The organism is Streptomyces sp. NPDC094034 (assembly GCF_040303865.1).
Taxonomy (GTDB): domain Bacteria; phylum Actinomycetota; class Actinomycetes; order Streptomycetales; family Streptomycetaceae; genus Streptomyces.
In genome coordinates, this window is sequence record NZ_JBEOUD010000028.1 from 1 (window position 1) to 57,671 (window position 57,671).

Consider the following 57,671-nt stretch of genomic DNA (forward strand, 5'->3'; position numbering starts at 1 on the left):
CCGGTGCGGGTGCGGCTGGATCCGGATCGTCCGGTGGTGGAGTGGTTGCGGGGGTTGCAGAGCGAGCAGGTCGAGGCCCGCCGTCATGACCACCTCCCCCTCAACCGCGTCCAGGCCCTCAGCGAACTCCCCATGAACCAACCGCTCTTCGACACTCTCGTCATCTTCGAGAACTATCCGGTCGACACCGACGCCGCCGACCGGCACGGCCTGAGCGTCAGCGAGGTCGGCTCGGTCGAGGCGACCAACTACCCCCTCAACCTGGCCGCATTCACCGGCAAACGGCTCGTGCTGATCCTGCTCTTCGACCCCGACGTCTTCGACCGCGGCACCGTCGAGGGGCTGCGCGACCAGCTCACACTGCACGCCCGGAGCCTCGTCGAGGTCACGGACGAGAAGATCGCCGGGCTCGGCCTTGTCACTCCCGGCCGGCGGAACGAGATCCTGCGGACCTGGGGCCGCGGGGCGCCCGGTGACGGCGGGCACACTCTGACCGGGATCTTCGCCGAGCAGGTGGCGCGGGTCCCCGGCAACACGGCATTGATCGTGGGCGACGAGCGGGTCTCCTACGCCGAACTGGACACCCGCGCCAACCGCCTCGCCCACCACCTCGTCGAACGAGGAGTACGGCCCGACTCCCGGGTCGGCGTCTGCCTCGGACGCCGCACGGAACTGTTCGTCGCGCTGCTCGCCGTACTCAAGGCCGGCGGGGCGTACGTACCACTGGACCCGGAGTACCCCGCCGACCGCCTGGCCTTCATGGTCGCCGACTCCGGAGCCGGGCTCGTGGTCACGGACAGCGGCTGCGCCGGGGCCCTGCCGCCCACCGACGCGCCGATCCTGCTCCTGGACGACACGACCGAGCGCGCCGCCGTCGAGGCCCGGCCAGGTCACGCGCCCGAGGTGACCGTACGGCCCGACAATCTCGCCCATGTCATCTACACCTCCGGCTCCACCGGCCGGCCCAAGGGCGCCGTACTCCCGCACCGCGGTGTGCTGCGCGTCGCCCGCGATCCCAAGCTGGCGATGACCGAACGCGATGTCGTCGGCCAGCTGGCGACCGTCTCCTTCGACGCGGGCACACTGGAGATCTGGAGCGCCCTGCTCAACGGAGCCGCGCTGGCCGTCAGCCCCACCAGGGTGATGTCCGCGGCCGAGACGGGTGAGTTCCTGCACTCGCGCGGGGTGACCGCGATCTGGATCACCGCCGGGCTGTTCCACGAGATCGTGGACAGCGATGTGCGGGTCTTCTCGGGGCTGCGGCTGATCATGTCGGGCGGTGACACCCTCTCGCCGGCACACTGCGTCAAGGTGGTCGAGGAACTGCCCGGTGTCCGCATGATCAACGGCTACGGGCCGACCGAGGGCACCGTCTTCACCTCGCTGTTCGTCGTCAACGACAACTACGCGGGCAGCGGCCCGATGCCGATCGGCACCCCCATCGCGGGCACCGGCGTGTACGTACTCGACGCCGCGCTGCGGCCGGTGCCGCCGGGGGTGGCCGGCGAGCTGTATCTGTCCGGCGACGGTATGGCGCGCGGCTATGTGAACCGGCCCCGGATCACCGCCGAGCGCTTTGTCGCCGACCCGTTCGGTCCGCCGGGCTCCCGGATGTACCGCTCCGGCGACCTGGTGCGCTGGCTGCCCGACGGCAACCTCGACTTCGTCTCCCGTACCGACTTCCAGGTCAAGATCCGCGGACAGCGCATCGAACTCGGCGAGATCGAGTCGGCCGCCGCCGGATATCCGGGCGTCGCCCAGGCGCTGGTGCTGGCACGCGAGGACATCCCGGGCAGCAAACGGCTGGTGGCGTACGTCGTACCCGAAGCCGGTGCGCGGGCACCCGAGCCGGACGAGGTGAAGAGCTTCATCGGCCGCTCGCTGCCCGCCTATATGGTCCCGGCGGCCGTACTGGTCCTCGATGTCTTCCCGCTCACCCCGAACGGCAAGGTCGACCGGCGCGCGCTGCCCTCGCCGGAGGAGATGGCGGGGGAGAGCGGCGAGGGCCTGGCCCCGCGCGACCCGGGCGAGGAACTGGTGGCGGGGATCTGGGCCGAGGTGCTGGGTCTTGACCGCGTCGGCGTCCTGGACAACTTCTTCGACCTGGGCGGCGATTCGATCCTCAGCATCCAGGTGATCTCCCGGGTCCGTGAGGTGTTCGCCGTCGATCTGCCCGCCCGCACGCTCTTCGACAACCCGACGGTCGCGGACCTGGCGTCGGCGGTCGAGACCCAGGTGCTGGCGGAACTGGAGTAGCCCACGCGAGGAGTGTGACCGACGCAAGGAGTGTGACCCACGCCAGGAGTCTGACCCACGCCTGAGTGTGACCCACGCCTGGAGTGCGACCCACGCATGGAGTTGTGGCTCGGGCCGGGAGTGCGGCCCGGGCCAGGAACGTGGCCCGTGGCGGGAGTGTGGCCCGCGGCCGGAGCGGCGGCCCCGGCAGTACCCGAACGACCTCGTGGCACCCGTAGAGGAGAGAGACGCATGGACGCGGCATCACGCGAGAGCTGGATTCAGTCCCTGCCCGAGCATGTACGGGACAGGATGCGCTCCCGGCTGGCCGGCGGCGACGACGGGAAGGCCCGGCCCGGCCGGATCACCCCGGCCGGCCGCGACCGTGACCTGCCACTGTCCTTCGCCCAACAACGGCTCTGGTTCCTGGACGAGTTCGAGCCCGGCAGCGCGGAGTACAACTCCTGCGCGGCACTGCGGGTCACCGGCGACCTGGATGTGCCCGCGCTGGCCGCCGCGCTGTCCGCGCTGGTGGTACGGCACGAATCGCTCCGTACCACCTTCGACGCGGTGGACGGGCAGGGCGTACAGCTCATCGGGGAACCCTTCGCGGTGCCGGTGCCCGTCACCGAGGTGCCACCGGCCCCCGACGCCGAGCGGGACCTGATCGTCAGGAGCCTGCTCAGGGCCGAGGTGACGCGCCCCTTCGATCTGCGTACCGGTCCACTGCTGCGCGCGCTGCTGGTGAAGCTCGACGACACGACCCACATCCTCGTGCTGACGATGCATCACATCGTCACGGACGGCTGGTCGATGGGCATCCTGGAGCGCGAGCTGAGCGTGCTCTACGCCGCCGCTCCGCTGCCGGGGCCGCGGGAGGTCCCCGCCCTGCTGGAGCGCGCCGGGCTGACCCCACTGTCACTCGGGTACGCGGACTTCGCCGTCTGGCAGCGCGAGCGGCTGACCGGCGGCGAACTGGACCGCCAACTCGACTACTGGCGACGAAAACTGGCCGCGCTGACACCGCTGGACACGGCAACCGACCGGCCGCGTCCCGCCGTACGCGGATACGCCGGCGCCGCGTACCCCTTCCGGTTCCCCGCCGAACTCACCGAGCGGCTGACCGCCCTCGCGCGGGGGCGCGGCGCGACCCTGTTCATGGCCGTGACCGCGCTCAGCCAGCTGCTGCTGGCCCGCCACTCGGGCCGGCGCGACATCGCGGTCGGCACCCCCGTCTCCGGCCGTGACCGGGGAGAGGTCGAGCCGATCGTCGGCTTCTTCGTCAACACCCTGGTGCTCCGCGCCGACGTGGACGAACTGCGCACGTTCGGGGAGTTCCTGGACTCCGTACGGGAAACGGTGCTGGAGGCGTTCGCCCATGGCGACGCGCCCTTCGAGCAGGTGGTGGACGCCCTGGTGACCGAGCGCGATCTGAGCCGCCCACCGCTGGTGCAGGCGATGGTCGCGCTTCAGAACGCCCCCTCCGAGCCTCTGCGACTGGACGGCGTACAACTGGCCGAGGAGCCGCTGCCCCGTGATTTCTCGCTCTTCGATCTGACCTTCACCTATCGGGAGGAGGGCGGGGAGCTGCGGGGTTCGGTCGAATACAGCACGGATCTGTTCGACGAGTCCACGATCGAGCGGTTCACCGGTCATCTGGTCACGCTCGCCGAGGCGCTGGCCGCCCCGGGTGGTGTCGAGCGTCCGATGGCCGGGCTGACGATGCTGACCGAGGGCGAGCAGGAGCGGATCGGCGCGGACCGGTCCGGTGCGGTACGGGCGCTGCCGGACACCAACGCGGTCGAGCTGTTCCAGCGGCAGGCGGCCCGTACCCCCGACGCGCCCGCCGTCGTCACCGACGGCGGAACACTGAGCTACGCCGAACTCAACGAGCGGGCCAACCGGCTCGCCCACGAGCTGGCCGCCCAGGGCGTCGGCGCCGAGGACGTGGTCGCGCTCTCCATGCCGCGCTCCGCCGACCTGATGGTGACGCTGTACGCGGTGCTCAAGACGGGCGCGGCGTATCTGCCGGTCGACCCCGACTACCCCGCCGAACGGATCGCCGCGCTGCTCGACGACGCCCGCCCCGTACACGTGATCACCCAGCACGCCGCCGATCTTCCGGTACGGCCCGGCCCGGACACCCGCCACCTGGTGCTCGACCTGCCCGCCACCCATGAGGCGCTCGCCTCGCGATCGGCGGCGGACCTCACCGACGCGGACCGGAGCGCCCCGCTGCGGCCCGGAAACGCCGCGTACGTCATCTACACCTCGGGCTCCACCGGCCGCCCCAAGGGGGTGGTCGTACCGCACAGCGGGCTCACCAACTACCTGCGCTGGTGCGAGGGTTCATACCCCGGCATCCGGGGCGGCGCGATACTGCACTCCTCCGTCTCCTTCGACCTGACCGTCACCACGCTGTTCGCACCGCTCGCCGTCGGTGGCACGGTCCACATCAGCGCGCTGGAGGACATCGACCCGGGCCTGTGGGGCGCCGACGGGCCCGCGCCCACCTTCATCAAGGCCACCCCCAGCCATCTGCCGCTGCTGGAGTCGCTGCCCGACGAGGTCCTCGCCCAGGGCGATCTGGTGCTGGGCGGCGAGCAGTTGCTCGGCGAGGCGCTGGCCCCCTGGCGGGCGCGGCACCCCGACGCGAGCGTCGTCAACGAGTACGGCCCGACCGAGGCCACGGTCGGCTGTGTCGTACACACCCTGGCGCCGGGCGACGCCGACCCGGCCGGCGCCGTCCTGATCGGCAGCCCCTCCTGGAACATGCGCGGCCATGTACTGGACGCGTTGCTGCGGCCGGTGCCCGTCGGTGTGCCCGGTGAGCTGTATCTCGCGGGTGAGCAGCTCGCCCGTGGCTATCTGGGGCGGCCGGGGCTGACCGCGGAGCGTTTCGTGGCGGACCCGTTCGGCGCGCCGGGCGGACGGATGTACCGTACCGGCGACCTGGTGCGCCGTACGGCCGACGGCGCCCTGGAGTACCAGGGCCGCACCGACGACCAGGTCAAGATACGCGCGCACCGCGTCGAACTCGGCGAGGTGGAGGCCGCGTTGGCGGCGGCTCCCGGGGTCGGACAGGCGTGTGTGGTGGCCACGGACGCCCCCGGCGGTCCCCGGCTGGTGGGGTATGTCACCGCGCGGCCGGCGAGCCCCGACGGCCCCGGCGCCGCCCCGCACGACCGAAGCACCGCCCCGCACGCGCCCGCCCCGCTCGCCGCCGTGCCCGCCCCCGTGCCCGACCCGCTCGCCCCCGCGCTCGAAGCCGGTGCCGTCAGGGAGTACGCGACCCGGAGTCTGCCCGACTACATGGTCCCCGCCGCCATCGTCGTTCTCGACACACTGCCGCTGACCATCAACGGCAAGGTCGACCGCAGAGCGCTGCCCGCCCCCGACCCCTCGCTCTTCGCCGCCACCGCCGAGCGCGTCGCCCCGCGCAACGCCCTGGAAGAGGCGCTGGCCGGCATCTGGGCGCGGGTGCTCCACCTCGACGACATCGGCGTTCTCGACAACTTCTTCGAGCTCGGCGGCAATTCGATCCTCAGCGTCCAAGTGATCTCCCGGGTGCGGAAGACCTTCGGGATCGAGCTGTCAGCCCGTGCGCTCTTCGACCGGCCGACCATCGCCGAGTTCGCCGAGCGGGTCACCGAGGGCCGCGCCGCCGGGCACACCGCGCGGATCGCCCCGGCGGGCCGCGACCGCGACCTGCCCCTGTCGTTTGCCCAACAACGCCTCTGGTTCCTGGACGAGTTCGAATCGGGCAATCCGGCCTACAACGCGGGCGGAGTACTGCGGCTCACCGGCCCGCTGGACATCTCCGCGCTCTCGGCCGCGCTGTCGGCCCTGGTGGTACGGCATGAATCGCTCCGTACCACCTTCGACGCGGTCGACGGCCGCGCCATACAGCTGATCGGTGATCCCTACGATGTCCCGGTCCAGGTCGCCGAGCCCACCGCGACCGATCCGGTCGAGCGCGAGCGGGAGCTCCAAGCCACCCTGGCCGCCCAGTTCGCCCGGCCGATGGACCTGCGCAACGGGCCGCTGCTGCGCGCCCTGCTGGTCCGCGCGGCGCCGGACGACCACGCGCTCGCCGTGACGATCCATCACATCGTCACGGACGGCTGGTCGATGGGCGTGGTCTCACGCGAACTCGGCGCCCTCTACAACGCCGCCCTCGAAACCGGCTCGCGCGACGCCGGCCACCTGCTGCGGCACAGCGCCCTCCCCCCGCTCCCCGTGCAGTACGCGGACTACGCCGTATGGCAGCGCGAACATCTCACCGAGCGAGAACTCGACACCCAACTCGACTTCTGGCGGCGGAAGCTGGCCGGGGTGCAGCCACTGGAACTGCCCGCGGACCGGCCCCGGCCACCCGTCCTCGGCTACTCCGGAGCGCTGCACACCTTCCGGCTCTCGGCCCGTGCCACCGACGGGCTGACCCGCGCGGCCCAGGAGCACGGCGCGTCCCTCTTCATGGCCACCACGGCGCTCACCTCCCTGTTGCTCGCCCGCTGGTCCGGTCGTCAGGACATCGCGCTCGGCACGCTCAGCTCCGGACGCGACCGAGCCGAGGTCGAGGGGCTGATCGGCTTCTTCGTCAACACCCTGGTGCTGCGTTCCGAGGTGGACGAACTGCGCACGTTCGGGGAGTTCCTGGACTCCGTACGGGAAACGGTGCTGGAGGCGTTCGCGCATGGCGACGCGCCGTTCTCCCGGGTGGTCGACGCGGTCGTCACCGAACGCGATCTGAGCCGTCCGCCGCTGGTGCAGGCGCTGATCGCCTTCCAGAACACGCCCGCCGCCCCGATGCGGCTGCATGGCGTGGAACTCTCCGAGCAGCCGCTCTCCCGTGATTTCTCGCTCTTCGATCTGACCTTCACCTATCGGGAGGAGGGCGGGGAGCTGTGGGGTTCGGTCGAATACAGCACGGATCTGTTCGACGTGTCCACGATCGAGCGGTTGACCGGTCATCTGGTGACGCTGGCCGAGGCGCTGGCCGCCCCAGGTGGTGTCGAGCGTCCGATGGCCGGACTGGCGATGCTGACCGAGGGCGAGCGGACGCGTATCGATGCCGACCGGGCGGGTGTGGAGCGGCGGCTGCCGGACGCCACCGTGGTCGAGCTCTTCCAGCGGCAGGTGGCCCTCACCCCCCACGCGCCCGCCGTCGTCAGCCACGGCACCACTCTGAGCTACGCCGAGCTGAACGAGCGCGCCAACCGGCTCGCGCACCATCTGATCGCCCAGGGTGTCGGCCCGGAGGACGTGGTCGCGCTCGCGCTGCCCCGCTCCGTCTCCCTCGTCGTCGCGCTGCTCGCCGTCCTCAAGACGGGCGGCGCGTATCTGCCGCTCGACCCCGGTCACCCCGCCGACCGGCTCGCGTACACACTGCGGGACGCGGAGCCCGTCCACGTACTGACCGACACCGCCACCCGCCACCTCGTCGCGGACAGCAAGAGCCCCGTGCTGCTCCTCGACGGCCCCGCGGGGAGCGACGGTTACGACCCGGCGGCCTACGAGCCGGTGGATCCGGTACGGCGGCACGCCGCCCGGCATCCGGCGTATGTGATCTACACCTCGGGCTCCACCGGACGGCCCAAGGGGGTGGTGATTCCGCACGCGGCGCTGGCCTCCTTCCTCGCCTGCATGGCCGAGCGGTTCCCGCTCACCGCCGCCGACCAGCTGCTGTCCGTCACCACCATCAGCTTCGACATCGCGGCGCTGGAGATCTATCTCCCGCTGCTCGCCGGAGCGAGCGTGATCGTCGCGGAGCAGGAGGCCGTCGGCGATCCCGACCGCCTCGCCCAGATCCTGGCGGACTCCGGGGCGGGCATCATGCAGGCCACCCCTTCGCTGTGGCGGATGCTGCTCGCCGTACGGCCCGACGCGGTCAAGGGGCTGCGGGTACTCGTCGGCGGCGAGGCGCTGCCGCCGGATCTCGCGGGTCGGCTCGCCGGCTCCGCCGCGAGCGTCACCAACCTCTACGGACCGACCGAGGTCACCATCTGGGCGACGACCGAGGACATACGGCCCGGTGTACGGCACGGGATCGGCGGGCCGGTCTGGAACACCCGACTGCACATACTGGACGGGCTGCTGCGGCCGGTGCCCGTCGGTGTGCCCGGTGAGCTGTATCTCGCGGGTGAGCAGCTGGCCCGTGGGTATCTGGGGCGGCCGGGGCTGACCGCGGAGCGTTTCGTGGTGGACCCGTTCGGCGCGCCGGGCGAGCGGCTGTACCGTACCGGCGACCTGGTGCGATGGACCGACCGTGGCACCGTCGAATACCTCGGCCGTACCGACCACCAGGTCAAGATCCGTGGGCTGCGGATCGAACTGGGCGAGGTGGAGGCCGTGTTGGCCGCCGCGCCCGGCGTCGGACAGGCCTGTGTGATCGCCGCCGAGGGCCCGAGCGGGCACCGGCTGGTCGGCTATGTCACCCCTCACCCGGACGGCCCCGCGCTCGACACCGACGCGCTGCGCCGGTACGCGGGTCTCACCCTGCCCGACTACATGATCCCCGCCGCCCTCGTCGTCCTCGATGAACTGCCCCTGACGGCCAATGGGAAGGTCGACCGAAAGACGCTCCCGGCGCCCGAGCCGACCGGCACGGCGGGGGACCCCGACGCGCGGCCGGTCTCCGACACCGAAGTGCTCCTCGCCGGGATCTTCGCCGAGCTGCTCGGCCTCGAAGAGGTGGGCCTGGACGACAACTTCTTCCATCTCGGCGGTGACTCGATCCTCAGCATCCAGCTGGTGGCGCGCACCCGCGCGGCGGGGGCGTCGCTCACCTCGAAGGACATCTTCCGCGCCGCGACGGTACGCGCGCTGGCGGAGCTGGTCGACAGCGCGGCGCACGACCCGGGCGACGGACCGGCGCCGGCGACCGCGACGACGGCCGGGCCGCAGCCGCTCACCCCCGTGCAACACCGCTTCTTCGAGACGTACCGCACCGATCCGCACCACTACAACATGTCCGTCCAGCTGGAGCTGGCGCCGGACACCGACCACGACGCGCTGATCCGGGCCGTCACCGCCGTCATGGCGCACCACGAGACGCTGCGGAGCCGCTTCACCGGTGGCGCCGCCGTACCCACCCAGCACATCGCACCGGAGTCAGCGGCCGTCCCCGTCGCCCGACGGGACATCTTCGGTGTCACCACGCGGGAGCTGGCGGCCGTCATGGACCGGGCGGCGGCCGAGGTCCAGGCGTCGCTGGACCTCGCCGAAGGACCGGTGGCGCGCGCGGTGCTCTTCGACGGCGGCGCCGACAGCGTGCCCCGACTGCTGCTGGTCGCCCACCACTTGGTGACCGACGCGGTCTCGCTGCGCGTCCTGCTCGGTGACCTCGACGCCGCCTACCGGCAGGCCCGAGAGGGGGAACCGATACGGGTCGAGCCGGTCGGTACGTCATTCGCCCAGTGGGCCACGCGGTTGTCCGAGCACACCCAGGACGGTGGCTTCGCATCCGAACTCCCCTATTGGAAAGAGGTGCTGGAGCGCGAATCCGCTCCGCTTCCGGTGGACGGTCCCGGACCTCATACAGTCGCGTCGGAAGCGGAATTCACCGCCGAACTGGACGAGTCGGAGACCGAGGCGCTTCTGCGTACGGCTCCCGCCGCGTTCCGTGTCCGTACGGAGGACATTCTGCTGACCGCGCTCGGCGCGAGCCTTTCCGGCTGGGCGGGTGGCGCCGGCGTCACCATAGACCTGGAAGGCCATGGCCGCGAAGAACTGTTCGACGACCTCGATCTGTCGCGTACGGTCGGCTGGTTCACCACCATCCACCCGGTCCATCTGAACGTACCCGGGGATCAGTCGCCGAGGGCGCGCGTGAAGCTCGTGGGCCGGCAACTGCGTGCCGTTCCCGAACAGGGACTGGGATACGGCGCCCTGCGCCATCTCAAGCGGGAGCCCACGCTGGTCGACGCGCCCGCGCCCCAGGTGGTCTTCAACTACCTCGGCCGGTTCGACGACGCCCCGGGAGCCACCGAGGGCGGTCCGGTACGCGCTGTCCTGCCGGCCTTGGCCCAGCGGAGCGACCACGCAGAGCGGGCCCATCTGCTCGATATCACCGGGGTCGTCATCGGCGGACGGTTCAGGCTCGCCATCCGCTATTCGAGCGCGACACACCACGAGAAGACCATCGCCGGGCTCTGCGAGGAATTCATGCGCGAATTGCGCGCGCTCCTCGGCTGACGAACGCCGGCTGACGGCCCTCGTATCCGTATCCGTATCCGTATCCACGTCCGAATCCGAACCCGAATCCGAATGAGAAGGAAAAGGAAAATGTCGGCACCGTTCGAGAACAATGAAGCCTTCTATCTCGTACTCGTCAATGCGGAGGGTCAGCACTCGATGTGGCCCACCTTCGCCGATGTGCCCGACGGCTGGGAGGTCGCCTTCGGCCCGCGGCTGCGGCAGGAGTGCCTGGACTTCGTGGAGACCAACTGGACCGATATGCGGCCCACGTCCCTGATCGAGGCCATGGGCGGGTGACATGACCCGTTCGGCCCAGAGCTCCCGTACAGCGCATATGCCCGCACAGCCCGCACAGCCCGCACAGCCCGTACACACCGGACGGAGGACAGCAGATGACCGAGAGCTCTCCCACCGAGGTCAATGAGGCCCGGGTGCGTGAGTACTACCGGTTGGTGGACGCGGACGACGTCCTCGGACTCGTCTCCCTCTTCGCGGAGGACGCCGTCTACCGGCGGCCGGGATACGAACCCATGCGCGGTCACACCGGTCTGACCGCCTTCTACACGGGCGAGCGCGTGATCGAGAGCGGTCGGCACACCGTCACCACGGTCGTCGCGCGGGGCGATCAGGTCGCGGTCAACGGAGTCTTCGAGGGCGTCCTCAAGGACGGCCGCCAAGTCCACCTGGAATTCGCCGACTTCTTCCTGCTCAACGGCGAGCGGCGATTCAGTCGGCGTGACACGTACTTCTTCGCCCCACTGGTGTGACACACCGTCACTCCCGTCCCATGCCCGGTCTCGTCGCCCGGCCCCGCCTCGCTTCCCCCACCCCGCCCATCCCGCCACACCCCGATCGCACGAACCGCCACAGGAGGCCGGAGTGCATATCGTGACCACACCCGTAGCCCGACCACTGACGGCGCCGGAGCGCGCGGAGCGCTGCGCAACCCCCGCCTTCGGCACCGCGTTCACCGAGCACATGGTCTCCGCCCGATGGAACCCCGAACAGGGCTGGCACGACGCCGAGTTGGTGCCCTACGGTCCGCTGCTCCTGGACCCCGCCACGGTCGGTCTGCACTACGGCCAGGTCGTCTTCGAGGGGCTCAAGGCGTTCCGTTCGCACACCGGCGAGGTCGCGGTCTTCCGGCCGGACGCGCACGCCGGACGGATGCGTGCCTCGGCCCGCCGCCTGATGATGCCCGAGCCGCCCGAGGAACTGTTCCTCGCGGCGGTGGACGCCCTGGTCGCCCAGGACCAGGAGTGGATACCCGACGACCCCGGCATGAGTCTGTATCTGCGCCCCATCCTCTTCGCGAGCGAGCGGACTCTCGCTCTGCGTCCCGCCCGTGAATACCGCTTCCTGCTGGTGGCGTTCATCACCGAGGGCTACTTCGGCCCTGCCCAGCGCCCGGTACGGGTATGGGTCACCGACGAGTACTCCCGGGCCGCCGCCGGCGGCACCGGAGCCGCCAAATGCGCGGGGAACTACGCCGGAAGCCTGCTCGCCCAGGAGGAGGCCCAGCGCAAGGGGTGCGACCAAGTCGTCTGGCTCGACCCGGTGGAGCGCAACTGGGTCGAGGAGATGGGAGGCATGAATCTCTTCTTCGTGTACGGATCCGGTGGCTCGGCCCGACTGGTCACCCCGCCGCTGACGGGCAGCCTGCTGCCCGGCGTCACCCGGGACGCGCTGCTGCGCCTGGCCCCCACCCTCGGTGTGCCGGTGAGTGAGGCACCGCTGAGCCTGGAACAGTGGCGGGCGGACTGCGCTTCCGGCGCGATCACCGAAGTCTTCGCCTGTGGCACCGCCGCCCGGATCAGTCCGGTCAACGAGGTCAGCACCAAGGACGGCGCCTGGACCATCGGCGCGGGCGCTCCTGGCGAAGGCGGCGTCGCGGCCGGTGAGGTCACCGGCAGACTCTCCGCCGCGCTGTTCGGTATCCAGCGCGGCGAACTGCCCGACCCGCACTCCTGGATGCGGCCGGTGTCCCCGGCCAGACAGTCGGCGACCACATGAACGAGACCGCCGGTCGCGACGGACTCGTCGCGTCGCAGCGTCTGTTGAAGGTGCTGGAAGAGTCGGGCGCACGCTACGAACTCCTGGCACACGCGCCCGAGGGCCGGACCGCGCTCGCCAGCGCGCTGCGCGGCCATGCCCTGACGGCAGCCGCCAAATGCATGATCGTCACCGTTCTCGGCGGCACCCCGGCCGAGCGGCACATCCTCGCGGTGATCCCCGGTGACCGCCGGGTGGACCTGGAGCGGGTCGCGGCGGAGTGCGGTGGAACGCGCGCCCAACTCGCCCGGCGCGACCTCGCGGAGAGCCTGACCGGCTGTGTGAGCGGCAGCATCATCCCGTTCTCGTTCCATGACGAGCTGTCCGTGCTCGCCGACCCCGCGCTCTGCGCGGAGCCGACGCTGTACTTCAACGCGGCCAGGCTGGATCTGTCGGTGGCGCTCGCCACCGAGGACTATCTGACCCTCGCCAACCCCAAGATCGTTCCGATCGCCTCCTGACCCGGCCGGAGAGCGAGTCACCGTCCGGCCGGTCGGAAACGTGCGGCAATGTGAGAGGACCGAACACCCCATGACCGTGCTCGACGAGATCATCGGCGGAGTACGCGAAGATGTCGCCCACCGTCAACGACTCGTTCCCGAAGCCGAGGTGCGTGACCGGGCGATGAAGAGGGCGCCCGCCCTCGACGCGGCCGCCGCGCTGCGCGGGGGCACGGGAGTGCGGGTCATCGCCGAGGTGAAGCGGGCCAGCCCGTCCAAGGGCGCGCTGGCCCCCATCACCGACCCGGCGGCGCTGGCCGGGGCGTACGAACGGGGCGGCGCGGCGGCGATCAGCGTCCTGACGGAGGAGCGTCGCTTCCATGGCTCGCTCGCCGATCTGGACGTGGTCCGCGCCGAGGTACGGATCCCCGTACTGCGCAAGGACTTCGTCGTCACTCCGTACCAGCTGTGGGAGACCAGGGCGCATGGAGCGGACCTGGCGCTGCTGATCGTGGCGGCGCTTGGGCAGGACGAGCTGGCGGCCCTGCTGAAGCTCGCGGGTGAACTGGGGCTCACGGCACTGCTGGAGGTGCACGACGAGGAGGAGACCGAGCGCGCGCTCGCGCTCGGCGCGTCGGTCATCGGTGTCAACGCCCGCGATCTGAAGACCCTCCGGATCGACCGAGGCACCTTCGCGCGGCTCGCCCCGCGTATCCCGGAGGGGGTGGTACGTATCGCGGAATCCGGTATCCGGGGTCCCGGGGACGTGGCCCATGTCGCCGCGCACGGCGCGGACGCGGTGCTGGTGGGAGAGGCGCTGGTCACCGCCGCGGGCCCGGGCTCCGCGCTGGCGGCACTGCGCGCGGCGGGCCGGGACGGGGCGCGGCACCGCGGTCGCCTGTGAACCCCCGCCGGGGACGGCGGGAAGCGCGCGGTCGCGGTGTCCCGGGCCGTACGCGCCCTGCGCCCCGACACTCACGCCTCCACCCTGGCACGTCACGCGAACTCGCCTTTCTGATGGCGGAAATGCTCGCCGTCCCCCTGCCGCGGGAACCCTCTGGCGACGCCTCCCGGATCCGGCCGATCGGGCTGGCCGGGCATCACTGGTTGTGGAACCGGCGGGGATGGGTTAGGCCCCGTGCCGAGGCCGGGTCCACGTACGACCTGCCGAATCACCGGCGGAAGCGGAGTGAGGCCGGCCGGACCGTATGGGGAAGTTTTAGCCCCCGCTAAAGCCTTCTCGTGAGCCACTACGGTATTCCGGCCACATTTCCGGGAGATGTTCCGACCCACGTCCATTCCGGCATAGGAAGAACGCCGCCGGGGAGCTCGACCCCTTTGTTGGGCGATGCTCGGGACTGTGGCTAAACTCCTGGAAAACAGCGGGGTTGACGCTCCTTCGACTACAGCTGACCCCTCTTGGGCAGGTGCAGCCAGCTGTACCTCCATAGGCGTGCGGCCTCCCCTGTCGGATGTGATGAGGCGGACGCACTATGGAAGTCATCGAGGCCGGCGGTACTTTCGAATGTTTCCGATGTTTCCGATGCACCCGATTGGCCTCGGCGACTCGTGGTAACGTCGAATGCACTCGCGAGTTGAAACGGTGGGAGCGGCTCGTCGCCGGTGAATCCGAGTCCGGGTCGACAGTGCGCACGGATCCTGCGGGGGAGTATGCGTCGCATATATTTTACGCCTGAGAGCCTGTCACAAACCAGAGTTCTTACGCAGGTCGATCACATACGAGAGTCCCTCTTCGCCCTCGAAGAACTCAGCCTGGGCGGCGGCGGACCGGTCTTCAAGCCATGGCGCAAAAAGCTGGGTAACTCCGGCAATATCCGCGCGCTGGTGAGGCTCGCCCAAGTCGTGCGTCCCGTCCCGGACATCGATCAAGTGGTGCGAAGGCTGGGACTTGACGCGCGTAGCACCTTGGAGGACGGCGACTTCCCGGAGATGTCCGCGTCCGGGGAGAAGCCTCAAGTCGTCCAGGATCTTGAGGAGTTCCACCGCGTCGCGATAGCCCCGTATTGGAAGGCCATTTCCAAGCGACTGCACGCGGACCGCACCGCACGCGGTCAGATCATGCTCAGCGACGGAGTCGGCAAACTGCTCTCCACGCTTCACCCGGCCATCCGCTGGGACGCGCCGATCCTCGAAGTCCCCGGAAACGGGGATGATGTGAAGCTGGAGTCGGGCGGCCTCGCGCTGGCGCCCTCGCTCTTCCTGGCGGGCCGCCCACCGGTGCTCTCCGGCGGCGGATCCGACGGGCGTCCGGTGACATTGATCTACCCCACTCGCGCCAGCCCCGAGTGGGCGGACTCGCTGTGGGAGTCCAAGGGCGGCGCCGAGCACGCGCTGCACGCGCTGGTGGGGCGTACACGCGCATCGGTCCTGGAGGCACTTACCAGCAGCTGCACCACCACCGAGGTCGGCGAGAGCGTGGGAATCTCCTCGGCGGCCGCCAGTCAGCACACCTCGGTGCTGCGCACGGCGGGACTGATCACCACCCTGCGTACCTTCAACAAGGTGCAGCACACCATCACCCCGCTGGGTGTCGCGCTGCTCAACGGAGACATGGCTGACCGGAGCTGAGGCCCCTGACGCCGGGCCCCGGCGCCCGGCCGCGGCACTGAGCTCCCGGCACCGGGCTCCCGGCACCGAGCTCCCGGCACCGGGCCGTCCGTCGGGCGATCAGCGCTCCTGCGGGCTCGGTGAGCCCTGCTCCCCGACGATCCACGCGTACGCGGCCTGCGCCGTGAACTCGCTCTGTCCGCCGGGAAAGACCAGCCCCGCCGTACCGAACGCCGGATCGAGAGGCGCGCCGGGCGTGGGTGCGTAGGGGACCGCGACACATCGCATCCCGGCGGCCCGCGCGCCGATCACACCGGGCACGGCGTCCTCCAGCACCACGCAGTGGGCCGGTTCGGCTCCCAGCCGGCGCGCCGCCTCCACGAAGACATCCGGCTCCGGCTTGCCCCGTTCGACATCCTCGGCCGAGACGGTCGTGGCGAAATACCCGTCAAGTCCGGTGACCGCGAGCGCCAGATCGATGGCCGCCCCGGACGAACCGGACGCCACGGCCATGGGCACGCCTTCGGTGCCCAGCCGTTCCACCAGCTTCCGCATCTGCGGGAACGCCTCGGTCGAGGCGCGCACCCGCTCCAGATAGAGCCGGTTCTTCTCGGCGAGCAGCGTGTCCACCGGCGCGTCGAGCGCGTACTCCTCGCGCAGCACCTCCAGCGTCTCGCGGGTGCCGATCCCGATGAACCGGCTGTGCTGCTCCCAGCTGAAGTCGGACACGCCGTACTGAGCCAGGAGCAGCCGTCCTGCTTCGTAGTAGTTCGGTTCACTGTCGACGAGTGTTCCGTCGAGATCGAAGATGACCGCAAGCGTAGGGGAAGTGCTCATACACCCCAGCATGCCAAGCGCTCCGTCAGCGTCGCTCGCCGACGGCCCGGCCCACCGACTCGACCAGCGGGAGCAGCCGGTGCGGCACCCGCTCGCGCAGGGCCATCTCCGTACGCGTACGGACCACACCCGGCAGTTGGATCAGACGCTGGACCACGTCCTCCAGATGGCCGTTGTCGCGGGCCACGACCCGGGTGAGCAGATCCCCGGCCCCCGTGATCGAGAACGCCTCGACGATCTCGGGGACCTCGGCGAGCGCCTCACCGACCTCGTCCAGATGCCCCTGTGTGACCTCGATATGGACAAAGGCGAGCACCGGATGGCCGAGGGCCGCCGGGGAGAGAAACGGCCCGCTCCCCGTGATCACACCCTCGCGCTCCAGCCGGTCGAGCCGGGCCTGAAGCGTCCCGCGGGCGATCCCGAGGATGCGCGCGTACTCCCGCACGCTGGTACGCGGCTGCTCGATGAGGAGCCGCAGGATGCGGGTGTCGAGCGTGTCCACCGCCATCGTCCGCCGGCCTCCCGCTGTCCATGGGTACGGCCTGCGCCTGTACCAACGGCCCCATTATGTGGGACCGGCCTGAGCCATTCGCCCCGGACCGTCCGGCGACGCGGGCGACGGCAGACTGATCCCCTCGGCCCTCTCGCCCCCGGTGCTGCCACCGCCGTCGTCGGCGCCCCTCCCGTCGTCGACGCCCGGGGCGCGGTCGTCCAGCGCGATGGTGACGGTGGTGCCCCCGGGGGTGAGTACGTCGAGACCGGCGCCCACACGTTCGTACAGGGTGGTCGCCAGTGCCCAGTCACCGTCCCCCGCGTCCGTGGCGTGCCGGGTGGTGAACAGGGAGATCAGGACGGCGATCAGCGAGCGCCCCGACAGCGCCGCGGCGATCCGGTCGTCGCCCCGGTCGGTGATCCGCGGCGGCATCCGGAAGTGGGAGTGGCGGCCCGCCTGGCCGGTGATGAACTCCCATGTGTCGCGGTGGCAGATCAGCGACGCCGACGACACCCGGGCGGCGCGCTTCAGCAACTCCCCGTGCTCCTCGGTCACGGGCGGCACAGGCGGCACGGAGGCCCCGGGGGTCACGGGGGTCACGGGGGCCCCGGGGGGCACGGAGGGGGTCATGGAGGCCTCGGGCGGCAGCCGCCGCGCGGGCTCCCGGGGCGCACGCCGGGTCTCCTCCGCGTCGTCCATACGGGAGGTCAGCGCGGTGATGTCCGCACGGACCGCCGCCAGCTCGCCGCGAGCCTCCGCAAGGTGCTCCAGCAACGGCCCGAACTCCCGGCGCAGCGCGTCCAGGATCGACGGTGTCACCCGCTCACCCGACCCCGGCGAGGTCCCCTCCGCCGACCCCGCGGCCGTGATGTCCCGGGGGAGCGCCGACCGCTGGTCCGACGCCGGGGACTCGGGCGACGCCGAAGGCCCGGCCAGCGCCGGCGGTTCGGACGAGGGCCCGGGCGGTGCCGGTGGCTCTGGCGATCCCGGGAGTACGGTCCGGGCGTCGTCCTCCTCACGCTGGCTGGGAACGCTGGGCATGGCGGGGGCACCGGGCGGGATACCGGGAACGCCGGGCGCGCCCGCCACTCCGGGCACACCGGGCGGCGGAACCGGTCCGCCGGGTGTCTCGAAGGGCAGACCCGGATGACCGGCGGACCCGGGACGGAGGATGTCGACCGCCTCCTTCAACTGCTGCACCTCGTCCTGCAGGATCTCCACGGCGGTTTCGACGGCCTGCCCCAGCTCGTCCCTGCCGCGCGCCAGGCCCTCCCTCGTCTCCCGCAGCTCCGCGCGCAGCTCACTCAGCCCGGAGGCAAGCGCCTCCTGGGTGGCCCGGTGCGCCTCGTCCCCCGCCATCCGGAGCCGGTCGAACCCCTCGGCGAGGGAAGCCCGCAGCTCCCTGCGTGTGTCGGTCAGCGAGTTGTGCAGCATGCTGAGCAGCGTGTGGGAGCCGTCGTCCTTGTTCCGGGCCAGCACTGTTCCTCGTCTCTACGGTGAGTAGTCACCTGATCTCTGGCAGTACTCACCCCGGGTGAAACCTCGGGGATCGCGCCAACTGACGCGCGGCCACTCTTCGGAGTGGTTCTGGTCGATGAGGTTTCGAGCGCGGAATTCGGGCCCACGCCGTACCGGGCCCGCGCCGTACCGCCCGGACGGAGTGCTGGGAGTCGACCAACTCCGTCCCATACGCTGTCCGTTCGCCCGCACTCATTCGCGGGTACGTAACCACCCGTTCCCTCTCCGCGACCCCTCATACAGGAGCGTCCCCGTGACGGTCGGCAGGCCCAAGCCCCAAATCGACACGAGCAAGCCCCACCCCGCTCGTGTGTACGACTACTTCCTTGGCGGCAAGGACCATTACCCCGTCGACCGTGAGATGGCGGAGAAGCTGGCCTCGGGCGCGCAGCGCGGCGCCCAGATCAACCGGGAGTTCATGCACCGCGCCGTCGCCTGGGCGGCCCGCGAGGGTATCGATCAGTACCTCGACATCGGTACGGGCATCCCCACCGAGCCGAATCTGCACCAGGTCGTCCAGAAGATCGTCCCGGCGTCCCGGATCGTCTACACCGACAACGATCCGATCGTCCTGCGCCACGCGGAGGCCCTGCTCGTCAGCGGTCCGCAGGGGATCACCGACTATCTGGAGGCGGATGTCCGCAGGCCGGAGGGGATCCTCGAACACGCCCGTGGCTTACTGGACTTCAGCCGCCCCGTGGCCCTGTCCCTCATCGCGCTGATGCATTTCGTCCCGGACGAGGACGACCCGTACGGCATCACCCGCACCCTGGTGGACGCGCTGCCGTCGGGCAGCGTGCTGATCGTGTCCCACGGCACCGCCGATTTCCTCGCCCCCGAGCAGGCGGCCAAGGTCACCGGGACGTACCGGAAGGGCGGCATCTCCCTGTGCCCCCGTACCCGCGCCGAGGTGGAGCGGTTCTTCGAGGGAACCGACCTCCTCGATCCCGGCCTGGTCAGGGCGCCCGAGTGGTACCGGGACACTCCCGCGCCGGAACGCGAGGAGAGCGGCTTCTACGTGGGAGTGGCCCGCGTCCGCTAGGTCCTCTCCCCGCCCCGGCGCCCGCCTCCTCAGCGCGTGAGCAGGTCGCGCAGGGCCTCGGCGATATCGGTGGGGGCTTCCTCCGCCATGAAATGGCCATGGGTGACGGAGACATGGCGCAGATCGGCGGCCCACGCCTGCCACAGGGACCGCGCGTCGTAGCCGAGCATCGCTCCCCAGTCCTGCTGGAGGACGGTGACCGGCATCCGCAGCCGGTTGCCCGCGTCCCGGTCCGTACGGTCGTGGTCGACGTCGACGCCCGCGGAGGCGCGGTAGTCGGCGACGATCGAGGGCACCGCGTCGCGGCACGCGTCCAGATACGCGGCACGCACGTCGGCGGGGATCGCTCGCGGGTCCTTGGTCCAGCCGTCCAGGAAGTGACCGAAGAAGGTGTCCGCGCAGCCGGTGATCATCTGTTCCGGCAGGCCGGGCGGCTGGGCCATCAGATAGAGGTGGAAGCCGACGGCCGCGGTGGTGCCGTGCATCACGTTCCACATGTCCAGGGTCGGCAGCACATCGAGGCAGGCGAGGTGAGTGATCGCCGTGGGATGGTCGAGTGCGGCGCGGAAGGCGACCAGGGCACCCCGGTCGTGCCCGGCCAGCGCGAACCGCTCATGCCCCAGCGCACCGGCCAGGGCGACGATGTCGGCGGCCATGGTGCGCTTGGAGTAGGTGGCGCCGCCGGTCTCGACGGGTTTGTCGCTGGCGCCGTAGCCGCGCAGGTCGGGGCAGATCACGGTGTGATCGGCCGCGAGATCGGCGGCGACGTGCCGCCACATCAGATGGGTCTGCGGGAAGCCGTGCAGCAGCACGACCGGACTGCCCGTGCCCGCGACGGCCGCGCTCAGTGACACGCCGTCGGCGACGGGAACGCGCCGGTAGTCGAAGCCGGTGATGGCAGGCGTCATGGTTCCGCCTCTTTCTGTGGTGATCCGGGTGACCGGGTTGATCCGGTCGACCGGCTTGAACAGGTGTCTTCAGCCTGGCGGGCGCGAATGAGCATCGGATCAGCGCGCTATAGCGTGGCCGAGGGCGAGCCGCGCCCGAGGAGGAGGTGGTCACGGATGCGGGTCGGGTTCGGGGTGCTGGGGCCGGTCACGGCCTGGGACGGTGGCGGGGGCGCGATCGCCCTGAAGGGACCCCGGCACCGCGCGGTGCTGGCCCGGCTGATCGTCGCCCGCCGCCGTGTCGTCCCGGTCACCCGCCTGGTCGAGGACCTGTGGGCGGACCCGCCCCCGGGCGCGGTCGGGGCCGTACGTACCTTCGTGGCCGCGCTGCGCCGCGCGCTGGAGCCGGAGCGCCCGCCCCGCGCCCGGGCAGGGCTGCTGGTCACGGAAGGGCCCGGGTACGCGCTGCGCGCGGAGCCGGACGCGGTGGACGCCTGGCGCTTCGAGCGGGCGGTGGCCGCCGCCGCGACGCTGCCTCCCGAGGACGCGCTCGCGCGGCTGGAAGAGGCGCTGGGGTGGTGGCGCGGGCCCGCGTACGCGGATTTCGCCGACGCGGCCTGGGCGGGCGCCGAGCGCGCCCGCCTGACGGAGCTGCGGTTGCGCGCGGTCGAGCAGCGGGCGGAAGCCAGGCTGTCCCTGGGACTGGCGGCCGAGGCCGTGCCCGATCTGGACGCGCATGTCGCCGAGCACCCTTGGCGCGAGGACGCCTGGCGGCTGCTGGCACTCGCGCTCTACCGGGCCGGCCGCCAGGGCGACGCGCTCGCGGTGCTGCGCCGGGCACGCACGCTCCTGGTGGAGCGGTTGGGGGTGGACCCCGGCCCCGGACTGCGCCGTCTGCAAGCGGACATCCTCGCCCACGCCGCCCATCTCGACCCCCCGACCGGGCCGGGCAACGCCGGTGGGGAGGGCGGCGCGGCGGGAGAGGTGTGGTCGCGGGCCACCGCGGCGTACGACCGTACCGTCGCCGCGGGCGCCCGCGCCCGGCTGGAGTCGACGATGGGTCTGTTGCGCGGCCTCGCGGTGACCGGGGGCGGCGGCCTGGAGGCGGCCCAGCTGCACCGCGTGGCGGCCGTTACGGCGGCGGAGGAGCTGGGCGACGCGGCGCTGACCGCCCGGGTGATCGGCGCGTACGACGTCCCCGCGATCTGGACCCGCTCCGACGACCCGGAGCGGTCGGCGGTTGTGGTGAGCGTGGCCGAGCGGACCCTGACCGCGCTCCCTCCCGGCGGCCACGAGGCGGCGCGCGCCCGGCTGCTCGCCACCATCGCGCTGGAGTCGCGCGGCACCCCGCCCCGCGCCCTTCGAGCGGGGAGCACTCCCTCGGCGCGCGGCCGCCAGGCCGCTCTGCGGGCGGAGCGGATCGCCCGTGGCCTGGACGATCCCGCACTGCTGGCGTTCGCTCTCAACGGTGTGTTCATGCAGACCTTCCAACGCGCGGGTCTGGCGTCCCGGCGGGACGCGATCGGCGCCGAACTGGTCACCCTGTCCGCCCGCCACGACCTGGTCACCTACGAGATCCTCGGACACCTCATCCGCCTCCAGGCGCGCGGCGCGCTCGCCGACTTTCCCGGAGCCGACGGACACGCGGCCGCCGCCGACCGGCTGGCCGAGCGGCATGAGCTGCCGCTCGTGGGTGTGTTCACCCAGTGGTACCGGGCAATGCGCCTCGCCGAGACCGGCCGGGCACCGGTGGCCGAGGTGGAGACGGCCTACCGGGAGGCCGCGGCGCGCCTCGACGGAGCGCGTATGCCCGGCCTGGAACACGGTCTGCTGCCGCTCGCGCTGCTGTCCCTGCGGCTACGGCACGGCCGCCCGGCTCCCACCGATGACCACATCGACTGGGGGCCGTACGCACCGTGGGTCCGCCCCCTGGTGCTGCTGGCCCAGGACCGCGGCGACGCGGCACGGGCGGCGCTCCGCGAGGCCCCGGACCCGCCGCCGGACCTGCTGCTGGAGGCCCTGTGGTGCCTCACGGCGCGGGCGGCGATCGCCCTCGGCGACCGGGAGACGATACGGCGTGCGTACAGCGAACTGACCCCGGCGGCGGGGGAGGTGGCGGGAGCGGGCAGCGGCCTGCTCAGCCTCGGCCCGGTCGCGCGCCACCTCGAAGCACTCGCCGCCACGGGATCGGCCGGACAGGAGGGACGGTGAGCCCGCCCGGTGGTGGGTGCGTGGTTCCGGCCGGCGTCGCGGCCGTTGGCCCCCCGGCCGCGCGCGGCGATCGCGGTTCAGTGTGCCAATGGCCCAGTAGGTCAAGGTTCACTTGAGCCACTGGGGTGCGAGGTGCTGTGATGGAGCTGTCAATGGCGCTGCGGATCTCCGCGGCGCCTTTCTCATGCCGGAATGAGAACGGGCGGGCTGGCAGTGCTGAAGAGGATATTCGTGTGTCCCGATCCGGGACGGCTGCGGCTGTACGGCGCCGCCCGCGCCGTTCTCGGCATCGGCCTGGCGGTCCTCGTGTGCGGGGCCGCCGGTCACCCGCTCGCCGGGGTCATCACCGGTGGACTCGCCGCGCTCCTCGCCCTCTTCACCGTCACCGACACGACGGTACGCGGCCAGGCCGTCACCACCGCTCTGCTGCCCGCGGTCGGCCTTCCCGTGCTCGCCCTGGCGTCGGCGCTGCACGATCACCCGCGGGCCCGCGACGCGGCGTTTCTCGTCGTGGCCGGTGCCGGGGTGTACGCACGCCGCTGGGGCCCGCGAGGGAATGCCCTGGGGGTCTTCGGGTTCATGACCTTCTTCGTGGCGCAGTTCCTGCACACCGTGCCCGCGCAACTGCCCGGTCTGTACTCCGCGCTGCTGCTCGCCGTAATCGCCTCCTCGGTCGTCCGCTTCGGTGTCTGGTGCTACGAGCGCCGGCTGCCGCCGCCCACCCTGCCCCTACTGCCCGGCGCCCCGGGCACTGCCCGTACGACCACCCGGCAGGCGGTTCAGATGGCCGCCGCCGGTGCGTTGGCGCTCTACGTGGGCCAGACGCTCTCGCAGGACCGTTGGTACTGGGCCGTCGGCGCTGCCTGGTGGATCTTCGTGAACACCGCCTCACGTGGTGAGACCCTTGTCCGCGGCTTCCGGCGGGTGGTCGGCACGGCCGTCGGCAGCGCCGCCGGACTGATCATCGCGGTACCCCTGCACGGCGCGACGGCCCCCACCGCCGCGCTCGTCGCCCTGTGCGTCTTCGGGATCTTCTACACGGCCGCGGTCTCGTACAGCTGGATGATCTTCTTCGTGACGGTCATGGTCGGCCTGCTGTACGGACTGCTCGGCGTGCTCGATCCGGCGCTGCTCGCCCTGCGACTGGCCCAGACCGGTGTGGGGGCGCTGGGCGCGGCGCTGGCCGTCCTGCTCCTGCTGCCCGTGACCACCCATGCCGTCACCGACGCGTGGATCCAGCAGGCGCTGCGCTGTGTGCACCGCTGCACCACCACGGCCGCCCGCAGGCTCGCCGGGGACGAGCAGGCCGATCCGGGGCCGCTCGCCGCGGAACTGGAAGCACTGCTCGGCCGGGTACGGATGTCCCTCGCACCGCTTGTCCATCCGCTGAACCCGTCGCGGGCGCGCCGGGCCCGGGCCCGCCACGTGCTTGTCCTGCTCGACGACTGCGCCCGTGAGGTACGGGCGTTCGCCGCGGTGGCCGCCGACCCCACCGCCGCGCACGACGCCCGGCTGGCCGCCGCCTGCCGCCGAGTGGAGGCCGCCGTACGCGAGTTGGCGCCGCCGGGGGCGGAGCCGGCCCGTCCGGCGGCGGATGTGCCGGACGCGCCGCACCACCACCCCGGAGCAGAGGCGGCGCTGGCCCATCTGCACAACCTGGAGCGGGCGCTCGGGGACCTCTCCACACCCCTGCGTACCGCGTCGCGCGGCCCTCTCGTCCCCGCCTGAACTACCGGACGCCCCCTCCTGAGCTGCCGGAAAGGGGGCTGGAAAGGGGCCGGAAAGGGGCCGGAAAGGACCCACCGGGCCAAGTGATTGGTCCAGACCCCCTGCTACCGTCGGCCCCGGACACCGGGGGAGCGGTGGCCGCGAGGCAGCCGACGAGAAGCCGAAGAGGGGACACAGAGTGAGCGGCAGGAACGACGGGCGGGCCTTCATCGGATCGTTCACCTCCACGGGAGGCCGCGGGATCATCGCCGTGACCGTGGACGCGGGGACCGGGGCTCTGACGGAGCGCGGAGCCACCGACGCCGTCGCCGATCCGTCCTATCTGGCGCTGTCCCCGGACGGATCCGTGCTCTACGCGGTCTCCGAGACCGAGGAAGGCGCGGCGGCGGCGTTCCGTACACCGGCGGCGGACGCGGGGAACGGGGCGCCGCGGCCGCTGGGGGAGCCCGTACCGGTATGCGGCGAGAGCCCCACCCATCTCACCCTCACCGCCGGGCATCTGCTGACCGCCAACTATGGTTCCGGCAGCGTCACCGTACTGCCCGTCGGCGCCGACGGCGCACTCCGGCCGACGAGCGGGGTGACCAGGCACGAGGGCTCCGGGCCGCATCCGGACCGCCAGCGCGGGCCGCACGCGCACCAGGTGGTGACCGACCCGAGCGGCCGGTGGATCCTCGCCACCGACCTCGGCACCGACTCCGTCCGGATCAGTTCGCTCGACACCACCGCCGGCGAGCTGACACCGCACGCCGAGACCGCGCTGCGCCCCGGCACCGGGCCGCGTCATCTCGCCTTCCACCCGGCCGGCGGCCACGCGTATGTGCTCAACGAGCTGGAGCCGACTCTCACCCTCTGCCGCTGGAACGCGGAGAAGGGCCTGCTCGGACCGGTCGGCGAAGCCCCCGTCCTGCCCGATGGCGTGGAGGTCGAGGGCTTCGGCTCGGAGGTGGTCGTGTCGCACGACGGACGGTTCGTCTGGGCGGCGGTCCGCGGACATGACAGCATCGCCGTCCTCGCGCTCGACGCGACCTACGAGAAGGCCGACCTGGTCACCACGGTGGACTGCGGCGGGCGTTGGCCCCGCGATCTGGCGCTGGACCCGACGGGTGGCCGCCTCTACGCCGCGAATGAGCACTCCGGCGACGTGACCTGGTTCGACATCGATGCGGCGACGGGCATTCCGGTACGCGCCGGCTCCTTCGCGGCCCCCGCCGCCTCCTGCGTGGTCTTCGGCTGACCGAACAGCCCGCCACCCCCGACGACGCTCTCCATGAGCGGATACGGCGGTGGTGGTACCGACGCGGAAGGGCCCGCGCCGGGCGATCCCGGGCGGGCCCTTTCCACGGGTACGGGCGGGTCGTGCTCCCGTACTCAGGGGCGTGCGGCGCGTGGCCGGTGCGGACGGGTCAGTGCGTCGCCGTCCCCTGCGCCTGCGCGGGGATGCCCAGCGCGGCCGTGTACTTCGACAGCACCAGCTTCCCGATCGCCGGGTACGCGCCCAGCGGCTCGGCGGCGGCGCAGTCCGCCTCCTTGAGCGCCGCTTCGAGCAGCCCCTCGGGCAGCTCGGGGCCGACCAGATACGGGGCGAGCGCGAGCTGGGTCGAACCGGCCTCGCGCAGCTCCTGGGCGACGGCCGCGATCGAGCCCTCCTCGTCGAGCGCCGCGGCCATGACCGGTACGGCGAGGCGCGCGGCCAGCAGCATTCCGGTGATCCCCGCGGTCTGCACCGCTTCCTTGCCCCCCACTGTGGCCAGGATGATCCCGTCGGCCGCCGTGGCGACCGTGAAGAGCCTGGCGCGGTCGGCGCGGGCCAGCCCGGCCTCCGACAGGCGTACGTGCAGACCTTCGGCGAGCAGCGGATGCGGACCGAGGACATCGGTCAGCTCCGCGGTGGCGCCGCTGTCCGCGACGGCCTGACCTATCCGCGTGACCAGCCCACTGTCCGGTCCCGCGAGCAGCGGTACGACGACGGCGGCCGGACCCTCGGGCTCGGCCACCTCGCGGCCCGCCGACTTCGCCAGCTCATAGCGTTCGGTACGCAGCGCGGCGGTCCCGGCCAGGACGCTCCGCAGCGTGGGGTACTCGGAGTCGTCGCCGTCCAGGAAGCCGATGACGGCGTCGAGGCCGGGCAGCTCGGAACGGGCGATACTGACGACCTCTTCGGCCAGACTCCGGACGGCGGCCGAGGGGTTTCCGGGCACGGCGACGACAAGCGCGGGCGCACCTTCGGGAGCCGCGACCGGTTCGGGGCGGCGGTGGCGCCCCGACTGACGGGGTCGCGGCATTCGTACAGGCAGGCCGGATGCGGGCCCAGTGGGGGTGCTCATGGCGTCGAATGCTACTGGTTTTGTGGGCGCGGCTGTTCGGGGAGGGGGCAGCCGCGAACCATCTGTCCTTATTTATCCGTTAGGTGTTTTTCTGCTCATCCATCCTGTTCTGTCGGGACGTTCAACAGGCGCGCGTCGGGCGGCAACCGGAGCGCGTCCGCGGCGAGCGCCCCCGCGATGAGCAGCGCCCCGCCGAGCGGATCGGTCGCGGAGGAGACGGTCGTGGCATGCGGGAGCTGACCGGCCAGTTCGGCGCGCAGCGGGACGAGCAGTGGGTCGCCGAGTCCGAACAGCCCTCCTGTGAGGGCGACTTCGCACGCACCCGAGGGTGGACAGACCGCCGCGGCGGCCTCCGCGATATGCCGCGCGGCCGTCGAGACGATGCCCTCCGCGACCGGATCGCCGGCCGCGCAACGGGCCACCTCCGGCGCGAAAGAGGCGAGTACCGCGGGCCGGTCGGTACGCGGATAGAGCAGCCCGGGCAGCTCGGGGGCGGGCCCGAACATCGCTTCTATCCTGGACAGCAGTGCGGGCGATCCGCCGCGTCGTCCGTCGTGCGCCCGCATGGCGGCTTCCAGTCCCGCCCGGCCGATCCAGGCGCCACCGCCGCAGTCACCCAGCAAATGACCCCAGCCGTCCGCGCGCCGCCAGCCGGTGAGGTCCGTGCCCAGCGCGATCATGCCCGTACCGGCCGCGACGACCGCGCCGGGACGCTGACCGAGCGCTCCCGCGTACGCGGTGACCGCGTCCGCCGCGAGCGCGACCCTCCGTACGCCGAGGGAACGCTCAAGCGCCGCGGGCAGTTCGGCGCGCAGTCCGTCACCGAGCGTCGCCATCCCGGCCGCGCCGATCGCGACCGCGGACAGGGTGGTCCGGTCCCCTCCCGCGCCTTGATCCACGCCCGCCTCCGCCAGGAGCGTGTCGACCGCGGGCAGCAGCCGGGCGAGCAACTGCCCGGCGTCGATACCCGAGGGGCCCGTGCGCACCGGCTCGGCGGAGGCGGTCGTCGCGACCGTCGTCACGGCCGCGCTGCCGTCCGAGGCCGTCGAGCCGAGCGCGAAGCGCAGCCCCGAGCCTCCTGAGTCCACACCCAGGACCCAGCTCATCGAACCGCCCGGTTCACGCGGATGTCCGTCTCATGGCAGCCGCCAGTCCACCGGCTGTGCCCCCTGGCCGATCAGCAGGTCATTGGCCCGGCTGAACGGACGCGAACCGAAGAAACCGCGGTCCGCCGACATCGGGGAGGGATGGGCCGATTCGACGGCCGGGTAATCCCCCAGCATCGGGCGGCAGTTACGGGCGTCACGCCCCCACAGGATGGAGACCATGGGCTTGCCGCGCGCGACCAGAGCGCGAATGGCCTGCTCGGTCACCTCTTCCCAGCCCTTGCCGCGGTGCGCGGCGGGCTTGCGGGGCGCTGTCGTGAGCGCCCTGTTGAGCAGCAGTACCCCCTGCCGCGTCCAGGGCGTCAGATCGCCGTTGGAAGGACGGGACAGCCCCAGATCCGTATGGGCCTCCCGGAAGATGTTCTCCAGACTGCCGGGCAGGGGCCGTACCTCGGGTGCCACCGAGAAGCTCAGCCCCACCGCGTGCCCGGGGGTCGGATAGGGATCCTGACCCACGATCAGGACCCGCACCTCGTCGAACGGCTGCTGGAAGGCGCGCAGCACATTCGGTCCGGCCGGCAAGTACGTACGCCCCGCGGCGATCTCCGCGCGCAGGAAGTCGCCCATCTCGGCGATGCGTCCGGCCACGGGGGCCAGCGCATCCGCCCATCCGGGCTCGACGATTTCGTTCAACGGTCGTGCTGCCACGGGGCGCCACTCTACTGGTGCGCACGGCGCGCTTCCGCACACACCCGTCAAACCACCATCGGTGGACGGCATTTGCCCGGCTCACCCGGACAGGGTGACCGCGCGGACACAGAGCACGTCCGGCAGATGCGAGGCCAGCAGCTCCCAGCTGTCCCCGTCGTCCGCGCTCGCGTACACCTCGCCATTGCGGTTGCCGAAGTACACCCCCGCCGGATCGGAGCCGTCCGTACACATCGCGTCACGCAGCACCGTGCCGAAGTGGTCCCCCTCCGGCAGCCCGGCCGACAGCGGCTCCCAGTCGCCGCCCGCGTTCTCCGTACGGAAGACCCGGCAGCGGCGCTCGGCGGGGACGCGGTCCGCGTCGGCGTTGATCGGGAACACATAGGCCACATCCGCGTGGTGCGGATGCGCGGCGACCGCGAAGCCGAAGTCGGACGGCAGGCCCGCGCCGATGTCGCTCCACCGGGCGCCCGCGTCGTCACTGCGGAACACGCCCCAGTGGTTCTGGAGATAGAGCCGGTCGGGATCAGCCGCGTCCTGCGCGATCTTGTGGACGCACTGGCCGAACTCAGGGTGGGGATCGGGCAGGAAGACCGCCGACACCCCCTGGTTGGACGGCGCCCAGCTCCCGCCGCCGTCCCGGGAGCGGAACACCCCGGCCGTGGACACCGCGACCGTCACCGCGTCCGGGTCCCGGGGGTCGGTCACCACCGTATGCACGGCCTCACCGCCGCCGCCCGGCACCCATCGCGATCGCGTCGGGTGCTCCCACAGCGGCCGGATCAGCTCGAAGGTCTCGCCGCCGTCACCGGACCGGAACAGGGCGGCGGGCTCCGTCCCCGCGTACACCACATCCGGCGCCGCCGGGCCGGCCGGATGCAGCTGCCAGACCCGCTCCAGGGAGGCGCCCGTGTCCTTGGGAAAGCGGACCGCGGGTCTCGTCGGCTCCGTCCAGCTCGCCCCGAGATCGTCCGAGTGGAACACGGACGGGCCCCAGTGCGCGCTGTCGCCGCCGACCAGCAGCCGCGGCACCGCCCGGCGCGTGTCGACGCCGATCGAGTAGACCGCCTGCGCGTTGAATCGAGGGCCGTCGAAATCCCATCGGCCGCCGCGCCTGCGGCCGATGAAAAGCCCTTTGCGGGTGCCTACGGTGAGTAGTACGTCGGACATGGCCGATACCTCCAGGACGCCGTTGTCTCGGGATACGGGCCAGTCTGCACCCGACCACTGACAACGGCTCCCGAAGGCGCGTGTCCGCCCTGGCCGTCCACCCGCCGGCCGACCCGGCTGAGGCCCGCTCGAAAGGCCCGGTCAGACGGCTCGGTGGTACTGCTGCGGGGTGTGTACGCGCCCGCCCAGCTCACCGGCGGCGCGGCGGGCCCAGGACGGGTCGCGCAGCAGCTCCCTGCCGAGCAGTACGGCATCGGCCTCACCGTTGGCGATGATCTTCTCGGCCTGCTCGGGCTGGGTGATCAGACCCACCGCCGCCACGGGCAGCCGGGTCTCCGCCCTGACGCGGGCGGCGAACGGCACCTGATAGCCGGGTCCCACCGGAATGCGGACGTCCGCGGCATTGCCACCGCTGGAGACATCGAGCAGATCCACCCCGTGCGCCAGCAGTTCGCCGGCGAGGCGCACCGTGTCGTCGGCGGTCCAGCCGCCCTCGTCGAGCCAGTCGGTGGCGGAGATCCGGAAGAAGAGCGGCAGCTCCTCGGGCCACTCGGCGCGTACAGCGTCCACGACCTCCAGCGCGAACCGCGCACGGTTCTCGAAGGAGCCACCATAGGAGTCCGTGCGCCGGTTGCTGTGCGGGGAGAGGAACTCCCCGATCAGATAGCCGTGCGCGCCGTGCACCTCGACGACCTGGAAACCGGCCTCCCTGGCCCGCCGCGCCGCCGCCGCGAACTGTCCGACGATCTCCCTGATCTGCTCCACGGTCAGTTCGGCGGGGAGCAGATGCCCCTCGGCGAAGGGCACCGCGCTGGGCGCCAGCGGCTCCCACCCATGGGCCTCGGGACCGACGGGGCCCCCGCCGTTCCACGGCCGGTCGGTCGACGCCTTCCGCCCGGCATGGGCGAGCTGGATACCGGCGATGGTGCCCTGCGAGGCGAGGAAGCGGGTGATCCGGCGGAACGCCTCGACCTGGGTGTCGTTCCAGATCCCGAGGTCGGCGGGGCTGATACGGCCCTCCGGGCTGACCGCCGTGGCCTCGACGAGGATCAGTCCGGTGCCGCCGGTGGCGCGCGCGGCGAGGTGGGAGAAGTGCCAGTCGTTCGGCACACCGGCGTCCGGGCCCGTCTCGTCCGCGGAGTACTGGCACATGGGCGCCATCCAGACCCGGTTGGGGATGGTCAGGGACCGCAGGGTGTACGGCTCGAACAGTGCGCTCACGGCGGACTCCATTCGGAACGTGGGGGATCGCGGGGGATCACGCGGGTCGGTAGGTGCCGGCCGGGCCACCGCCGCGGGCGGGGCCGGTCAACCGCTCGTACGATACCCATCGTAGTAAGGCGAATGTCAAACTACGAGAAATCTCGTACAATGAGATCTCGCCGATGGAGTGGAGCCCCGCCATGACCGCCGCGACCAGCACCCGCGAACTCGCCCACCCCTCGTGTGCGGAGATCCGTCTGGAGGGCGTGCTCCACGCACTCTCCGACCCCTTGCGGCTGCGGATCGTCCGTGAGCTGGCCGTGGCGGAGGGTGAGCTCTCCTGTTCGCATTTCGAGCTGCCCGTCAGCAAATCCACCACCACTCACCATTTCCGGGTCCTGCGTGAGAGTGGCGTGATCGAGCAGAACTACCGGGGGACGGCCAAGATGAGCGGACTGCGCAGGGAGGATCTGGCCCGTCTCTTCCCCGGTCTGCTCGACAGCGTCCTGGGGGCGGCCACCGCGCAGGCGGCCCGGCTCGGTGAGGGCTGATCCGGAGGTCTTTCACGGTTGATCCGGAGATCGCCCACGGTTGATCCGGGGTCGGCCACGGCGGATCCCGATGTCGGCCACGGCGAGAGCCGATGAGCCGACAGGGTGCCGTACTCATGGGCGCGTGCGCGCCATGACAATAAGGGTGGATTGCCTGATTAAGTTGTGAATGTGTCGGAACATAAATTGATTTCCGCCCAGGAACCTCATGAGCACGACGCGTACCCATGGCCGATGTGGGAAGTGCAGGGGCACGGCACCGTCACCGGGGCCGGGGACCCCAGGGACGGCGCCGCGCGGCGCGAGATCCTGCCGCCCTGGGTCGATATCAGGCTGACCTTCGCCGACGGCGCGCGGATCGATGTGCTCGCGGTGGTACGTGACGGCAGGATCGCCATCGAGGACGCGCAGGCCGATCCGCCGCTCGCGCTGGACGGCTTCGCCGCGCTCGCCGAGGCGATCGAGGCGCCGCTCCACAGCGCCTGTCAGGTGGTCGCCGGCCGGCACCGGCCCCCCGCCCCCCAGCCCGTCGGCGGTGGAGTTCCCGTCGATGCCCCGGTCACCCACGCAGCCCCGGGGTCCGGCGAGGGACCGCGACCGCTGCCCGAGGGGCCGGTGCCGGCGGAGGAGGCAAAGCTCCAAGCGGGATCGGTGCCCACCCATGTGTCAGGTCCCGTGCCGCTCGCGCCGGAGGGGCCGTCCGAGCAGTCGCCCGAGTGGCCCGCGGAGGAGTCGGCGCCGGAGCGAGCGCCGGACCCCGCCCCGGCCGCGCCGCCGGAGCCCGCGCCCGTGGACACGCAGGCCGCCGCCCCCGAAGCCGCGCAGGCCGCCGCGCGGGAAGAGGACCGGTCCGGCCGGCACCGCGCCCGTCCGTCGCTCCCGCGCGGCAGCGCCGCCCGGGAGGGCGTCGCCGAGATCTACCGGGCCGCCCAGCAGGCCGGCCAGGACCCGGTGCTCGCCGTGATGTCCGCCACGGGGTTCAGCCGCCGCAAGGCGTTGAGGCTGATCGCGGGCGCCCGGGACGAGGGCCATCTGACGCCCCGTCACCACCGCCGCTGACCACCGCCGTTGACTCTCGACGCTGACCCTCGGTGCCGGCTCTCGCCGCCGGACTTCGCCGCCGGGCTTTGGCGCTGGACGTTGGCGCTGACCACCGACGTTCGCTCTCTCCGCCGTGTCACATGGCGCGCATACGGTTCATCTCGGACGTCTGCTGCGAGATGACATCGTTCGCCATCTCCTGGACCTGGATGTTGTTGCCGTCCGACAGCGCCTCGGTGGCCATGGTGATCGCCCCCTGGTGGTGAGTGATCATCAGCTTGAGGAACAGCTCGTCGAAGGCCTTCCCCTTCGCCGCCCGCAACTGCGTCAGTTGGGCGGCGGTGGCCATTCCGGGCATCGAGCCGTGGTCATGACCCTGGTGCTTCTTCGCCCCGCCGTTGTTCTTCAGCCAGGCCTCCATCATGCCGATCTCGGGCTTCTGCGCGTCGGCGATCCGCGACGCGAGCCGCTTCACCTGCTCCGAGTCCGCCCGTTCCGGGACGAGTCCGGTCATGTCCAGCGCCTGGCCGTGGTGCACGATCATCATCTGCGCATAGGTGAAATCGGCGGAGTTGGGGGTGTTGTCCGGCGCCGCCTTCAGCGCCTCCTCGGCGGAGAGCGTCTTCGCGGGTTCGCCCGGCTTGCCGGGCGCCACCACTCCAGCACCCTTGTCGGCGCTGGTCTTTGCCGCGCCCGAGCTGTCGTCGTCTCCCGATTCGCAGGCTCCCAGGGCGAGTACGGCGGCGGCGACGGCCGCCGCGACGACGGACCGGCGGACACGCGGACTCCGGTGGCGGATCAACACGGCGACCTCCTGCGGCACATGGTGTGGTGGACATTTCCTAGCACGCTTCAGGCAACGAGTGATCAAAAACTTTCATTACGTCTCTGTTGCCATCTGTTGAGATGTACATGAGAGGGACGATACTGCCGAGGTCCGTGACCCGTTCGCACCCGAGCGGGGATACAAGGGAGGACGCAGTGAGTTCGTTGCACACCACTCGCGTGCGGCGCAGACGTCTGGGCGTGGCGGCAGCCGCGGCAGGGCTCTTCGCCACTCTGCTGGCCGCCGGTCCGGCGGTCGCCACACCCGACCCCGGTGACGGTCAGGCCAAGGAGAAGATCTCCAGCAGCCAGGCCGCCGAGGTCACGTCAGCCATCCAGAACGGCGAGATACCCGGCGTGGACGAGATCGTCCACAGCTCCAACATCAGTCATCTCGCCAATGTGCCCAAGGACTTGATCAAGGGCACCAACTCGGACCTCGCGTTCCAGGGCAAGTACGCCTTCTCGGGCAACTACGACGGCTTCCGGATCTTCGACATCAGCAACCCGAAGTCCCCCAAGACCGTCGCGCAGGTGCTCTGCCCCGGATCGCAGAACGACATCTCGGTCTCGGGTGATCTGCTCTTCCTCTCCACCGACTCCTCGCGCAGCGACAACTCGTGCAACAGCACGTCGCAGTCCGCCACGGAGAAGTCGTCCTGGGAGGGCATGAAGATCTTCGACATCAGCGACAAGCGGAACCCCAAGTACGTCGCCGCTGTCGAGACCGCGTGCGGTTCACACACCCACACGCTGGTGCCGGAGCGCAAGGACGTCTACATCTACGTCTCCTCGTACTCGCCCAGCGTGTCGTTCCCGGACTGCCAGCCGCCGCACGACGGTATCTCCATCATCAAGGTGCCGCGCAAGTCCCCGGAGAAGGCCGCGGTCGTGAACTTCCCGGTGCTCTTCCCCGACGGCGGAAACCCGGGAGCGCCCACCAACCCGGGTGTCTCGGCGACCACCGGCTGCCACGACATCACGGTGCTGCCCTCCAAGGACCTGGCCGCCGGTGCCTGCATGGGTGACGGCATCCTGTTCGACATCAAGGACCCGGAGCACCCCAGGGTGATCGACCAGGTCCAGGACAATGTCAACTTCGCCTTCTGGCACTCGGCCACCTTCAACCAGGAGGCCAACAAGGTCGTCTTCACCGACGAGCTGGGCGGCGGTGGCGCCGCCACCTGCAACGCGGAGATCGGTCCGAACAGGGGCGCCGACGGTATCTACGACATCGTCGGCAAGGGCGACAAGCGCGAGCTGGTCTTCCGCAGCTACTACAAGATCCCCCGCTACCAGGCGGACACCGAGAACTGCGTCGCCCACAACGGCTCGCTGATCCCGGTCAAGGGCCGCGACATCATGGTCCAGTCCTGGTACCAGGGTGGCGTCTCCGTCTGGGACTTCACCAACTCCTCGAAGCCGAAGGAGATCGCGTACTTCGAGCGCGGTCCGATCTCGGCCGAGACCATGGTCGGCGGGGGCACGTGGTCCTCGTACTACTACAACGGCCACATCTACTCGAACGACATGGTCAAGGGCTTCGATGTGCTCAAGATCGACGACCGCCTGACGGACCCGGCGAAGCGGGTGCGGATGTCCGAGCTGAACGTGCAGACGCAGCCGGACTACTTCGACCGCTCGGGCCACTGAAGGATCGTGTCCTGACTCGTTCCGCCGGGCGGGCAGCCGCCCGGCGGAACGCCGAGTTCCCAGTCCAGCCCGTAGCGCTGGAACAACTCGGCGCGCAGCCGTGGCAGCGGCATCGGCGCACCCGGCATCAGCACGGCGAAGACCGCGCCCATCAACAGGGCGCGCAGCAGCGGATAGTCGCTGTCCGGGTCCTGTGAGCCGTAGCGCTCCACCGTGTCCCGCAGCAGCCCCGCGAGCCGCTGTTGCTCCGGGCACTGCACGAACCCCTCGGCCTGGAGGATGCCGGCCATATGCGTCCGCATCAGGACCGGGCTGGTCACGGTGAGTCCGAGAATGGCGTCGATCGCCCGTGCCAGCAGCTCCCGGCCGTCCCGCGTGGCCGGTTCACGCTCCAGGGCCGCCTGGAGCGTGCGGTGCATCAGCCGGTGCACGGCGGATTGCAACAGCTGCCGCTTTCCCGGGAAGTAGTACGAGACGAGACCGCGCGCGGAACCCGCCCTGTCGGCGATGTCGGCGAGCGTCGTGGCCTCGTAACCGCGTTCGGCGACCAACTCGACCGTCGCCTGAAGCAACCGCTCACGTGAACGCCGACGGAGCTCTTCATTGACCGATGCGCTCCGCGGGGACATGCTTGACTCCTGCGTTGACTGGCTCTAAGCCAATATACTCAGTGCGTCCCGCCGCAGACCCTTCCGGGCCTGGTCAGCGGGGCTGCCGCCTGCCTTGGGCGACGCGGGGGATCGTCCAAGGCAGGCGGTTTTGGCATGCCCGGACGGCGCCGCGGTGCCCGTTTGGGGTCGCGGGGCCGCCCGTTTCACGGCTCTCTCCACGGGTCTATCGCAACGGTCCCCGGCTCGCCAGGGCGATAACGGGCCGCAGTCCCGCCGGGCGCTCCTCGACCGGCAGATGGTCCACGAAATGGACGGAGCAGCCCAACTCGGCCGCTCCGCCGTCCGCCCCGCGGTCGTCGCCGACCATCAGCACATCGTGCGGATCCTGCCCCAACTCCTCGCAGGCCGCCCGGAACAGCCGCGGATCGGGCTTCTGGATGCCGTGCTCGTACGAGAGCACATACGCGTCGACGAACGCGTCCAGGCCATGGGCGCGGAAGACCGGCCGCAGATCCCAGCCGATATTGCTGACCACCGCGATGCCGATGCCCTCGCGGCGCAGCGTGCCGAGCACCTCGGCGGCGTCGGTGTACGGGCGCCAGGCGTCCGGCGTCATATGACGGTCGTAGAGCGCGTCGTACAGGACCGGGCTGGGCAGCCTCACCTGCCGGGCGAGCCCGGTGTACGCGGCGCGGTGGCGCTCGGCGCTCTCGTCACGGGTGGCCCACAGCCCGGCCAGGTCCGGCGGCACCCGCTCCGGTGAGGAGCCACCGGGCAGCGCGCCCGCCACGGCCAGCCGCATCGCGTACCGCCGCACCTCGTCGGGGGGTACGGCGACGCCCGCCTCGTCGAGCACGGCACGCAGCCAGGAGCCCGCGGATTCGATTCGGAAGAGGGTTCCGGAGAAGTCGAAGAGCACACCCTTGAAGGTCATACGTACGATCCTCGCCGGGTCACGGCTTCCTGGACAAGGTCACGCGCCCGTACACCGCGACCGAGAACGCGACCAGACAGCCACCGAACAGCCATCCGCCGATCACGTCCGCGCTCCAGTGCACCCCCAGCCACAGCCGGGTCAGACCCGCCCCGGCCACCGATACCGCCGCGACGACGACCGCCGTACGCCAGGGCCACCCGCCGGCCCCGTGGCGCCGTATCAGCCACAGCAGCAGCCCGCAGGTCACCGCGGCGGTCATGGCGTGTCCCGAGGGGAACGCGGCGAAGTGCGCGGAGTCGACCGGATCGGGCCACCGCGGGCGTTCACGCCCGACGGCGGCCTTCGCCCCCTGGGAGACGGCCGCGCCCAGCGCCGCCGTCCCCGCCGTCCACAGCGCGAGCAGCCGCTCATGCCGCAGCCACAGCGCGATCACGGCCACCGCGGTCAGCAGCCGCATCGTCCAGGGATCCCAGAACCAGTCGGTGAGCACCCGGTTCACCCAGGTCACGCCCGGCTCGGCCACCGCGCGGCGGTGCAACTCCGCCGCGACCCACCGGTCGAAGGAGAACAGCGGGCCCCACTCGGCGACGACGAGGACGGTCAGCACCGCCGAGAGGACGGCCAGCAGCGCGGCCGTCGCGCCCGCTCCGGTGAGCCCGGCGCGTGGCGCACGGTCCGGGGGCGGCGGGGTGACCATGGGGGGCGAGGGGGAGAGCATGGGCTGATCCTCGCGCACCCGGCGAGCCAGGGGCCATCCCAAGGGGCTATCCCAGGGCGCGCAGCGCCGGTACGAAGGCGACCAGCAGCGGTACCACCGGCACCAGCGCCGCCGCGGCGGTCAGCCGCAGCCGTCGAGCCGCGGTGAGCCGGGGTACGGGCGACAGCAGCCGGTTCACCCGCTGGGGCAGCTGCGCGTCCGGGGTGGTGCCCGGCCCGAACACCCCGCGGTCCTCGTTCAGTTCGACCAGCGCGAGCGCGATCGTCAGCCGTCCGAAGCGTCGCGAGGCGACATCGTCGGCGGCCAGCTCGACCAGCCGGTGCATCTCGTCGCGGAACGCCGCGAACACCGGCACCTGCGGGAATCCGTTCGCCAGCGCCCCCGAGCAGTGCAGCAGCCAGTCGTGCCTGGCGCGGGCGTGGCCCTGCTCATGGGCGAGTACGGCATCGAGCTGGCGCCCCTTCAGACGGCGCAGCGCGGCCGTGGTGATGACCAGTTGGGGCGCGGCGCCCGGCAGCCACCACGCGCCGGGACGCTCGCCCTCCAGGACCACGAGCGGTTCGCCGCGCGGTTCCTCGCCGGGCAGCACGGGGGAGCGTACGAGCAGTTCCTTGCGGCGCTGCCGACGCCGGCGGCGGGCCCGGTGGATCTCGCGGGTGAGCATGGCGGCCGTCCAGAGACCACCGCTGGCCAGCAGCACGGTCAGTACGGCGGTCCACGGCCCGTGCGAGCCGAAGGCGTAGGCCTCCACGACCCCGCGCGGGGCGGGTGCGAAGACATGGCCGCGGACGCGCAGCCAGGACGCGGCGGCGCTGAAGGTCATGGAGAGCGCGAAGCTCAGCAGCACGGCCGCCACGACGCACTGCCACACCCAGAGCGCCACCACGGGCTCGCGCTCCGGCCAGTCGGCGCGCGACAGGAGTCTCGGGGCGACGACGGCGGCCAGCGCACCGAGCAGCAGCAGTGCCAGGGAGACCATCATGGTCACCAGAGTAGGAGGGGCGCGCTACTCAGGGGTATGTCCTCACCCGGCAAGTGACCCACGACACGTTTCGGCGCGGGCGCCGCTGACCTTCCGGGACCGTCCGTGGTCAGAGCGTGAGCAGCATCGCCAGCATCGCGAGGCCCATGGAGAGGCGGCAGACCAGCGTCAGTTCCGGCCGCTCGCCCCAGCCTGCCGGGGCCGTACCGCCACCGCTCTCGGGGCCCGCGGTGGCCGTGACCGGCAGCAGCCGGGCGCCCGCCCGGAGCACATAGCCGGCGTAGTAGAGCAGCAGCACACCGGTGATCAGCGGCGCTCCGCCGCCCGTGCCGACCGTCCCCGCCGTGTGTGCGCTGTGTGCCCCCGCCGGGGCGAGAGCCATGGCCCCGGCCATATAGACCATCGCGAGCATCCCCAGCAGATGGTGCAGCCGGTGCCCCCTCCCGCCGGCCCTCAGGAGCGTATGGAGCGCCGCGCCGCCGAACACCACCACGTACCCCGCCCAGACCCACCGGGGCGGCGTCAGCACGGCGGCGGGCACCGCCATGGCCGCCATCCCGAACCCCATCAGCGCCTCGCCGCCCGCCGAACCGCGCCGGCCGCCCGCGCCGGCGCGCGACCGGAGCAGACAGTAACTCCCGACCGCCGTGCAGAGCGCGACGAGCAGCCAGCCGGACATCGCAGGTCCGTGCATCGCACCTCCCCGTCTACGGACTCGTCCAGGGAATGCCCGGCGCCGCCGATGCGCATACGAGCGCAGAGGGACACGGAGGGAGCGCACCGGGGGTCACGGGCCCGGCGGGGCGCCGTCGTTCGGTTATTCACATTTCGCTGGAAACGGAAAGCGTAAAGAAAATAGGCTGACACACCCTCGCTTTTGCCCATCGAATTCCTGGTGCGCATGGCCTTGTGGCGACGGTGGCGCCCGACTACTTTGCGAGAGCGCGCCCTTGGGGGCCGGGCGGACTGCCGCCGCCTGTAAATCCCCCCACCCCCGAGGGCTTTACGCATTCTGGCAGATATCGAGTCGGAGGCATTCCCCCATGCATATGTCACGACGGTCGGCCCTCGCCTCCGCACTGGCGGCTTCGGCCGCCATCGCCGGCGTCGGCGCAGCCCAGCAGGGTGCCTCGGCGGCCGAACCGCGCCGCCGCGCACAGTCGGGACCCACCGCCAGTCCGCCCGGTGACGTGGTCGGCAAAATCACCGTGGGTTACCAGGGCTGGTTCGCCTGCACCGGTGACGGCGCCCCCATCAATGGGTGGTGGCACTGGAGTCAGAACATGAGCCAGCCGCCGTCGCTCAGCAATACCACCATCAAGTCGTGGCCGGACATGCGGGAATACTCCCGCGGTTACCCCACCGCCTACCCGAACCTGAACAGTGGCCAGCCCGCCACGCTGTTCTCCTCCTGGGACCAGCAGACGGTCGACACGCACTTCCGCTGGATGCGGGAGAACAACTGCGACACGGCCGCGCTCCAGCGCTTCAACCCCTTCAGCCCGGAGGGCCCGACCCGGGACGCGATGGCGCAGAAAGTGCGTCAGGCGGCCGAGGCCAACGGCCGCAAGTTCTACATCATGTACGACGTCACCGGCTGGACGTCCATGCAGTCCCAGATCAAGGAGGACTGGACGTCGAAGATGAGGGCGCACACGGCGTCCAGCGCCTACGCGAAGCAGAACGGCAAGCCGGTGGTGTGCATCTGGGGCTTCGGCTTCAACGACCCGGGCCGCCCCTTCGCGCCCGCGCCGTGCAAGGAGGTCGTGGACTGGTTCAAGGCCCAGGGCTGCTATGTCATCGGCGGTGTGCCCACCCACTGGCGCAACAGCACCGATGACTCCCGGCCCGGCTTCCAGGACGTGTACCGCGCGTTCAACATGATCTCGCCCTGGATGGTCGGACGGATCGGCAACGTCGCCGACACCGACCGGTTCTTCCGTGATGTCAACACCCCGGACCAGGCGGAGTGCGACGCCCGCGGCATCGACTACCAGCCGTGTGTGCTGCCGGGTGATCTCCAGGAACGCCACCGCGCCCACGGGGACTTCATGTGGCGGCAGTTCTACAACATGGTGCGGGTCGGCGCGCAGGGCATCTACATCTCCATGTTCGACGAGTTCAACGAGGGCAACCAGATCGCGAAGACCGCCGAGACCGGTGCGCAGGTGCCGTCCGGGTCGGGTATCTGGGCGCTGGACGAGGACGGCACCTCCTGCTCGTCCGACTACTACCTGCGGCTGACCGGCGACGGTGGCCGGATGCTCAAGGGCCAGCTCGGACTGACGGCCACCAGGCCCACGCAACCCAGGATCTGACGGACCGTCATGCGGCGAAGCCGATGACGTAGGGGGCCGCCGGGACAACCCCCGGCGGCCTCTGCGTACTAGGTCCTGTCAGCCCGTCGGCAGATGCCGTGCCCGGCTCTCCCGCCCCCGCAGCCGGGGGGCGAAGGTCGCGTGGAAGATGGTCGACGCCGCCCCCACGGCGGCGGCCTCCGCGCTCAGCACGGACGGCTCGACCGCGACCCGGCGCAGCCGTCTGGCCGTCGGGAACGCGTTGACGGTACGAGTGATCTCGTCCAGATAGAAGCCGGCGACGTCCTCGGTGAAGAAGGGGCCGCCGAGCACGATCAGATCGATGTCCAGCAGATCGACCATGCCCAGCGCCCCCCGCCCCACCGCCCGCGCGACCTCGCGGACGGCCGCCGCCGCCGCGGGATCGCCCGCCGCGGCGGCCTCGCCCACCGCCAGATAGGCGGCGGTGCTCCCTGACGTACCTCCCGGCGCGGCCGGTACGGGACGCATCCCGCTCAGTGCCGCGAGCTCCGGCACGGACACCGGCGGATTGCACTCCGGAAGGATCTCCGGCCTGCCGTCCTTGGCCACCCGCCCCAGTGCGATGGCGCACAGCTGCCCGAACTCCCCGGCGTTGGCGCTGATCCCGCGGTACAGATCGCCATTGAGATAGAGCCCGGTGCCGACGCCCGTACCGAGATAGAGATACGCGAAGTCCCTGGCCCTGCGGTCGCGCCCGATCCACCGCTCGCCGGCCGCCGCCGCGGTGGAGTCCTTCTCCATCAGGACGGGGCACGGGAAGTGGTCCTGGAGCAGATACAGCAGCGGCAGATCACCCCAGGCCGACATCAGCGGCGGTCCGAGCACCGTGCCCGACGCGGTGTCCACCGGCCCCGGGACGGCGACACCGATACCGAGGAAGCCGTCCTCCCGCACCGATCCGCGTGCCTCCGCCAGCGTCTCCCGGCCCAGCGCGGCCACCCGTTCGACGAACTCCGCCGGATCGATGTCGGCGCTCACGGGCCGGGTACGGGTACGGACGATCGCGCCGTCGAGGTCGATGACGACCGCGGTGAGCACCTCCGGGTCGATATGGATACCGAGCGCGTGGGCGGCCGTCCCGCACAGCCGCACCGGCGTGCGGGGCTTGCCCGAGGTGGCGCGCCGCTGGGCGTCCTCGATGAGGATGCCCCGGTCCAGCAGCGACCGGGCGATCCGGGAGACCGACTGCTGGGTGAGGCCCGTGCGATGGGCGATCTCGCCCCGGGTGATGCTGCCGGAGAGCCGTACGGTCTCGATGACCACGCACTCGTTGAACGAGCCCAGATCGATCTGGTTGACCCCGCTCCAGGACTGGCTTCCCGCCGTGCTGTCCGCGCGGTGGTCCGTGCCAGGAGGGCCCGCGACGTTCTCCCGCAGCCAGCGCACCGCCGCGCACGGGGTGTCGGGCCGCGCCGCCGCGTACCGTTCCAGCTCGGCGGCCAGATCGAGATAGACCCGGCGCGAGGACTCCGGATGGCTCGTGCTGTCGAGCGCGATCATGGCCCGGAGGAAGGTGCGCCAAGTCGACCGCGCGGGAATCCGATGGCGCGTCACCACGACCTCGGACACGGCTGGTCGAGGTGAGCCGCCGTCGGCCGGCGCCGTCTCCCAGAGCGTGATGGCGTGCAGCCCGAGGTCCGGATGGCTGCGGCCCGCCTCGGTCAGATATTCCGCCAGCCCGCCGGGCGCCGACGAGGTGACACCGGCCGTCGCGCGCGCCGTCGCCGCCGTCCGCGCGGCCTCCACCGCCCGGTCGAGTCCGGCCAGTACGTCCGAGCCGAGTACGGTCCCGGCGGCGGACTGCCGGGGTGCCCCCTGCCGGGTGCCCGCCAGGAGCACGGCGCGCCAGGGGTCCACATACAGGCCCATCACCCAGACCTCGGCGCTGGGCAGCGGTGGTCTGGTCGGTACGGACGGGACGGGCGTCTCGTCGGGGGAGAGCCGCCAGCGGCGCCGGATCCCGGCGACCGTGGCGTGCGAGAGGCCCAGCTCCCGGGCGACCGCGCGCGAGGCGCCGCTGCCACCGGGCGCGAGCAGCGTACGGGTGACGACCTCCGCCTCGTCCACGGTGGCGGGCCGGCCGGTGCGCGGGCGCCGGCCGAGGCCGTCGATCCCCGCGCTCGTCCAGCGCTGCCGCCAGGTGCCGACCGTCTGCCGGGACACCCCGAGCCGACGGGAGATCTCGGCGTCGCGCAGCCCGTCCGCGGCGAGGAGGACGACACTCGCCCGGGTCGCGAGCGGGCCGCCCTCCTCGGCCCAGCGGTGCAAGACGGCCCGGTGCTCCGGGGGCAGAGAGCCGGCCGGGCCGTCGTTCTGGGGGGCCTCAGGCACCAGTGCCTCCGTCGGCCGCGTGGTGTGCCGCGCTGCGGCGGGTGGCCGAAGCGATACGGGCCCCGGCCGTCCGGTCCCCCGCCGTCCGGTCCGCCGCCGTCCGGTCCGCCGCCGGGCGGTTCCCGGGCTTCAGCCGCAGCGTCAGGATCTGGAAGGGCCGCAGCGCGAGGCCGACGGAGCCGTCCTCGTACGGGCGCGCGGCGATCGGCTCCTCCAGGAGGTCCGTCTCGCACACCGACGCCACCGGGAACGCGGCGGTCAGTGCCGTACGGGCCCGGCCGCCGCGCGACTCGTAGAGCCGTACGACCAGATCCCCCGAGCGGTCGTCGGCGAGCTTCACCGCCTCCACGATCACATCGGGATGGTCCACCGAGACCAGCGGCGGCGCGGCGGATCCGGCGGCACCCGAAGGCCCGGGGCGCAGCGGCAGATTGACGGCGTACCCCTCGGCGATCGCCTCACCGATCCCCGCCCCGGGGCGTACCGCGTGCCTGAAGCGCTGTGGCCCCCGGTCGGCGTGCGGGTCCGGGCTGTGCGCCGCGCGCAGCAGGGTGAGCCCTACGGTGGTGGTCGTGCCGGCGTCCTCGCGGGTGTGGCGCGAGACGTCATAGCCGTAGGTCGAGTCACCGGCCAGCGCCACACCCCAGCCGTGCTCGCCCACATGGATCCAGCGGTGTGCCCAGAGCTCACAACGGGCCCCGCCCTCAACAGAGTTCTCGTGGGTCGAGCGCGCGACATGGCCGAACTGGATCTCCGCGACGCTGTGTTCGGCGTGCACGTCGAGCGGCCAGACCGCCTTGAGGAGAGTGTCACGCTCGCGCCAGTCGACCTCGGTGTCGATCGTGAGGGACCGGCCCCCGGCCGTCAGCGAGAGCGTCTGCTCGATCGTGGACCTGCCGGTGTTCCGCACCACCCGGACGGCCGCCAACAGCGGCCCCTGGGCGGTCACCTCGACCGAGCAGGCCCGGTCGAGATCGCGGCACACCTCACGGTGGCGGGCGTCCAGGTTCCGCGCACTCCAGCGCGGTGGGTCGTCGCGGAGCAGCCGCAGCAGATTGCCCGCGGCCCCCGGCGCGACGGTCTCCCGGCCCGTGGCGAGGTCCAGCACGGAGCGTACGAGCCCCTCGGCGTCGACATGGATCCGCAGCAGTCCGTTGTCCAGCAGCAGCCCGCCGCCGTCCGCGGACCGTACGGTCACGGGCGGGACCCCCGAGGTCCCGGGAACGACCGCACCACGGCCGAGGGCCGGCGCCTCGGCCAGTACGGCGACGCGTCCGTCGGCCAGCGGCTGACCGCAGGCGGTCGGCCGGTCCTGGTCCAGGACCACCACCTCGCGGCGCGCGAGCGGCCCGGCGTTGAAGACGGACACACAGGTGGCGTCGCCACCGTCGGACGTTGCCACGGCCCGGCGGATCAGCCGCTCCAGACGGCGGTGGACCTCGCGGTACAGCTGCTCGGCCTCTTGATGCGCCCAGGCGGTCGAGGTGCCGGACAGCAGATCGTGGCCCTGTTGGTGCAGCACCTTCTTCCACAGGGTGTCGAGCTCGTCGTACGGATAGGGGACGCCGTCCCGGACGGCGGCGGTCGCCGACCACAACTCGGCCTCGCGCAGCAGCGATTCGGCGCGGCGGTTACCGCGCTTGGTGCGCGCCTGGCTGGTGTATGTGCCGTGATGGGACTCCGGGCGGAACTCACCGCGCCACACCGGCGCGTCCGGTCGCGCGTCGAGGACGTCCCGGAAGAAGTGCGCGGGATGCCGGCTTCCGACGCGCGGCGAGCCCTCCAGATCGGCCAGTCGGCGGGCGCGCTCCAGGGTCTCGCGGGTGGGGCCGTGGCCGTCGGGGCCGCCGAGGGGCAGCAGGGAGCGGGCGGCCGCGCCCTGCCCGGCGAACTCCGCCGCGGCGTCGGCCAGTTCCCCGCCCGACAGCTCGCCCGCGGCGGGAGTGGAGCCGGGCGGGAAGTGGCTGAGGACGCGGGTCCCGTCGATGCCCTCCCACCAGAAGGTGTGAGGGGGTACGGCGCCGGAGTTCTCCGCGAGGAACCAGCGGGCCCCGGCGAGCACCGCCAACTGCGGGAAAGCGGCGCTCAGTCCGGATCCACCGGGCAGCCAGGCACCGTCGGTGTCGGTGCCGAGCTCGGCGCGGTAGAAGCGGCGGCCGTGGACGAACTGGCGGGCCAGCGCCTCGCCGCCGGGCAGATTTCCGTCGGGCTCGGCCCACATGCCGCCGACCGGGACCCAGTTGCCGTCGGCGACGGACTTGCGCACCCGCTCGAAGACATGCGGATGGCGGTCCTTCAGCCAGGCGTACCGCTGGGCGGCCGGCGCGACGAGGTGAAGTTCCGGGTACTCCTCGGCCAGCGCGGTCATGGTGCTGAAGGCGCGTGCGGTCTCGCGTACGGACTCGCGCGCCGGTCCCAGCCGGGCCGCTCCCAGAGGCGCGCGGCCGACGGCGGCGACGGTGTGCGCGGACTCGTGGGCGCGACGGGCCAGTACGGGGGAGAGGATCCGCCGGGCGCGCGCGGCGGTCCCGGCGACATCGCGGGGATCGACGGCGTCCACGGCCTCTTCGAGCGCCCGCAGGATGGCGTACCGACGGGGCAGCTCCGCCGGGAGCGCGCGCATCAGACAGTCCAGGACATCGATGTCATGGATCAGCTGCCAGATGCCCTCGTCGCGTACGGCGAGATCGGCGCGGAGCAGTCGGTACAAGGGCTCGTCCCCCGCGGTGACCGGGTCCCCGTACCGCGCGCCTGCCCCCGTCGCCGGGTCGATCGGCGGGTTGGCGGCGGCTTCGACGAACAGCAGGACGGGCTCGCCGCCGCCCGCCCGGGCCGACACCTTCATGGACCGGTGCCGCCGGTGCAGCCCCTGGAGAGGGATGCCGTGCGCGTCGTGGACGAGCCCCACGGCACGGCTCTCCGCGCCGAGGTCCCCGGAGCCCGAGCCCGAGCCCGAGCCGGAACCGGAACCGAAACCGAAGTCGGAGCCGGAGCCGAAACTGGAGCCGGGCTCGAAGCCGAGGTCGAAGACCGCCTCCACCCGCTCGCCCGCCCAGCGCTGCGGGATGGTGGCCTGGACCTGGAACCAACTCGTGGACCAGGGACGGCCCCAGGAATCGCCCACGAAGAACGGTGTGTAGTCGGCCCGGAGCGCCACATCGACGGGCACCGGCTCCCCGGGGATGTGCCAGGCAGCGATATCCATCGGAAGCCGCTCGGTGTAGAGCGCGGGACGCAGACGGGCGGCGAGGAAATGACTGATCCGCGCCTCTCCGGACTTCCTGCGGTCATACATGGGCGGCCCTTCCTGTCCAGCCAGTAACCGCCATGTAAAACCAGGTGTGTTATCAAGTCAACGGCTTTGCCAATTCGTTCTTCTTCCTGGTGGTGATGGCCCGCCCGGAAAATGTCAGGCGAATTAATTGACGATTCGCGAAGCCGTCGGAAAGTTAGTGAATTGACAAGCCGGTGCCTTGACGCCGGTCGGCGCTCAGTGCCGTACCGGCTCCGGCCTGACGCTGCAACTCTCCACCGGGAGCGCCCTGCCTTCCCGCGCCGAGTCGAGCAGGGTCAGCATGATGTCGAGGACATGGCGCGCCAGTTCGGCGGACGCTCGGTGCGGGCGGCCCGCGGCCAGTGACTCGGCCAGATCGGCGAGCCCGGTGCCGCGCCCCGCTCCCACATATCCGGCCGTGACCGGCAGCGCCTCCCACTCGCCGGTACCCCGGTGCAGTTCGACCGTTCCGTCGAATCCGTTGGGGTCGGGTAGGGACAGTGAGGCTCCGGTGCCGTGCACCTCGATACGCGGCAGCCGGGCGGCCTGGATGTCGAAGCTCATCACCAGGGTGGTGAGGGCGCCATTGGCATGCCGCAGCACCCCCGTGACATGAGTGTCGACCTCCACCGCGAACCGTTCACCGGCCCGCGGCCCGCTGCCGATCTCCCGTTCGGCCCGGGGCTGGGAACCCGCACCGGTGACCGTGATGACGGGGCCCAGCAGATGCACGAGCGCCGAGAGGTAGTAGGGACCCATGTCGAGCAGCGGGCCGCCGCCCCGCCGGTAGTAGAACTCGGGGTCCGGGTGCCAGCGTTCGTGGCCGGCCGTGGTCATGAAGGCGGTCGCGGCCACCGGTGTGCCGATGAGCCCGTCGTCGACCGCCTTGCGCGCCGTCTGGACGCCCGTACCGAGCACGGTGTCGGGCGCGCAGCCGATCCGCAGCCCGCCCGCCGCGCCCGCGGCCAGGATCCGGTCCGCCTCCGCGCGCGTGGCGGCCAGCGGCTTCTCCCCGTACACATGCTTGCCCGCGGCGAGCGCGGCCAGGGCGACCTCGGCATGGACCGCCGGGATCGTCAGATTGAGTACGGCGTCCACGTCGGGGCGTGCCACCAGCTTGGCCACCGAGCCGACGACCGCCACTCCCGGCACCCGGTCGGCGACCGTCGCGGCGCGCTCCTGGGCGAGATCCGTGACGGCCGTCAGCGTGACGTTCTCCAGCCGTTCCAGGGTGTCCAGATAGGCGCCGCTGATCTTGCCCGCGCCCACCATGCCGATCCTCAGCGGCTCGCCCACAGCAGTCCCCTCTCGGTGAGCACCCGTACCTCGGGCACATCGAAGTCGTCCGGTTTGTGGCCGATGGCGGAGACGAAGACCCGCCCCTCGCCCCACGTCCTGGTCCAGACGGCCGGCATCGTGACCGGCCGCGCCCGCTCCTCGTCGGCCGCGAACTCCGTGGTCGCCAGGACATCGATCAGCGGGTCGGTGGCCAGCCAGTATTTCTCCGTATGGACCCGGAAGTCGCTCAGTCCGGCGATCACGGGATGGTCGGCGCGCTCCTCGACCAGCGTGACCGTGTGGTCGGAGAAACCGGGCGGATGCATCAGGAACTGGCCGCCGGTGAGCAGTTGGTAGCCGACATCGCCCCGGAAGGAGTCCACGATCCCGCCGTGCCAGCCGGCCAGTCCGGTGCCGGCCCGGACGGCCGCGGTGAGTCCCGCGCTCTGCTCGGCGGTGATCTCGCCCATCGTCCAGCACTGGACCACGAGATCCGTGGCGGCGAGGAGGTCGGCGTCCGTGTAGACGTCCAGGGTGTCGGAGATCCGGATGTCATAGCCGCGGTCGCGGAGGAAGGGCAGGAACAGTTCCGTGATCGCCGTGGGCTGGTGTCCCTCCCAGCCGCCACGGACCACCAGGGCCTTCCGGGCGTCGGATGTCTCGGACGTCATGGTCGTTGCACGCTCCCATCGGCGTTGCACGGCAGGGGCCAGCGAACTTCGCTGTACGGATGGCTGTACGGATGGCGGAATGGCGTACCGTCATCCGAACGTATGAAGAGGGGGATCTATTTGTCAACGACTCTACCAAATGGTCGGCCGTACGACGTCAGTGCTGCCCGAGCCGTTTGAGCAGAGTCCGCAGCGAGTGGGCCGCCTCGGTGACCGCGAGGGCGATCTCCTCCGCGCGGGCGTCGTCCATCCGGCTCTTGGGCGCCGAGCAGCTGATCGCGTCGCCGCCGTCGCGGCCGGTGCCGAGCGCCACGGCCACACAGCGGATGTCCGGCGAGTTCTCCCCGTCGTCCATCGCCCACCCGCGCAGCCGCGCCTCGGACAGCTGGCTCAGCAGTTCGTCGGGGTCGGTCACCGTGTCCGGAGTGAGGCTCTCCAGCGGCCAGTTGAGTCGCATCCGGACCTCGGCCGCGTCATAGAGGGAGAGCATCGCCTTGCCCAGCGCTGTGGTGTGCGCGGGTAGCCGGCGGCCCACCGCCGAGTACATTCGCAGGGCATGCCGGGACTCCCGTTTGGCCAGGTAGACGACGTCCGTACCATCGAGCCTGCCCAGGTGCACCGACTCGCCCGTCTCCTCGGCCAGGGTGTCGAGCACCGGGCCCGCGAGGCTCGCGACATCGTCGCCCTCCAGATAGGCCGTACCCGTCAACAGGGCCTTGAGGCCGAGGCTGTAGCGGGTGCCCGACGCGTCCAGATCCACCCAGCGGCGCGCCTCCATCGTGCGGAGGATCGCGTGCAGACTGCTCTTGGGCACGGCCATCGTGCCGGCCAGCTCGGCGAGCGAGAGCCGGGCGCCTTCCGCGCCCAGCAGTTCGAGCACTTCAAGCACCCGGGCCGCGGACTTGACCTCTTCGGGCTTGCGCCCCCGCGCTGCTGCTGCCACCGATTCCACGGAACCTCCGCTTCTCGCGCCGGTGCCCCTCGGCGAACCGGTCGGCACGAATCCCGACGTGCGTCTTGACGCTATATCACCCCAACCATAAGTTCGGTCACTCCAACGCCATTCGGCCTTCTGAACGGTTGATCCTTAGGTAGGGGCCATGCGTATACCTATGTCAAAGAATGTCCGGCTCGCGGCGATCGCCATCGCCACGACGCTCTCGCTGACCACGCTCTCCGCCTGTGGCGGCTCCTCCGACTCCGGAGAGAAGTCCGCTTCGCTGGAGATGTGGACCTTCAAGCAGTCCCATGTCGGCGCGTTGCGCAACGCCGCCGCCGAGTTCAAGAAGCAGACGGGCATCTCGGTCACGGTCGAGGCCTACACACCCGACGACGCCTACACCACCAAGGTGCAGAGCGCGGCGAAGACCGGCGATCTGCCGGATGTGCTGGAAGTGCACTCCGACGGCGAGGACCGGGTCTTCGGTGCGGCGGGGATCGTCTCCGACCTCGCCGGCGACTTCACCGGCGAGTGGGCCGGCCGTATCCAGGAACCCGTCAGGGAGTCCGGACTCGTCACCGACCAGCGGTTCAAGGACTCGCTGCCGGAGACCGCGAAGGACCACGGCATCGAGAAGGGCGCCCGCTACAGCGTGCCGCTCACCGTGGGCACCTTCGGGATCGTCTACGCCAACAAGAAGATGCTCGCCGAGGCGGGCATCACCGAGCCCCCGGCCGACTGGTCGGGCTTCCTGGACGCGCTGAAGCGGACCACCGCCAAGAACCCGAAGACCGGCGGTATGTCGCTCGGCCTCAAGGTCCAGGCCACCGGCCTGACCTGGGTTCTCCAGCCATTGGCCTTCAGCCAGCTCGGACAGCAGGGGTACGAGAGCCTTTTCGGCAAGGACCCGGCCGCCGACTTCGGCTCGCCCAACGGCGTCAAGGTGCTGAGCATGTACGACCAGCTCACCCCGTACTGGATGCCCGGCACCCAGTCCCTCACCATCGACCAGGCGGACCAGGCCTTCGCGCAGGGCAAATCGGCCTTCAACATCGGCGGCACCTTCACCCTCGCCTTTCTCAAGCAGAACGGGATGGACCCCGACGACGTGTTCGCGTTCGGACTGCCCTCCCCGAAGGACGGCGCCGTCCCCGATCGCGCGCTCGGTCCGCTCGCGCTGACCAGTCTCAGTGTCGCCGCCACCAGCGAGCAGCCCGACAACGCCAAGAAGTGGCTGGAGTTCCTGTCCGGCAAGGACATCGCCGCGCGCTTCGCCAAGGACGCCTCCGATGTCCCGGCCACCGAACTCGGCGCCGACCCCGCGGCCGTACTCGGCCCGGCGCTCGCCGCCATGGTCGACAGCTTCAAGGGCACCGCGCGGAACACCTACGACCCCAGCCGCGGCAACGAGTTCCGCGCGCCGGGCTACGAGCAGGACGACGCGGGCGCCATCCTCGCCGACCTCACCCCGCTCGGGCAGCAGACCATCGAGCAGACGGCGAAGAAGCTGCGTGAGCTCAACGCCTCCTACTGGGCGGCGGCGCGGTGACGACGGCTCCCCGCCGGCGCATCCGTCCGTACGAGACGCTCACCGGATACCTCTTCGTCGGCCCGGCGGTGGTCCTGTTCTGTGTGATGGGTCTGTACACCGTCGGGTACGGCTTCGCGCTCAGCTTCGCGACCTGGAACGGCTTCTCCCCGAACTGGACCTGGGTCGGACTGGACAACTACGCCGATCTGCTGTGGCGCAGTCCGGTCTACGCCCCGCGGATACGGCACGCGGCGGTCAACACCCTCTGGGTGATGATCGCCGCCCCCGCCCTCACCGTCGCGGTCTCCTTTCCGCTGGCCGTGCTGCTCAACCAGGTCAAGCGCTTCCAGTCGGTGCTGCGCTCGGTGTACTTCCTGCCCTATGTGACCAGCGGGATCGCGGTCTTCTTCGCCTGGCAGTACATCCTCCAGCCGGACGGGGCGATCAACTTCCTCCTCGACGGTCTGGGGCTCGGCTCCCTCCAGCAGCCGCAGGGCTGGCTCGGCAATCCGGCCACCGCCATGCCCACCATGATCGTGGTCACGGTCTGGGGCCATGTTCCGGTCGCGATGCTGCTGTATCTCACCGGTCTGCAAGGGATCGACCGCAGTGTGCTGGAGGCCGCCGAACTGGACGGCGCCGGCTGGTGGCGTACCAATGCCTCGGTGGTCTGGCCACTGGTACGGCCCATCACCGCCATCGTCCTGCTGCTCAATCTGCGTGAATCCCTCCAGGGCTTCCAGACCTTCCTGGTGATGACGAACGGCGGGCCCGGTGATCACACCAATGTGCTGGGCCTGGAGGCGTACCGCCTGGCGTTCCTCAAGAATCTCGCGCCCACCCTGGGGCTCGCCAGCGCGCTCGGCTGGATCCTGTTCGCCGTCGCGCTGGTCCTCGCCCTGATCAATCTGCGAGCGCTGCGGAGCAGAACATGACCTCGCTCACCATGAAGGCCCGTCCCGACCGGCCCGACGCGCCCGGCCGGCCCGACGAGAGCAGGGCGCGCACCCGTCGGCTCGTCGCCCGCACCGTCGTCGGCGTACTCCTCGGTCTCTACGGACTCGTCAGCGTCTACCCGTTCCTCTGGATGGTGTCCGCCGCTTTCAAGGACCAGATCGAGGTCGTGCGCGGCGGGCATCTGATCCCGGACGATCCGACGTTCGACACACTCGTCGACACCTGGAACAAGCTGCACTTCTTCGACTTCTTCCTCAACAGCCTGCTGGTCACCGCCTATACGGTGGTGCTGACGCTGGTGATCTACGCGGCGGCGGGCTACGCCTTCGCCGTGCTGCGCTTCCCCGGCCGGGGGGCGCTGCAAAAGCTCTTCGTCTCACTGCTGTTCGTGCCCGGCATCACGGTGATGCTGCCCATCGTGCTGTTGGAGAACAAACTGGGCATTCTCGGCACGCACTTCGGGCTGGTGCTGCCCTTCGTCAACGGCGGCGCCCCGCTCTCGGTGCTGCTGATGACCGGGGCCTTCCTGGCCGTGCCCGGTGAGCTCCGCGACTCCGCGCGCGTCGACGGGGCGAGCGAGCTGCGGATCTTCACCAGCGTCTATCTGCCGCTGGCCAGACCCGCGTTGATCACCGTCGCGCTGCTGACGGCGATCCCGACCTGGAACGAGTTCCTGCTCACCCGGGTCTCCCTGAACGATCCGTCCACGTACACCCTGCCGCTGGGACTCCAGTACCTCTCGGCGGAGAACGTGCCGCACTACAACAATCTGATGGCGGGCGCGCTCATCGTGGTCATCCCGGTGATCCTGCTCTTCCTCAGCCTCCAGCGGTACTTCGTCAACGGACTGGTCGGGGCGGTGAAGGGCTGATCCGAGAAGATCCACCGGGCAGGCCCTGGTCTCCGCGGCCTCGCGTTAGGCTGCGCAGACCCGTGCCGTAGCCGGGGCAGCCGTAGCCAGGACAGAGGAGACCGCGCACCATGGACGCCGTCAGCCACCCCCGCCCCCAGGTCCCGCACGGGACCGGCGAACTGGTCCACCGGGACGCCACGGCAGCCGATACGGACGCGCTCGTCGCCCTCATAGAGTCGGCGTACCGGGGGGACAGCAGCCGTACGGGCTGGACCACCGAGGCCGACATCCTGGCGGGGCAGCGAACCGACCGGCGAGGGGTGCTCGACGTCATCGAGTCGTCCGGCAGCCGGCTGCTGGCCATCGAGCGGGACGGCGCGCTGGTCGCCTGCTGCCAGCTCGAACACCGCGGGGACGCCGCCTACTTCGGAATGTTCGCCGTATCGCCCGGCGCGCAGGGCTCCGGTCTCGGCAAGCAGGTCATGGCGGTGGCGGAGCGCGTCGCGGTCGAGACCTGGGGCGTACGGGAGATGCATATGACCGTGATCACGGTCCGGGAGGAACTGATCGCCTGGTACGAGCGGCGCGGCTACCGCCGTACGGGAAAGCTGTACCCCTTCCCGTACGGCGACGAGCGCTTCGGTATCCCGCAGCGGGACGACCTGGAGTTCGAACTGCTGGTCAAGCGGCTCGGCTGAGGCGCCGGTAGGGGCCCGGAAACCCGTGGGCCACAGACCCGTGGGCCGGGGACCTGTGTGCCGGCGACCTATGGGCCGGACACCCGTGTGCCCGACACCTGTGTGCCGGACACCTGTGGGCCGGAGAGCCGCGCGGTCTTCGCCGGGCCCGGCGAAGGCTCAGGCGATGAACCGGCCCGTGCGCCGGATCTCCGGGAAGTCGGTGGTCACCGCCCCCAGCTGGAGCGCCCGCGCCAGGCGCAGCTGATCCGGGGTGTTGACCACCCAGCCGATGATCCCCAGCCCCTCCGCGTGCGCGCGCTCCACGACCTCCAGGGTCAGTCTCCTGATGTTCAGGGCCAGCCTGGCGGCGCCCACCGCCCTGGCCCGGTCCACCACGTCGGCTCCCCAGCGGCTGGCGACCAGTACGGTACGCACGCCGGGCACCAGCGAGGCGATCTCGGCGACCGCCTCGTCATGGAACGACGACACCTCGACGCGCTCCACAACCCCCCGCCGGAGCATCACCTCGGCCAGCGCGCGGGCCGCGGCCCTGTCCTTGATCTCGGCCTGGAGCGGCGACCGTACGGCGTCCAGCACCTCCTCGAAGACCGGGACGCGCTCGCCCCGCCCCGCGTCGAGCTCCCGCAGCTCGGCGAGTGTCCGGTCGGCGATCGCGCCCGTTCCGTCGGTCGTACGGTCCACGTCCGTGTCATGCATGACGGCGAGAGCGCCGTCCTTGGTCAGATGGAGATCCAGTTCGATGGCGTCCATGCCCGCGCGTTCGGCATGCAGAAAGGAGCGCAGGGTGTTCTCCGGTTCGACACCCATCACTCCACGATGACCGATGGTCTGGAAAGTCAAGATGACCTCGCTTCCGTCGACGGCGGCTCCCGCGCGCAGCCTAATGGCCAGGCCCCTGCCTGGGACCCGGCCGCGCGTCAAGGAGTCCGGAGGCCCGTGGAAGCCCGCGGCGCTACGCTGGTTACGAGTGTCCTACCCCTGGATCACAGGAAAAATGGCGGTGACCATGGGGGGTGCGCAGGATAATTTATGCCCCTGCCGCTTGTAAGGGAGAACTGAAGGCCTATACGGTGTCTTGACGCCAAGTTCTCCCGTGGAGGAAGTGACATGACGGAAATTCTTGCGCAGGGCGCCGCCGTACCCGGCATATCGAGTGCTGCCCGGGTGATCGATCACCCGGCCTGGCAGGAGCTCAAGAACTCCGTCGAGGAGATCAGGCCCTGGCAGTCCAAGGACGGCTCGATCGACTTCGACGCCGAGGACGCTCCGGCGCGCTCGCTCGTCGAGGTGACGATCGACCGGGTGATCGCCGCGGTCGAGCAGCTCTCCCCGCTTCTCCCGCACGACTCCGCGTATCACACGGCGCTGGTTGCCGACCTGCGTAAATGGGCCGATGGGGCCTTCGACGTCCCCGACTTCCTGGACTCCCTGCTGGCCTTCCAGCCCGCCGCCGACCGGGTGGACGGCCTCCAGCACCTCGCCGTCTTCCCCATGTACACGCAGAACGGCAACCCCGACCGCAATCTCGAAGCGGTCGTGCTGCGCATGGTCTGGCCCGAGTGGCTCGCCGAACTGGAGCGCACGCGCTACGACAACCCGCTCTTCTGCGGCATCACCTTCGAGGACTTCACCGCCGGCTACGACACCAACTCCGCGGTGTTCTTCCCCGAGACCATCGCCGTGCGCGAGGCTCCGGAGCGGTTCAGCTGGGGCGGGATCTTCTGCGACCGCGAGGCCGCCCGCTTCCGCCGGGTCATCGACGCGGCCGTCCGTACGCTCGGCGTCGAACTGCCCGACGACATCAGCGCGATGGTCGCCGACCAGGACCGCTGTCAGCAGGCGTTCGTGCTCTGGGACATGATCCACGACCGTACGCACAGCCATGGCGACCTGCCGTTCGACCCCTTCATGATCAAGCAGCGCCAGCCGTTCTGGATGTACGGACTGGAGGAACTGCGCTGCGACCTCACCGCGTTCCGGGAGGCCGTACGGCTGGAGGCGGACGGTTTCGCGCAGGGCCGTGACGTCCAGTACGCCGTCCTCTTCGACCGGATGTTCCGTTTCCCGGTCACCGGCGCACGGGTACGCAACTACGACGGACTCGGCGGCCAGCTGCTCTTCGCCTATCTCCACCAGCACGATGTGGTGCGCTGGACGGACAACACCCTGCGCATCGACTGGGAGCGGGCCCCGCAGGTCACCAACCAGCTCTGCGCGGAGATCGAGGACCTGTACCGGGCCGGCATCGACCGCCCCAAGCTGGTCCACTGGTTCGCCGCGTACGAACTGGTCTCGACGTATCTCGCCCCGCACCCCGGCTCCCGCTGGGCCAAGGGCCCCGACGCCCTCGATCTCACCCAGCCGCCTCGTAAGCTGGTCGACGATGTGCTTCCGGACGAGTTTCCGCTCAGCATGTTCTACGAGGCACTCTCCAAGAAGATCAAGAGCGTGATCGACTCGACCAAGGGCATCCGGGCCAACGACACCGGGCGAGCGGCCGCGTGAGCCCTCGCGAACGAGAGGCGACGGCCATGAACGGAAGCGGTGCCACGAGCGGCGCACTGGACGGAGCCGTGGTCGCGGTGGCCGGAGCGGCGGGTCCGGCGGGCCGGGCCGCGCTGCTCCGGCTCGCGGAGGCCGGCGCCACGGTCGTCGGCGCGGACGCGGACGCCACCCGGCTGGCCGAGGCGGTCGACGCCGCACGGTACGCGCACGGTGGAGCCACGGTCACCGGCGACACCGTCGATCTGCTCGACCTCGCCGCCACCCGCGCGTGGGCGGACAAGACCGAGAAGGAGTTCGGCCGGATCGACGGACTGGTCCATCTCGTCGGCGGCTGGCGCGGCAGCGCCTCCTTCGCCGAGACCGATCTCGCCGACTGGGACATGCTGGAGAAGCTGCTGATCCGTACCGTCCAGCACACGTCCCTCGCCTTCCACGACGGACTGCTGCGCAGCGACCGCGGACGCTATGTGCTGGTCAGCGCGGCGGGCGCGGCGAAGCCCACGGCAGGCAACGCCGCCTACTCCGCCGCCAAGGCCGCCGCCGAGGCCTGGACGCTGGCCCTCGGCGATGCCTTCCGCAAGGCGGGGGGCGAGGAGGGCCCCCGGGCCGCGGCTGCCATCCTGGTGATCAAGGCACTGGTGCACGACGCGATGCGCGCCGAGCGCCCGAATGCGAAGTTCGCGGGCTTCACGGACGTCACGGACCTGGCCGAGGCCATCGCCGGAGTCTGGGACCGGCCCGCCCGGGAAGTGAATGGAAACCGTCTGTGGCTGACCCCCGAGCCGTGAGCTCCCGTACGACGGACGCGCGCCGGCATCATGACCCCGACGTACGCGGCTTCGCCAGCGACAACTACGCGGGCGCGCACCCCGAGGTCCTGGCGGCGCTCGCCCTCGCCAACGGCGGCCACCAGATCTCCTATGGGGAGGACGACTACACCGGTCATCTCCAGCGCGTCATGCACAGCCACTTCGGCCCGACGGCGGAGGCCTTCCCGGTCTTCAACGGCACCGGCGCCAATGTGGTCGCGCTCCAGGCGCTCACCGACCGATGGGGCGCGGTCATCTGCGCCGAGACCGCGCATATCCATGTGGACGAGGGCGGCGCCCCCGAGCGGGTCGCCGGCCTCAAGCTGCTGACCGTACCGACCCCGGACGGCAAGCTCACACCCGAGCTGATCGACCGGCAGGCGTATGGCTGGGACGACGAGCACCGGGCCATGCCACAGGTCGTGTCGATCGCCCAGAACACCGAACTGGGCACGGTCTACACGCCCGACGAGATCCGCGCCATCTGCGCGCACGCGCATGAGCGGGGCATGAAGGTCCATCTCGACGGGGCCCGGATATCCAACGCGGCGGCGTCGCTGGACGTCCCGATGCGGACGTTCACCAACACCGTGGGTGTGGACATCCTCTCCTACGGGGGCACGAAGAACGGCATGCTCTTCGGCGAGGCCGTCGTCGTCCTGGACCCGGACGCCACGCGGGCCATGAAGCATCTGCGCAAGCTCTCCATGCAGCTCGCGTCCAAGATGCGGTTCGTATCGGTGCAGTTGGAGGCGCTCCTCGCGGGCGATCTGTGGCTGCGCAACGCCCGGCACAGCAACACGATGGCGCAGCGGCTCGCGGAGGGCGTACGCGCGGTGGACGGAGTGGAGATCCTCCACCCGGTCCAGGCCAACGCCGTCTTCGCACGGCTGCCGCACGAGGTCAGCGTCCGCCTCCAGCGCCGGTTCCGGTTCTACTTCTGGGACGAGAAGGCCGGGGACGTCCGCTGGATGTGCTCCTTCGACACGACGGAGGACGACGTGGACGCCTTCGTCCAGGCGCTCAAGGAAGAGATGGCGCGATAGCGCAGGCTTCCACATAGATATGTGATCGGCCGGAAATCCATTGGATTCCGGCCGGTCCTGTCTTTAGGGTGGCCGCTATGCGGCTCATCCGGGGCGGATGAGGTCATCGGCCATGACCATCCGCTGATACGGGAGACGGCCGCCCGGCTCCGTACCGGCGGCTCCGACGCATACTCATACGCGAGAGCCGCATACGAGTTCGTCCGCGACACGGTCCCGCACTCGGGGTGAGCGGCTGGCATGGACCGTCCGTCCGGAGTGCAATGAGATAGACTATCCAGTACTTTACGATGCACCGCATCCGGTCGTTCTGAGCGCGCTGAGAGCCGCCCCCGACCGGCGCCGCCTCTGGCGGACGCTTCCCACCGCCCTTTGACCGCCACTTGGAAAGTAC

General features: G+C 71.0%; 44 protein-coding genes and 1 pseudogene. 24 read left to right on the plus strand and 21 right to left on the minus strand.

Annotated features, from left to right (window positions below; genetic code table 11):
- The 8 genes from ABTZ59_RS23350 to ABTZ59_RS23385 all read left to right on the plus strand — a co-directional run.
- On the plus strand, positions 1-2,256 hold a 2,256-nt coding region (locus ABTZ59_RS23350; protein WP_351412680.1), incomplete at its 5' end, for a non-ribosomal peptide synthetase.
- 231 nt (positions 2,257-2,487) lie between these two features.
- The gene (locus ABTZ59_RS23355) at positions 2,488-10,431 is read left to right on the plus strand and encodes a non-ribosomal peptide synthetase (protein WP_351412683.1); all 7,944 of its coding nucleotides are present in this window, start codon (positions 2,488-2,490) and stop codon (positions 10,429-10,431) included.
- Between the two features lie 90 nt (positions 10,432-10,521).
- Positions 10,522-10,731 (plus strand): MbtH family protein, encoded by a 210-nt coding sequence (locus ABTZ59_RS23360; protein ID WP_351412689.1) that lies wholly within the window; start codon positions 10,522-10,524, stop codon positions 10,729-10,731.
- 95 nt (positions 10,732-10,826) lie between these two features.
- On the plus strand, positions 10,827-11,201 hold the full coding sequence (locus ABTZ59_RS23365) for a nuclear transport factor 2 family protein (protein ID WP_351412697.1): 375 nt from the start codon (positions 10,827-10,829) through the stop codon (positions 11,199-11,201).
- Between the two features lie 112 nt (positions 11,202-11,313).
- Positions 11,314-12,447, plus strand: coding sequence for a branched-chain amino acid aminotransferase (locus tag ABTZ59_RS23370; protein WP_503003466.1), 1,134 nt, complete (start codon positions 11,314-11,316; stop codon positions 12,445-12,447).
- Positions 12,444-12,947, plus strand: coding sequence for a YbaK/EbsC family protein (locus tag ABTZ59_RS23375; RefSeq protein WP_351412727.1), 504 nt, complete (start codon positions 12,444-12,446; stop codon positions 12,945-12,947). Before ABTZ59_RS23370 ends, ABTZ59_RS23375 begins: the two co-directional genes overlap by 4 nt.
- A gap of 70 nt (positions 12,948-13,017) precedes the next feature.
- Positions 13,018-13,830: an indole-3-glycerol phosphate synthase TrpC gene (trpC, locus tag ABTZ59_RS23380; RefSeq protein WP_351412733.1), complete on the plus strand. Its 813-nt coding sequence runs from the start codon at positions 13,018-13,020 to the stop codon at positions 13,828-13,830.
- A gap of 767 nt (positions 13,831-14,597) precedes the next feature.
- Positions 14,598-15,515 (plus strand): ArsR/SmtB family transcription factor, encoded by a 918-nt coding sequence (locus ABTZ59_RS23385; RefSeq protein ID WP_351412749.1) that lies wholly within the window; start codon positions 14,598-14,600, stop codon positions 15,513-15,515.
- A gap of 99 nt (positions 15,516-15,614) precedes the next feature.
- On the opposite strand, the gene ABTZ59_RS23390 is transcribed toward ABTZ59_RS23385, so the two are convergent.
- Genes ABTZ59_RS23390 through ABTZ59_RS23400 form a run of 3 tightly spaced genes read right to left on the minus strand, consistent with a single transcriptional unit; the run spans position 15,615 to position 18,303 of the window.
- Positions 15,615-16,331, minus strand: coding sequence for an HAD family hydrolase (locus tag ABTZ59_RS23390; protein WP_351412758.1), 717 nt, complete (start codon positions 16,329-16,331; stop codon positions 15,615-15,617).
- Positions 16,332-16,356: 25 nt separating this feature from the next.
- The gene (locus ABTZ59_RS23395; protein ID WP_351412765.1) at positions 16,357-16,839 is read right to left on the minus strand and encodes an Lrp/AsnC family transcriptional regulator; all 483 of its coding nucleotides are present in this window, start codon (positions 16,837-16,839) and stop codon (positions 16,357-16,359) included.
- A gap of 57 nt (positions 16,840-16,896) precedes the next feature.
- Positions 16,897-18,303, minus strand: coding sequence for a hypothetical protein (locus ABTZ59_RS23400; RefSeq protein ID WP_351412769.1), 1,407 nt, complete (start codon positions 18,301-18,303; stop codon positions 16,897-16,899).
- Between the two features lie 292 nt (positions 18,304-18,595).
- Here ABTZ59_RS23400 and ABTZ59_RS23405 point away from each other — a divergent pair, with 292 nt between their 5' ends.
- Entirely contained in the window at positions 18,596-19,384 is a 789-nt protein-coding gene (locus ABTZ59_RS23405) for an SAM-dependent methyltransferase (RefSeq protein WP_351412775.1), read from the plus strand.
- Between the two features lie 29 nt (positions 19,385-19,413).
- On the opposite strand, the gene ABTZ59_RS23410 is transcribed toward ABTZ59_RS23405, so the two are convergent.
- Entirely contained in the window at positions 19,414-20,292 is an 879-nt protein-coding gene (locus ABTZ59_RS23410) for an alpha/beta fold hydrolase (RefSeq protein WP_351412784.1), read from the minus strand.
- 156 nt (positions 20,293-20,448) lie between these two features.
- Here ABTZ59_RS23410 and ABTZ59_RS23415 point away from each other — a divergent pair, with 156 nt between their 5' ends.
- The 3 genes from ABTZ59_RS23415 (at position 20,449) to ABTZ59_RS23425 (ending at position 25,447) form a co-directional block, all read left to right on the plus strand.
- Positions 20,449-22,482 (plus strand): AfsR/SARP family transcriptional regulator, encoded by a 2,034-nt coding sequence (locus ABTZ59_RS23415; RefSeq protein WP_351412788.1) that lies wholly within the window; start codon positions 20,449-20,451, stop codon positions 22,480-22,482.
- A gap of 213 nt (positions 22,483-22,695) precedes the next feature.
- Positions 22,696-24,210, plus strand: coding sequence for an FUSC family protein (locus tag ABTZ59_RS23420; protein WP_351413488.1), 1,515 nt, complete (start codon positions 22,696-22,698; stop codon positions 24,208-24,210).
- Between the two features lie 178 nt (positions 24,211-24,388).
- A complete protein-coding gene (locus ABTZ59_RS23425) occupies positions 24,389-25,447 on the plus strand; it encodes a lactonase family protein (RefSeq protein ID WP_351412796.1) in 1,059 nt (352 codons plus the stop codon).
- Positions 25,448-25,616: 169 nt separating this feature from the next.
- On the opposite strand, the gene ABTZ59_RS23430 is transcribed toward ABTZ59_RS23425, so the two are convergent.
- From ABTZ59_RS23430 to ABTZ59_RS23450, 5 genes are all read right to left on the minus strand, one after another.
- Positions 25,617-26,537 (minus strand): sirohydrochlorin chelatase, encoded by a 921-nt coding sequence (locus ABTZ59_RS23430; protein ID WP_351412802.1) that lies wholly within the window; start codon positions 26,535-26,537, stop codon positions 25,617-25,619.
- Between the two features lie 95 nt (positions 26,538-26,632).
- Positions 26,633-27,643, minus strand: a complete 1,011-nt coding sequence (locus ABTZ59_RS23435) for an N-acetylglucosamine kinase (RefSeq protein ID WP_351412820.1) — start codon at positions 27,641-27,643, stop codon at positions 26,633-26,635.
- Between the two features lie 30 nt (positions 27,644-27,673).
- Positions 27,674-28,351, minus strand: coding sequence for a uracil-DNA glycosylase (locus ABTZ59_RS23440; protein ID WP_351412826.1), 678 nt, complete (start codon positions 28,349-28,351; stop codon positions 27,674-27,676).
- An 81-nt stretch (positions 28,352-28,432) separates the two neighbouring features.
- Entirely contained in the window at positions 28,433-29,521 is a 1,089-nt protein-coding gene (locus tag ABTZ59_RS23445; RefSeq protein WP_351412831.1) for a WD40/YVTN/BNR-like repeat-containing protein, read from the minus strand.
- A gap of 141 nt (positions 29,522-29,662) precedes the next feature.
- A complete protein-coding gene (locus tag ABTZ59_RS23450; protein WP_351412836.1) occupies positions 29,663-30,742 on the minus strand; it encodes an NADH:flavin oxidoreductase/NADH oxidase in 1,080 nt (359 codons plus the stop codon).
- Positions 30,743-30,924: 182 nt separating this feature from the next.
- On the opposite strand from ABTZ59_RS23450, the gene ABTZ59_RS23455 reads away from it, so the two are divergent.
- Both ABTZ59_RS23455 and ABTZ59_RS23460 read left to right on the plus strand, forming a co-directional pair.
- The gene (locus tag ABTZ59_RS23455) at positions 30,925-31,275 is read left to right on the plus strand and encodes an ArsR/SmtB family transcription factor (protein WP_351412841.1); all 351 of its coding nucleotides are present in this window, start codon (positions 30,925-30,927) and stop codon (positions 31,273-31,275) included.
- 234 nt (positions 31,276-31,509) lie between these two features.
- Positions 31,510-32,334 carry a DUF6214 family protein gene (locus ABTZ59_RS23460; RefSeq protein ID WP_351412850.1) on the plus strand — a complete coding sequence of 275 codons (825 nt, stop codon included), beginning with the start codon at positions 31,510-31,512 and terminating at the stop codon, positions 32,332-32,334.
- Between the two features lie 118 nt (positions 32,335-32,452).
- Here ABTZ59_RS23460 and ABTZ59_RS23465 read toward each other — a convergent pair whose 3' ends face one another.
- Positions 32,453-33,121: a DUF305 domain-containing protein gene (locus tag ABTZ59_RS23465; RefSeq protein ID WP_351412857.1), complete on the minus strand. Its 669-nt coding sequence runs from the start codon at positions 33,119-33,121 to the stop codon at positions 32,453-32,455.
- Positions 33,122-33,297: 176 nt separating this feature from the next.
- Here ABTZ59_RS23465 and ABTZ59_RS23470 point away from each other — a divergent pair, with 176 nt between their 5' ends.
- The gene (locus ABTZ59_RS23470) at positions 33,298-34,794 is read left to right on the plus strand and encodes an LVIVD repeat-containing protein (RefSeq protein ID WP_351412861.1); all 1,497 of its coding nucleotides are present in this window, start codon (positions 33,298-33,300) and stop codon (positions 34,792-34,794) included.
- On the opposite strand, the gene ABTZ59_RS23475 is transcribed toward ABTZ59_RS23470, so the two are convergent.
- The 5 genes from ABTZ59_RS23475 to ABTZ59_RS23495 all read right to left on the minus strand — a co-directional run bounded on the left by ABTZ59_RS23475 (position 34,770) and on the right by ABTZ59_RS23495 (position 38,736).
- The gene (locus ABTZ59_RS23475; protein ID WP_351412873.1) at positions 34,770-35,423 is read right to left on the minus strand and encodes a TetR/AcrR family transcriptional regulator; all 654 of its coding nucleotides are present in this window, start codon (positions 35,421-35,423) and stop codon (positions 34,770-34,772) included. The two genes, ABTZ59_RS23470 and ABTZ59_RS23475, sit on opposite strands and share 25 nt — an antisense overlap.
- Before the next feature lie 205 nt (positions 35,424-35,628).
- Entirely contained in the window at positions 35,629-36,339 is a 711-nt protein-coding gene (locus tag ABTZ59_RS23480) for an HAD family hydrolase (RefSeq protein WP_351412879.1), read from the minus strand.
- A gap of 19 nt (positions 36,340-36,358) precedes the next feature.
- Complete coding sequence (locus ABTZ59_RS23485) at positions 36,359-37,060, minus strand: phosphatase PAP2 family protein (RefSeq protein ID WP_351412885.1); 702 nt, start codon at positions 37,058-37,060, stop codon at positions 36,359-36,361.
- Between the two features lie 46 nt (positions 37,061-37,106).
- Positions 37,107-38,042 carry a M56 family metallopeptidase gene (locus ABTZ59_RS23490; protein WP_351412890.1) on the minus strand — a complete coding sequence of 312 codons (936 nt, stop codon included), beginning with the start codon at positions 38,040-38,042 and terminating at the stop codon, positions 37,107-37,109.
- 109 nt (positions 38,043-38,151) lie between these two features.
- A complete protein-coding gene (locus ABTZ59_RS23495; RefSeq protein WP_351412895.1) occupies positions 38,152-38,736 on the minus strand; it encodes a DUF5134 domain-containing protein in 585 nt (194 codons plus the stop codon).
- Between the two features lie 349 nt (positions 38,737-39,085).
- On the opposite strand from ABTZ59_RS23495, the gene ABTZ59_RS23500 reads away from it, so the two are divergent.
- Entirely contained in the window at positions 39,086-40,360 is a 1,275-nt protein-coding gene (locus tag ABTZ59_RS23500; RefSeq protein ID WP_351412898.1) for a glycoside hydrolase family 99 protein, read from the plus strand.
- Positions 40,361-40,438: 78 nt separating this feature from the next.
- On the opposite strand, the gene ABTZ59_RS23505 is transcribed toward ABTZ59_RS23500, so the two are convergent.
- From ABTZ59_RS23505 to ABTZ59_RS23525, 5 genes are all read right to left on the minus strand, one after another.
- Positions 40,439-42,712: an ROK family protein gene (locus tag ABTZ59_RS23505; RefSeq protein WP_351412905.1), complete on the minus strand. Its 2,274-nt coding sequence runs from the start codon at positions 42,710-42,712 to the stop codon at positions 40,439-40,441.
- Positions 42,705-46,007: an alpha-mannosidase gene (locus ABTZ59_RS23510; protein ID WP_351412912.1), complete on the minus strand. Its 3,303-nt coding sequence runs from the start codon at positions 46,005-46,007 to the stop codon at positions 42,705-42,707. Before ABTZ59_RS23510 ends, ABTZ59_RS23505 begins: the two co-directional genes overlap by 8 nt.
- A gap of 195 nt (positions 46,008-46,202) precedes the next feature.
- On the minus strand, positions 46,203-47,282 hold the full coding sequence (locus ABTZ59_RS23515; RefSeq protein ID WP_351412922.1) for a Gfo/Idh/MocA family protein: 1,080 nt from the start codon (positions 47,280-47,282) through the stop codon (positions 46,203-46,205).
- Positions 47,267-47,935, minus strand: a complete 669-nt coding sequence (locus ABTZ59_RS23520; RefSeq protein ID WP_351412931.1) for a ThuA domain-containing protein — start codon at positions 47,933-47,935, stop codon at positions 47,267-47,269. Before ABTZ59_RS23520 ends, ABTZ59_RS23515 begins: the two co-directional genes overlap by 16 nt.
- A 157-nt stretch (positions 47,936-48,092) precedes the next feature.
- Positions 48,093-48,878, minus strand: coding sequence for an IclR family transcriptional regulator (locus tag ABTZ59_RS23525; protein ID WP_351412945.1), 786 nt, complete (start codon positions 48,876-48,878; stop codon positions 48,093-48,095).
- Between the two features lie 169 nt (positions 48,879-49,047).
- On the opposite strand from ABTZ59_RS23525, the gene ABTZ59_RS23530 reads away from it, so the two are divergent.
- From ABTZ59_RS23530 to ABTZ59_RS23545, 4 genes are all read left to right on the plus strand, one after another.
- Positions 49,048-50,424: an ABC transporter substrate-binding protein gene (locus tag ABTZ59_RS23530; RefSeq protein ID WP_351412956.1), complete on the plus strand. Its 1,377-nt coding sequence runs from the start codon at positions 49,048-49,050 to the stop codon at positions 50,422-50,424.
- Positions 50,421-51,341 carry a carbohydrate ABC transporter permease gene (locus ABTZ59_RS23535; RefSeq protein ID WP_351412967.1) on the plus strand — a complete coding sequence of 307 codons (921 nt, stop codon included), beginning with the start codon at positions 50,421-50,423 and terminating at the stop codon, positions 51,339-51,341. Before ABTZ59_RS23530 ends, ABTZ59_RS23535 begins: the two co-directional genes overlap by 4 nt.
- The gene (locus tag ABTZ59_RS23540; protein ID WP_351412974.1) at positions 51,338-52,234 is read left to right on the plus strand and encodes a carbohydrate ABC transporter permease; all 897 of its coding nucleotides are present in this window, start codon (positions 51,338-51,340) and stop codon (positions 52,232-52,234) included. The genes ABTZ59_RS23535 and ABTZ59_RS23540 overlap by 4 nt, the downstream gene beginning before the upstream one ends.
- 110 nt (positions 52,235-52,344) lie before the next feature.
- The gene (locus ABTZ59_RS23545) at positions 52,345-52,914 is read left to right on the plus strand and encodes a GNAT family N-acetyltransferase (protein WP_351412984.1); all 570 of its coding nucleotides are present in this window, start codon (positions 52,345-52,347) and stop codon (positions 52,912-52,914) included.
- 159 nt (positions 52,915-53,073) lie between these two features.
- Here ABTZ59_RS23545 and ABTZ59_RS23550 read toward each other — a convergent pair whose 3' ends face one another.
- A complete protein-coding gene (locus ABTZ59_RS23550; protein WP_351412990.1) occupies positions 53,074-53,724 on the minus strand; it encodes a glycerophosphodiester phosphodiesterase in 651 nt (216 codons plus the stop codon).
- A 300-nt stretch (positions 53,725-54,024) separates the two neighbouring features.
- Here ABTZ59_RS23550 and ABTZ59_RS23555 point away from each other — a divergent pair, with 300 nt between their 5' ends.
- From ABTZ59_RS23555 to ABTZ59_RS23570, 4 genes and pseudogenes are all read left to right on the plus strand, one after another.
- Positions 54,025-55,422, plus strand: coding sequence for a DUF6421 family protein (locus tag ABTZ59_RS23555; RefSeq protein ID WP_351413001.1), 1,398 nt, complete (start codon positions 54,025-54,027; stop codon positions 55,420-55,422).
- 26 nt (positions 55,423-55,448) lie between these two features.
- The gene (locus ABTZ59_RS23560) at positions 55,449-56,210 is read left to right on the plus strand and encodes an SDR family NAD(P)-dependent oxidoreductase (RefSeq protein ID WP_351413009.1); all 762 of its coding nucleotides are present in this window, start codon (positions 55,449-55,451) and stop codon (positions 56,208-56,210) included.
- The gene (locus tag ABTZ59_RS23565; RefSeq protein WP_351413014.1) at positions 56,189-57,277 is read left to right on the plus strand and encodes a threonine aldolase family protein; all 1,089 of its coding nucleotides are present in this window, start codon (positions 56,189-56,191) and stop codon (positions 57,275-57,277) included. Before ABTZ59_RS23560 ends, ABTZ59_RS23565 begins: the two co-directional genes overlap by 22 nt.
- A gap of 57 nt (positions 57,278-57,334) precedes the next feature.
- Positions 57,335-57,653: pseudogene (locus ABTZ59_RS23570) on the plus strand (hypothetical protein).
- Positions 57,654-57,671 lie beyond the last annotated feature (18 nt).

Coding starts and splice junctions, on each gene's coding strand:
- ABTZ59_RS23410 (WP_351412784.1), bottom strand. CDS start 20,292: ATGACGCCTGCCATCACCGGCTTCGACTACCGGCGCGTTCCCGTCGCC.
- ABTZ59_RS23520 (WP_351412931.1), bottom strand. CDS start 47,935: ATGACGTCCGAGACATCCGACGCCCGGAAGGCCCTGGTGGTCCGTGGC.
- ABTZ59_RS23495 (WP_351412895.1), bottom strand. CDS start 38,736: ATGCACGGACCTGCGATGTCCGGCTGGCTGCTCGTCGCGCTCTGCACG.
- ABTZ59_RS23395 (WP_351412765.1), bottom strand. CDS start 16,839: ATGGCGGTGGACACGCTCGACACCCGCATCCTGCGGCTCCTCATCGAG.
- ABTZ59_RS23390 (WP_351412758.1), bottom strand. CDS start 16,331: ATGAGCACTTCCCCTACGCTTGCGGTCATCTTCGATCTCGACGGAACA.
- ABTZ59_RS23455 (WP_351412841.1), top strand. CDS start 30,925: ATGACCGCCGCGACCAGCACCCGCGAACTCGCCCACCCCTCGTGTGCG.
- trpC (WP_351412733.1), top strand. CDS start 13,018: ATGACCGTGCTCGACGAGATCATCGGCGGAGTACGCGAAGATGTCGCC.
- ABTZ59_RS23490 (WP_351412890.1), bottom strand. CDS start 38,042: ATGATGGTCTCCCTGGCACTGCTGCTGCTCGGTGCGCTGGCCGCCGTC.
- ABTZ59_RS23500 (WP_351412898.1), top strand. CDS start 39,086: ATGCATATGTCACGACGGTCGGCCCTCGCCTCCGCACTGGCGGCTTCG.
- ABTZ59_RS23365 (WP_351412697.1), top strand. CDS start 10,827: ATGACCGAGAGCTCTCCCACCGAGGTCAATGAGGCCCGGGTGCGTGAG.
- ABTZ59_RS23480 (WP_351412879.1), bottom strand. CDS start 36,339: ATGACCTTCAAGGGTGTGCTCTTCGACTTCTCCGGAACCCTCTTCCGA.
- ABTZ59_RS23375 (WP_351412727.1), top strand. CDS start 12,444: ATGAACGAGACCGCCGGTCGCGACGGACTCGTCGCGTCGCAGCGTCTG.
- ABTZ59_RS23550 (WP_351412990.1), bottom strand. CDS start 53,724: ATGGGTGTCGAACCGGAGAACACCCTGCGCTCCTTTCTGCATGCCGAA.
- ABTZ59_RS23435 (WP_351412820.1), bottom strand. CDS start 27,643: ATGAGCTGGGTCCTGGGTGTGGACTCAGGAGGCTCGGGGCTGCGCTTC.
- ABTZ59_RS23540 (WP_351412974.1), top strand. CDS start 51,338: ATGACCTCGCTCACCATGAAGGCCCGTCCCGACCGGCCCGACGCGCCC.
- ABTZ59_RS23415 (WP_351412788.1), top strand. CDS start 20,449: ATGCGGGTCGGGTTCGGGGTGCTGGGGCCGGTCACGGCCTGGGACGGT.
- ABTZ59_RS23460 (WP_351412850.1), top strand. CDS start 31,510: ATGTGGGAAGTGCAGGGGCACGGCACCGTCACCGGGGCCGGGGACCCC.
- ABTZ59_RS23545 (WP_351412984.1), top strand. CDS start 52,345: ATGGACGCCGTCAGCCACCCCCGCCCCCAGGTCCCGCACGGGACCGGC.
- ABTZ59_RS23555 (WP_351413001.1), top strand. CDS start 54,025: ATGACGGAAATTCTTGCGCAGGGCGCCGCCGTACCCGGCATATCGAGT.
- ABTZ59_RS23560 (WP_351413009.1), top strand. CDS start 55,449: ATGAACGGAAGCGGTGCCACGAGCGGCGCACTGGACGGAGCCGTGGTC.
- ABTZ59_RS23360 (WP_351412689.1), top strand. CDS start 10,522: ATGTCGGCACCGTTCGAGAACAATGAAGCCTTCTATCTCGTACTCGTC.
- ABTZ59_RS23530 (WP_351412956.1), top strand. CDS start 49,048: ATGTCAAAGAATGTCCGGCTCGCGGCGATCGCCATCGCCACGACGCTC.
- ABTZ59_RS23475 (WP_351412873.1), bottom strand. CDS start 35,423: ATGTCCCCGCGGAGCGCATCGGTCAATGAAGAGCTCCGTCGGCGTTCA.
- ABTZ59_RS23485 (WP_351412885.1), bottom strand. CDS start 37,060: ATGCTCTCCCCCTCGCCCCCCATGGTCACCCCGCCGCCCCCGGACCGT.
- ABTZ59_RS23510 (WP_351412912.1), bottom strand. CDS start 46,007: ATGTATGACCGCAGGAAGTCCGGAGAGGCGCGGATCAGTCATTTCCTC.
- ABTZ59_RS23430 (WP_351412802.1), bottom strand. CDS start 26,537: ATGAGCACCCCCACTGGGCCCGCATCCGGCCTGCCTGTACGAATGCCG.
- ABTZ59_RS23445 (WP_351412831.1), bottom strand. CDS start 29,521: ATGTCCGACGTACTACTCACCGTAGGCACCCGCAAAGGGCTTTTCATC.
- ABTZ59_RS23355 (WP_351412683.1), top strand. CDS start 2,488: ATGGACGCGGCATCACGCGAGAGCTGGATTCAGTCCCTGCCCGAGCAT.
- ABTZ59_RS23385 (WP_351412749.1), top strand. CDS start 14,598: ATGCGTCGCATATATTTTACGCCTGAGAGCCTGTCACAAACCAGAGTT.